This window comes from Streptomyces sp. NPDC040589 (genome assembly GCF_055594445.1).
The window spans coordinates 640627-696518 of the sequence record NZ_JBVIWP010000001.1 but is presented as its reverse complement, the minus strand read 5'-3'; the positions used below and the strand labels follow the sequence as shown (position 1 = coordinate 696518).

Genomic DNA, 55892 nt, shown 5'->3' with positions numbered 1-55892 from the left:
CGGGTCACGGCCCATTCCGCCCGTCGTGGTGCGCAAGCCCGTCGGGGACACGGCGGGCTCGGGCGACACCGGGACCGGTGCGGGCACCGGCAACGAGACGTCCGCGCCGGGTGCCGTCACCTCCAGGGGCACCGGCACGGTCGAGCCTCCCGTCGAGCCCGCGCAGTCCGCCGACGACAAGCCGACCAGCGACTGGTTCGCGCCCCGCAAGTCCGGCACGGGCCCGGGCGGTCAGGGCAGCGGCTCCACCAACGGGGCCGGTCTGCCGGGCGGTTCGAACCCGGCGGCGGGCGGTTCCGGCGCGGGCGCCCCTGGTGCGGGCGCTCCCGGTGCCGGTGCGTCCGGCGGGGCTCGGCCCGGTGCCGGGCGGCCCGGAGGCGTGGTCGGTTCCATGGGCGCGCCGGGTGGTTCCCGGTCCGGCGGTACGAACGGTGCCGGGCTCCCCGGCGGCGCGACCGGTGGACCCGTCGCGCCCGGGCACGGCGGCGGCACCGGCTCCTTCGACGTCACCGAGGCACTGGCGGCGGGCCCGCTGGGCAACGGTTCGCGTCCCGCCCCGGGCAGTGGCAGTGGCAGTGGTGGTGGCGAACCGCGCCGCGACGATCTGCCCTACTTCTCGGAGAACGACCGTGTGGGCCAGGGCGGCCCCGGCTCCCAGGGCCCGGCCGGCCCGACCGGCGGTCCGGTCACCGGAGACGGCCCGATGGCGCCGCCGGCCGGTGCGCCCGGCGCACCGGGCGGCTTCACCGAGCAGAGCGGTCCCGGCGCTTTCGCCGGACCGGGTGGACGAGGTGCCCCGGGCGGCCCCGGTAGGCCTGGCGGTCCTGGTGGGCCCGGCGGCTTCGACGAGCCGGGCAGGCCCGGTGGTCCTGGTGGCCCCGGCGCCTTCGACGAGCCCGGTCGCCCCGGCACGCCCGGCGGCCCCGGCGCCCCCAGCGCCTTCAACGACCCCGGCCGACCGGGAGGCCCCGGCGCCCCCGCCGGCCCCGGAGCCGTAGGCGGGCCTGGTGGCCCCGGCCGCCCGGGCGCACCCGGCCGCCCCGCCGGCAAGAGCGGCCCCGGAGGCCCCGGTGGCCCTGGCGGCCCGGGTACGGCCAACCCCGGCGGCCCTGCGGGTGCCGGCGGTCCCGGCCCCCTGGGCGGCGCCCCCGGCGGCGGCATGAGCGACGACACCGCCATCCTCACCCCGCAGAAGCCGGCCCCCGAACCGGACGGCCAGGGCTACGGCCCCCGCCACGACAACGTCTCCGGGCACACCGTCACCAGCGGCATCCCGGTCGTACCGTCCGGCGCGGCCTCTCCGTTCGGCCCGGGCGCGCCCGGCGAGGGCCCGGTGCCGCACGGGGCCCCGAAGCTGCCCGAGCCGGTCTCCCCGCCCCCGGCGAGCTCCTCGAAGGCGCCGAAGAAGAAGGGGCGCAACAAGCTCGTGCTGCTCGCGGTCGGCGTGGTCGTCGTCGCCGGCGGCGTCTACGGCGCCGGCCTGCTGATGAACCGCACCGATGTCCCCAAGGGCACCAGCGTCCTCGGCGTCGACATCGGCGGCACCACCCGCGACGGCGCGGTCAAGAAGCTCGACGCCGCCTTCGACGACCGTGCGGGCAAGCCGCTGAAGCTGTCCGTGGGCGGCAGGACCGTGCCCCTCGACCCGGACAACGCGGGCCTCCAGTTCGACATGGACGCCACGGCCGACGCGGCGGCGAAGAGCGACTACAACCCGGTCTCCGTGATCGGCTCGCTCTTCGGCAACCACCGCGTCGTCACTCCCGTCATGCCGATCGACGAGGAGAAGCTGCACGCGTCCCTGGAGACCGCAGCGGGCGGTTCCGGCTCGTCGTCCGACGGCACCATCAAGTTCCAGGGCGGCAAGGCCGTCGCCGTGTACGGCAAGGCGGGCCAGGGCATCGACGTCGACAAGTCGACCGCCGCGGTCGAGGAGGCCTACCGCACCCAGGTGGAGACCGGCACGGCGGGCGCGGTGACGCTCCCGACCACCTCCCGGAAGCCGACGGTGTCGAACGCCGAGGTCGACCGGATGCTGAAGGAGTTCGCGCAGCCCGCGATGTCCGACCTGGTCACCGTTCGCACCGACGCGGCCCACAGCATCGACTTCGGCCCCGTGTCCCTGCCGAAGATCCTCGGCTTCAAGGCCGTCGACGGCAAGCTCGTGGACACCTACAACCTCAAGGCGCTGCAAGAGGCGTACGGCACGACCTTCGAGGGCGTGCAGATCGAGGGCGCGAGCGGCAAGCGCGACGTTCTGCCGCAGGACGTCGTCTCCGCGCTGCGCAAGGCCCTGCGAGGCAAGACACCGGCGGAGCGCGTCGGAGTCATCGAGACCAAGCCGAACTGACCTCGCACGGCCCGGACGGACAGCCCCTGCCCCCCACCGGGCAGGGGCTGTCCGGCGTCGTCACCCGCGCGGCATGACATCTGTCATCCGGCACTCCGGACGCCCGACACTGCCCCCGCCGACACCCCCGAAGCCACCATGGCCGTATGACAACGACAGCCTCGGTGGTCGCGTTCGACCAGGTGAGCAAGGCATACGACACCGTCCGGGCCGTGGACGGACTGACCCTGACCCTGCGTCCGGGGGAGACCGTGGCGCTGCTCGGCCCCAACGGCGCCGGCAAGTCCACCACCCTCGATCTGCTCCTCGGTCTCAAGAAGCCCGACAGCGGCACGGTCCGCCTCTTCGGAACCGGCCCCCGGGAGGCCATCGTCGCCGGGCGCGTGGGTGCCATGCTGCAGAGCGGCGGGCTGATGGACGAGGTCACGGTCGCCGAGCTGGTGCGGCTCGCCTGCGACCTGCACCCGAAGCCGTACCGGCCCTCCGAGGTCCTGTCCCGCGCGGGCATCGCGCAGCTCGCCGACCGCAAGGTCAACAAGCTCTCCGGCGGCCAGGCCCAGCGCGTCCGCTTCGCCCTCGCCACCGCGGGCGACAGCGACCTCATCGTCCTGGACGAGCCCACCACCGGCATGGACGTCACCACCCGCCAGGCCTTCTGGGCCACCATGCGCGAGCAGGCCGACCAGGGACGGACCGTCCTCTTCGCCACCCACTACCTCGAAGAGGCCGACGCCGTCGCCGACCGGGTCCTGGTGCTGCACCGCGGCCGGCTCCTCGCCGACGGCACGGCCGCCGAGATCAAGGCCAAGGCGGGCGCCCGCCGTGTCTCCTTCGACCTGGCGGGCGACGTCGACGTGGCGGCCCTGCGCGGCCTGCCGTTCCTGACCTCCCTGGCGCTCTCCGGCCGGACCGTCCGCATCCAGTCCACCGACGCCGACGCGACCGTCCACGCCCTGTACGGCCTCGGCGTCTACCCCCGCAATCTCGAAGTCGCCGGGCTCGGCCTGGAGCAGGCCTTCGTCGCGATCACCGCCGCCGAGGAGGCGAAGCCGAAGTGAACAGCCTGATCAAGCTGGAACTCACCCGCGCCCTGCGCAACCGCAAGTTCCTCTTCTTCTCCGTGATCTACCCGTCGCTCCTGTTCCTGATCACCGCGGGCAACTCCGACAGCACCACGAAACTCCCCGGCACCGGCCTGACCCTGCCGACCTACATGATGGTCTCCATGGCCTCCTTCGGCGCTCTCACGGCCGTCCTCATGGGCAACAGCGAGCGCATCGCCAGGGAGCGCGAGGACGGCTGGGTGCGGCAACTGCGCCTGACCACCCTGCCGGGCCGCGGCTACGTCCTCGCCAAGACCGCGAGCGCCGCCGTCGTCAGCCTGCCGTCCATCGTCATCGTCTTCGCCGTCGCGGCGGCCGTGAAGGGCGTACGCCTGGACGCCTGGCAGTGGCTCGCCCTCACCGGCGCGATCTGGGCCGGCAGCCTCGTCTTCGCCGCGCTCGGCGTCGCCCTCGGCTACCTCGCCAGCGGCGACGCGGTCCGCCCGATCACGATGATCACCTACTTCGGCCTGTCGATGCTCGGCGGCCTGTGGATGCCGACGACGACCTTCCCGGTGTGGCTCCAGGACATCGCGAAGTGGCTTCCCACGCACGCGTACGCTGCGCTGGGGCGGGCCATCGAGCAGAGCCGCGCCCCGCACGTCCAGGACCTCGCCGTCCTCGTGGTGTCGTTCGCCCTGTTCGCGGGCGGCGCGGCCTGGTTGTACCGGAAGGACACCCTCAAGGCGTGAACGACGTCGGCGTCGGTATCGGGCAGCGCCCGGTCAACCGCAGGCAGCGGGTGGTGAAGTCGCTGTGGACCGGCATCTGGCTGGCCTACCTGAGCGCACCCGTCACCGACCTGCTGCACGGCGGCCACAGCACGGGCGTGCGGATCCTCGGCTGGATCGGCCTGGCCGCGTTCGTCACCTGGTACATGCTGCTGGTCTTCCGCACCGGCCGCGGCGAGCGCAACGGCCTGGTGCTCGGCTCGCTCGGGGTCCTCGCGGCCCAGTCCACGCTCCTCGCCCTCACCCTGGGCCGCGAGTGGCTGGTGCTGTTCGTGTACGTCTCGATCGCGTCCGGGGCGGCCCTGCCCATGCGCCTGGCCCGCTGGACGATCCCGGCTTCGTGCGCGCTGCTGACCGCGGTGGCGCTCGCGACGCACGACGGCCTGGCCTATCTGTCCGGGCTCCTCATCCCGGCCCTGCTCGGCGGTTTCGCCATGACCGGCGTACGCGAACTCGTCCGGACGGCCATCGCCCTGCGCGAGGCCCGCGCCACCGTCGCCCAGCTCGCCGCCAACGAGGAACGCCTGCGCCTGGCAAGGGACCTGCACGACCTGCTCGGCCACTCCCTCTCCCTGATCACCCTCAAGAGCGAGCTGGCCGGCCGGATGCTCCCAGCCCAGCCGGACAAGGCGGCCCAGCAGGTCGCCGACATCGAGCAGGTCAGCCGCCAGGCCCTCGTGGACGTGCGCGAGGCCGTCACCGGCTACCGCCGCCCCCGCCTCGGCGCCGAACTCGCCGGTGCCCGGGTCGCCCTGACCGCGGCCGGCGTCACCACCGACCTGCCCGCCGAGCCGCCCGGCCTCGCCGGTGTCCCCGAGGAGAGCGAGTCCGCCCTCGCCTGGGCCCTGCGCGAGGCCGTCACCAACGTCGTACGGCACAGCGGCGCCGGCCGCTGCACGGTCGAGCTGCTGAGCCGCCAGACCCTCGACGGCCCGGTGCTCGAACTCACTGTCGAGGACAACGGCTCGGGCGGCCCGGGCGGCGGCCACGGCAACGGCCTCACGGGCCTCACCGAACGCCTGGCCACGGCGGGCGGCACCCTGGAGGCGGGCCCGCTCAAGCACGGCTTCCGCCTGGTCGCCCGCGTGCCGACGGCCGACCCGGCGGACGTAGGATCCCCGGCATGAGCCGCACGATCAAGGTCCTGCTCGCCGAGGACCAGTCGATGGTCCGCGAGGCCCTGGCCGCCCTGCTCGGCCTGGAGGAGGACATCGAGGTCGTCGCCCAGGTGGCCCGCGGCGACGAGGTCCTGGAAGCGGCCCGCGAACACGCCGTCGACGTGGCCCTCCTGGACATCGAGATGCCCGGCGCGACGGGCATAGAGGCCGCGGCCCGTCTCCACGAGGCGCTCCCGGCCGTGAAACTGGTCATCCTCACCACCTTCGGCCGCCCCGGCCACCTCCGCAGCGCCATGGAGTCCGGCGCCGACGCCTTCCTGGTCAAGGACGCCCCCGCCGCCCAGCTCGCCGAGGCGATCCGCAAGGTCCTCACGGGCGAACGCGTCATCGACCCCACCCTCGCGGCAGCGGCCCTGGCGGACGGCGCCAACCCCCTCACGGACCGGGAGCGGGAGGTCCTCAGAGCAGCGGCGGACGGCTCCACCAACGCCGAACTGGCAGCCACCCTGCACCTCTCCCAGGGCACCGTCCGCAACTACCTCAGCACAGCCATCCAGAAGCTGGCGGTGAGAAACCGAGCGGAGGCGGTCCGAGCAGCACGCGAAAAGGGCTGGTTGTAGAGCTCTCAGGGGCGCGGGGAACTGCGCGATCAACCACAACGCACCCGCACACGCCACACCACACATGTCGCACGGCGAGAGGGCATCAGTTGAGCATCGCCCGAGCCGCGAAAGCCTCCCCCCGAACCCGCTCAGCAGCCCCCTCATCCACTGCCGCCACGACATCCGCATAGGCCTCCAGCTCCAAGGCCCCCGGCACGAAATCCCCCCGCTGCACCAGCAACCGCGCCCGCTCGTACCGCAGCCGAGCCGGATGCGAGGGCAACAGCAGCGACAACTCGACCGCCCACAGCGAGACGTCCGACCGCTCCGGCCTAGCCGCCGCCCACGCCCGCACGTTGTTCAGGATCCGCAGCACCACGTCCAGCGGATCGGCAGGCCGCAGCATCGCCGGATCGAGCCCCGTCCCTGTCGCCCCGGCGACCAGCACCTCCGCGTCCGCCCCCGTCAGCACCCGCCCCCCGTCGAACGGGTCCGCGAGCACCTGCCCCTCGTCGGGCCCGAACCCGACCACGAAATGCCCCGGCAGAGCCACCCCGTACACCGGCGCCCCGGCCCGCCGGGCCACCTCCATCCACACCACGGACAGCAGGATCGGCAGCCCCCTGCGCCGCACCAGCACCTCGTGCAGCAGCGAGGACTCCAGCCGCTGGTAGTCGGCCGGGCCGCCGCCGAATCCCATCCGCTCACCGAGCAGCTCCCGCAGGGCGACCGCCCAGGCCCGCGGCCCGCCGGGACGGTACGGCAGCAGCCCGGCCAGCCGGTCCAGCTCGACCTGCGCGGCGTCCAGGCCCGCCTCGTCCAGCTCCCGGTCCGCCTCCGCGCCCAGCAGCAGGCACAGCGCCGACAGATCGGGTCGCTCGGACCGGGCCTCTTCGGCGAAGCGCCGCCGCAGCTCGGCGGAACGCTCCGGGGACGGGGGATAGGGGGGACGCATAGCTTGCTGGTGCCCTCTCGCGACGATCGGTTACCGGCCGGTGCCGCCGGATTCCGGCGCCCGGTAGTGGTGGTAGGCATGGTGCGCGGCGAAGCCCATCCCGGCGTACAGCTCCCGCGCTCCCGCGTTCTCGGCCTCGACCTGGAGCCACGCGGCCGACGCGCCCTCGTCGAGGGCACGCCGGGCCAGCGCCGCCATCACCGCCGTGCCCAGCCCCTGCCGCCGCAGCGCCGGATCGACCTCGACGGCGGCGAACCCGGCCCACCGCCCGTCGACGACACACCGCCCGATGGCGGCCGGAGCGGCTCCCTCCGTGGCACCGGGCACCGTCGCGAACCACACCGAGGGCCCTCCCCCGAGCACCCGCAGCGCCACGTCGCTCACGCCCCTGCGCTGGTACCGGGCCAGCCACGCCTCATCCGCCTCCCGGGACAGCACGACCCCGGAGGGCTCCTCCCGGTCGGCGACCGGCGCCAGCGGCCCGACCCACAGCTCGGCGGTCACCTCCCGCACCCAGCCCCGCGCCTCCAGCTCGGCACACAGCAGCTCCTGCGTGCCCTCGGCGCCGGTCGCGGTCTGGACGTAGGCGGGCAGCCCGCGGTCGCCGTACCAGCGCCGCACAGCGCCCAGCGCCTCGTCGAGCGGCACCCCCGGCCCGCCGAGCGGCAGCACCGAATTGGCCCGCCGCGTGAACCCGGACGCGGCCCGCAGCTCCCAGTCCCCGAGCCGCTCGCTCTCCACGGGCCGCCACGCCCGCGCGGCGACCCGGGCCAGTTCCTCGTACGAGGCGGCCGGACCACGGCGACGCGCCGGAGCGGCGGGCACCACCTTGCCCGCGACCAGCGAGGATTCCGCGATGCGGACACTCTCGCCGCTCCTGCGTGTGATCAGCAGCACACCCTTGTCCCATGATGTGAGAACGCCGACCGTGTCGGTGAACTTCTCACCCAAAGCCGCATGTTCGATCAAGCTCCGGACGGAGACCCGTTTGCCCACGTCAGCAGCGGTGATAGCCACCTCGAGGCGACCGGCGGCAGAGATTTCCACAGGTCCGTACACCCCTCCTGTTCGGATCATGCCCAAGAACGGAGATACTAGGGGCGGGCATCGACGACGCCGCGCTCCCGCGCGCCAGGCGGCGGAGCCTGAGGAGGCCCGCCAGCGCCCTATCGAGGAGGAACGACAGCGTGACCTACGTCATCGCGCAGCCTTGTGTCGACGTCAAGGACAAGGCGTGCATCGAGGAGTGCCCGGTCGACTGCATCTACGAGGGCTCCCGGTCCTTGTACATCCACCCGGACGAATGCGTCGACTGTGGTGCCTGTGAGCCGGTCTGCCCGGTCGAGGCGATCTTCTACGAGGACGACACCCCAGAGGAGTGGAAGGACTACTACAAGGCGAACGTCGAGTTCTTCGACGAGCTCGGCTCGCCCGGCGGCGCCAGCAAGCTGGGGCTGATCGAGCGCGACCACCCCTTCATCGCCGCGCTGCCGCCGCAGGCCTAGTCACCGCGAGAGGCCGCACACCGTGCGCCGCCTCGGTCCCGTACGGCCCGATCACGCCCTGATCGCCGTACGGGGCCGAGGCGTTTGCCCTGGACGGCTCGTACGTACCGGAAAGTGAGCCAGAAACCGTGTCCGCAGTCTCCGACCGTCTCCCCGCTTTTCCCTGGGACAAGCTGACGCCGTTCAAGGCCACGGCCGCCGCCCACCCGGACGGCATCGTGGACCTGTCCGTCGGCACCCCGGTCGACCCGGTCCCCGAGCTGATCCAGAAAGCGCTGGTCGGCGCGGCGGACTCGCCGGGCTACCCGACCGTCTGGGGCACGCCCGAGCTGCGCGACGCGATCACCGGCTGGGTCGAGCGCCGCCTCGGCGCCCGCGACGTCACCCACCGCCACGTTCTCCCGATCGTCGGCTCCAAGGAACTCGTCGCCTGGCTCCCGACCCAGCTGGGCCTCGGCCCCGGCGACCGGGTGGCCTACCCGCGGCTGGCCTACCCGACGTACGAGGTGGGCGCCCGCCTGGCCCGTGCCGAGTACGAGGTCTACGACGACCCGACGGAGCTGGACCCCGAGGGCCTGAAGCTCCTCTGGCTGAACTCCCCGTCGAACCCCACGGGCAAGGTCCTGTCGAAGGCGGACCTCACCCGGATCGTGGCGTGGGCCCGTGAGCACGGCATCCTGCTCTTCTCCGACGAGTGCTACCTGGAGCTGGGCTGGGAGGCCGACCCGGTCTCGGTGCTGCACCCCGACGTCAACGGCGGCTCGTACGACGGCATCGTGTCCGTCCACTCCCTCTCCAAGCGCTCGAACCTCGCGGGCTACCGCGCGGCCTTCCTGGCGGGCGACCCGGCCGTCCTGAGCCCTCTCCTGGAGATCCGCAAGCACGGCGGCATGATGACGTCCGCGCCGACGCAGGCGGCGGTCGTGGCGGCCCTGAGCGACGACGACCACGTCCGCGTCCAGCGCGAGCGCTACGCGTCCCGCCGCGCCCTCCTGCGCGAGGCCCTCCTGTCGCACGGCTTCCGCATCGAGCACAGCGAGGCCAGCCTCTACCTGTGGGCCACCCGGGGCGAGTCCTGCTGGGACACCGTCGCCCACCTCGCGGAACGAGGCATCCTCGTGGCCCCGGGCGACTTCTACGGATCGGCCGGCGCGGAGTTCGTCCGCGTGGCCCTGACGGCGACGGACGAGCGGATCGCGGCGGCGGTACGGCGTCTGTAGCCGCTGTAGCCGCCGTGGGCCCGTCGGGCGCCCGGCAGCCCGGCACAAGACACGGAACACGGCGAAGGGGTCCAGGGACATTCCCTGGACCCCTTCGGCGGTCTGAGCCCGGCGTCAGCCGATCGGCAGGCCCTTCGCCGGCAGCGTCTTGGCGGACGGCACGCCGCCCTTCGTCAGGGAGTCCGTCGGCAGGCCCCCCTGCGCCGAACCGGCGGCTTCACCGACGAGCTGCCCGGCGGAGCCCGCCGCTTCGCCGGCCGCCTTCTGCGCGACGGGCGTGGCCTTCTTGACCGTCTTGCCGCCGAGATTGCCCGCGGCCGGCACCGCCTTCTTGACGGTCTTGCCGCCGGTGTCACCGGCGGACTTGCTGACGTCCGTCGCCGCGCTGTCGACGGTGTTGCCGACGTTCGCCCCGTCCAGGGCGGTCAGGCCGCCGAGGTTCGGGTTGGCCGGCAGCTCGGGGGCCGCACTGGCGGAGCCGGCCGCACCGACCCCGGCAGCCGCTCCCGCAGCGACAATGAGCGCGGCACGGGCGATCCGACGGGTCAGGGGGAGGGACATGGTGCTCCTTCGACGGAGAGAACAGTGAGGTTCGTGAAGTGTCCGACCGGCTCCGGGAGTTGATCGACTGGCTGTGGACCGCCCCGGCTCGGACGCAGTGACTACCGCTCGAAGCCCGGGAAGGTTGCGGCGTCGCAACGTAAAGAGTTGGTAATGCGTCGCATAATCAGCTGCGGACAAACGGGCAAAAAGGTCCACACCGGAAAGTCCGCCGAATCCTTCCAGCCCTGTACGCCCATGGGGTTTCACGGATTCCCGGGTGAGGGCGCGAAAACCAGCGCACACCGTCACGGCCGAGCCGCGCGGGTAACCCCCAGGGGTGAGTTCCCGCACCCCTGCGCGACCCAGGCGCGAACTAGCGCATCGTGACAATACGGACGGCGTCCGCGTCCCGCTCCGCACCCGCGGTGCCCTTCGCCGTCGGAACGCGCCACTCGCTGGCGGTGTTCCCGGCGACCCACTCCCGCCCGGCGTACGTCACGCGCGCGATGTGCAGCTCGGAGGCGTTGGCCACGGCCCAGTGCGCCAGCTGCCAGCCGCGCTGGTCCAGGCTCCGCCGCGTCGCGGAACTCGTGTCGGCGGTCACCGGCAGCGTCACCGTCCGCCCGCCGGGGTCGCTCGTACCACCGCTCGGGGACGGCGTCGGCGTGGCCGCCGAGGAGGCGCCCACCTGGGCACCGGCCGGCTCCAGCACATCGCGCCCGAAGTCCCGCACCAGCGCCGTACGCACCCCGTCCGGGCCCGTCGCCCGGGTCGCGCCCGGGCGGCCCTCGCAGGTCAGCGTGGCCGCGGACTGGCCGGTGAGGGCGGCGGCGAGCAGCGCGGCGTCGGGCTCGTGCTTGGCGTAGGCCTGCGGGAAGCCACTGCGCTGCACGCGCTGCGCGGCGACGGTGAGGGGCAGCCGTGTGTAGCCGGGCACCTTGACCAGGTGGTCGTAGAACTCGCCCGCCGAGTACGTCGGGTCCATAATCTCCTCCCGCGTGCCCCAGCCCTGCGAGGGCCGCTGCTGGAACAGGCCGAGCGAGTCCCGGTCGCCGTGGCTGATGTTGCGCAGGCTCGACTCCTGCAGCGCGGTGGCCAGCGCGATGGTCACGGCCCGCTCCGGCAGTCCGCGCCCGGTGCCGACGGCGGTGATCGTCGCCGCGTTCACGGCCTGCTCGGGCGAGAACGCGTACGACGCCCCGTCGCCCTTGCCCGAGACGACTTTGCAGCCCGGTTCGCCCGTGCCTCCGGTGATGTACTGCACGACGAGGTAACCGGCGACCGCGAGGAGGGTCACGAAGGCGGATCCGCATCGGAAGAGGCGGCCACGACGCTTGGGGGAGGACGGCTCTGGCACGCGGTACAAGGTACTGGAGAGTATGGATCCCCATGTGCCCGGTGGGGAGAGAGGGCACAGGGTCTGGCGCGTTAGGGTCGACGGCATGGCCGACACCTCGCTTGACCTCACGCTGGACGCCGCGGAGCTCACCGCCCGGCTCGTCGACTTCCGCTCCGAGAGCGGCACCGAGAAGCCGCTCGCGGACGCGATCGAGACCGTGCTGCGCGCGCTGCCCCACCTGACGGTCGACCGGTACGGCAACAACGTCGTGGCCCGTACGAACCTGGGCCGCCCGGAGCGGGTGATCCTGGCCGGCCACATCGACACTGTCCCGATCGCGGACAACGTCCCCTCCCGGCTCGACGAGGACGGCGTCCTGTGGGGCTGCGGCACCTGCGACATGAAGTCGGGTGTCGCGGTGCAGCTGCGCATCGCGGCGACGGTCCCGGCCCCCAACCGCGACCTGACCTTCGTCTTCTACGACAACGAGGAGGTCGCCGCGGAGCTGAACGGCCTCAAGCACGTCTCCGAGACGCACCCCGAGTGGCTGGAGGGCGACTTCGCGGTCCTCCTGGAGCCCTCGGACGGCCAGGTCGAGGGCGGCTGCCAGGGCACCCTGCGGGTGCTGCTGAAGACCACGGGCGAGCGAGCCCACTCCGCACGCGGCTGGATGGGCTCCAACGCGATCCACGCGGCCGCCCCGATCCTCGCCCGCCTGGCCTCCTACGAGCCGCGCTGGCCGGTCATCGACGGCCTGGAGTACCGCGAGGGCCTGAACGCGGTGGGCGTCGGCGGGGGAGTGGCCGGCAACGTGATCCCCGACGAGTGCGTCGTCACCGTCAATTTCCGGTACGCGCCCGACCGCACGCCCGAGGAGGCGATCGCCCACGTCCGGGAGGTCTTCGCGGACTGTGGCGTGGCGGAGTTCGAGGTCGTCGACCACAGCGGCGCGGCGATGCCGGGCCTGTCCCACCCGGCGGCGAAGGCGTTCATCGAGGCGGTGGGCGGCACCCCGATGCCGAAGTACGGCTGGACGGACGTCTCCCGCTTCTCGGCGCTCGGCGTCCCCGCGGTCAACTACGGCCCGGGCAACCCCCACTTGGCCCACAAGCGGGACGAGCGGGTGGAGACCGCGAAGATCCTCGCGGGCGAGGAGCGCCTGAGGAGCTGGCTGACGGCCTGATCCCGTCCGGGGCGCCCTCGTGTTTACGGCGCTTTATCGCGGACATGCTCACGTCCCTCGTTCGTAACCCGCGTAGATCTACGCTGAGGTGGAACGACAGGCACGACGGAGGGAGCGCACATGGCGACCGGCAACCCCGAGGGGAAGAAGCAGCCGCCGGAGGAGAAGCGCCTGGGCCCGGTCCTCCAGCGGCGGGACCAGGTGCAGGCCAGCACCACCGACCAGCGGCTGCTGGACGAGCGGGCCCCCTCCGACTGGGTCCACACCGACCCCTGGCGCGTGCTGCGGATCCAGTCGGAGTTCATCGAGGGCTTCGGCACGCTCGCCGAACTCCCGCCCGCGATCAGCGTGTTCGGCTCGGCCCGGACATCGGCGGAGTCACCCGAGTACGACGCGGGCGTCCGGCTGGGCCGGGGCCTGGTGGAGGCGGGCTTCGCGGTCATCACGGGCGGCGGCCCGGGCGCGATGGAGGCGGCCAACAAGGGCGCCCTGGAGGCCAAGGGCATCTCGGTCGGCCTGGGCATCGAGCTTCCCTTCGAGCAGGGACTGAACCCGTACGTCGACATCGGCCTCAACTTCCGCTACTTCTTCGTCCGGAAGATGATGTTCGTCAAGTACGCCCAGGGCTTCGTGGTCCTGCCCGGCGGCCTCGGCACCCTCGACGAACTCTTCGAGGCCCTCACCCTCGTCCAGACCCAGAAGGTCACCCGCTTCCCGATCGTCCTCTTCGGCAGCGAGTACTGGGGCGGCCTGGTCGACTGGCTCCGCGGCACGGTCATCGCCCAGGGCAAGGCCGCGGACAAGGACCTCCTCCTGTTCCACGTCACGGACGACGTGGACGAGGCGGTGGCCCTGGTGTCGAAGGAAGCCGGCCGCTAGTCGAACGGGTCAGGCCAGTCCGCGCCGGGCAACGGCGGGTTCCCGATGCCCGGCGATGGACGCCACCATCTCCAGCACCTGCCGCGTCTCGGCGACCTCGTGCACCCGGTACACCTGCGCCCCCAGCCACGCGGACACGGCAGTCGTCGCCAGCGTCCCCACGACCCGCTCCTTGACGGGCCGGTCCAGCGTCTCTCCCACGAAGTCCTTGTTGGACAGCGACACCAGCACCGGCCACCCCGTGGCGACCATCTCGCCCAGCCGCCGGGTCGCCTCCAGACTGTGCCGCGTGTTCTTCCCGAAGTCGTGCCCGGGATCGATCAGCACCGACTCCCTCGGCACCCCCAGCGCCACCGCCCGCTCCGCCAGCCCGACGGTCACGTCCAGAATGTCGGCCATGACATCGTCGTACTGGATCCGATGCGGCCGCGTCCGCGGATCCGCACGTCCCGCGTGCGTGCACACCAGCCCCACCCCGTACCGCGCGGCGACCTCGGCGAGCCCCGGATCGACCCCACCCCACGCGTCGTTCAGCAGATCGGCCCCGGCCTCGCACACGGCCTGGCCGACCTCGGCCCGCCAGGTGTCCACGCTGACGATCACGTCCGGGAACCGCCGCCGCACCTCGGCTACGAAGCCGACCGTCCGCCGGGCCTCCTCCTCGGCCGTGACCTCCTCGCCCGGCCCGGCCTTGACCCCGCCGATGTCGATGATCGCGGCTCCCTCGGCCACCGCCTGCTCCACGCGCGCGAGCGCCGGCTCGTCGTGGAACGTCGCGCCCCGGTCGTAGAAGGAGTCCGGGGTCCGGTTCACGATCGCCATGATCACCGGATCGCGCGGCTCGAATTCCCGCCTGCCCAGCCTGAGCATCCCCTGTGACCTTTCCTGGTACGTCCCCGTCTTCCGCCGCCTGCGACCCTAACTGTCGGACTCGCATGGCACGATCGGAGCCTGACAACATCCGTCTCCGAAGACTCCGAGACATCCGACCGTGGGGGCCCCGCGATGGTTATGTTCCTGTTCCTGGTCGTCGCGCTGGTCCTCGTGGTCGGCGCGGTGACTCTGGCCGTGCTCGGCGGCGGCGAGAACGGCCCGCTGCCAGAGGCCGCCCCCGAGCAGCTGCGGGACCCGCTGCCCCCGGACCGCCCGGTCGACCGCGCGGATGTGGAGGGCCTCCGCTTCCCGCTCGCCGTCCGCGGCTACCGCATGGGGGACGTGGACGACGCCCTCAGCCGCCTCGGCGCCGAGCTCGCCGAGCGTGACTCCCGCATCGCGGACCTGGAATCGGCCCTGGCCGGCGCCCGGGCGGCCGCCCCCCACGGTCCGGTGTCCCCGCAGCACCACGCGTCAGCGGAGAACCACGTGTCCATGGACAAGCCCGGTCCGCGACAGGAGGACCGGCCGTGAGCGACGGCGCCGCCCTCCCCGGTCCGGACGGCGCGCCGCGCTGCCCCTGGGCCCTGTCCGCCCCGGAGTACGTGACGTACCACGACGAGGAGTGGGGCCGCCCGGTCCACGGCGACGACGCCCTCTACGAACGTCTCAGCCTGGAGGCCTTCCAGTCCGGCCTGTCCTGGATCACGATCCTGCGCCGCCGCCCCGGCTTCCGTGCCGCCTTCGCCGACTTCAAGATCGCCTCGGTGGCCGCCTTCACCGACGAGGACCGCGAGCGCCTGCTGGCCGACACCGGCATCATCCGCAACCGCGCCAAGATCGACGCGACGCTCGCCAACGCGCGCGTACTGACCGAGTGGGCCCCGGGCGACCTGGACGAGCTGATCTGGTCCCACGCCCCCGAGCCGGGCACCCGCCCGGTCCCGAAGGCGCTCGCCGACGTCCCGGCGATCACACCCGAGTCGACGGCCCTGTCCAAGGCGCTGAAGAAGCGGGGTCTGCGGTTCGTCGGCCCGACGACGGCGTATGCGCTGATGCAGGCCTGCGGACTGGTCGACGACCATCTGCGGGCCTGCGTCGCGCGTCGTGCCTGACGCCGTGGCCGCGGGTCAGCGTCAGCGGCCCAGGTACTTCGGCTTCTCCTTGTTGACGAAGGCCCGCACCGCGATCGCGTGGTCCTCGGAGGACCCCGCCCGCGTCTGCAGCTCGTCCTCCTTCTCCAGGGTCTCCTCCAGGGAGTGCGTCAGCCCGTAGGCCATCGCCTCCTTCAGCGCCGCGTACGCCACCGTCGGCCCCTCGGCCAGCGCCCGTGCCACCTTCTCGGCCTCCGCGCGCAGCTCGCCGGCGGGCACCAGGCGGTTGGCGATGCCGAGGTCGTACGCGTCCTGCGCGCTGATGCTCCTCGGGAAGAGCAGCAGGTCGGCGGCCCGGCCGGGGCCGATCACCCGCGGCAGCGTCCACGAGATCCCCGAGTCGGCGGTCAGTGCCACCCCGGCGAACGAGGTGTTGAACGAGGCCGTGTCCGCCACGATCCGGTAGTCCGCCGCCAGCGCGAAGCCGAAGCCCGCCCCGGCCGCCACGCCGTTCACGGCGGCGACGACCGGCTTCGCCGCCTCGGCCAGCGCCCGCACGATCGGGTTGTAGTGCTCCCGCACCGTGTTCATGGTCTGCCGCGAACCGGTCTCCCGGTCCTGGACCAGCAGCCCGATGTGCTCCTTGAGGTCCTGCCCGACGCAGAACGCCCGGTCACCGGCGGCGGTCAGCAGCACCGCCCGCACGGCGGCGTCGTCCGCCGCGGACCGGACCGCCTCCCGCAGGGCGACCTTGGCCTCCACGTTCAGCGCGTTCATCGCCTCGGGGCGGTTCAGCGTGATCGTCGCGAGCCCGTCGCTCACCTCGTAGAGCACGGTGTCGGCCATGGCGTATCCCCTCCGTGTCGCTGCTCGGGGACCTACCGGCCGGTAGGTCCCGGGTCTGCAGGACAGCATGACGGAGATCGCCGACCGGTGACCGCACCGGACGTGTGACCTGCGTCAAAGAATTCTCACCCGTTTTCGTTCGGCGGATGTGTGTGCGGTGGCGGAGTATCGCAGCCACTTCGCCGAATTGAGTGGTTTTGCTCGCGTGCGTTGCCCAAGCGATGCCTACTGATGTTGGTCATCGGGTCCTGAGATGCGGGATAATGGCTTGGAAGCAATGTGTTCGATGCCGGTGTCGCGTGTCCTGCTCAGGGCCGCACGTGTGCCCTTCTCGGGGCCGACGGCTTTGACGAAGAGCTGGGTTTCAGGAAGGGGAACGAGCATGGCGGCCATGAAGCCGCGGACGGGCGATGGCCCGCTCGAGGTGACCAAGGAGGGGCGGGGCATCGTCATGCGAGTTCCGCTCGAAGGCGGCGGTCGGCTCGTCGTCGAGCTGACCCCGGACGAGGCCGACGCGCTGGGCGATGCCCTCAAGAAGGTCGTCGGCTGAGGCGCAAGCGACCATACCCTTTCAGCTGCCCCGGCATCACGTGTGGTGCCGGGGCGGTTGTTTTCTCATCAATGACTTTCGCCTGCCCCGGCTTCCGCTCCGCTAACGTGCGACCCGGCTAGCGTTTCACCGCGCACAGCAGTCCGTCGCCCACCGGCAGCAGTGACGGCACCAGCTCCTGGCTCTCGCGCACCGTGCGCAGCAGCTCCCGCAGGCGCAGCACCTCCGTGGGCTGCGGTCCGGAGTCCACCGTCCGGCCGTTCGCGAAGGCGCCCTCGAAGACGACGAGCCCACCGGGGCGCAGCAGCCGCAACGATTCAGCGAGGTAGTCCATGACCTCGAGGCGGTCACCGTCGCAGAAGACGAGGTCGTAGCCGGAGTCCGCGAGGCGGGGCAGCACGTCCAGGGCGCGGCCCGGGATGAAGCGGGCCCGGTTGCTGGCGAAGCCGGAGGCGCGGAAGGCCTGGCGGGCGAACTGCTGGTGCTCCGGCTCGGGATCCACGGTCGTGAGCACCCCGTCGGGCCGCATCCCGTGCAGGAGGTGGATCCCGGAGACACCGCAGCCGGTGCCGATCTCCGCGACGGCCTTCGCGTCGACGGAGGCGGCCAGCAACCCCAGCGCGGAGCCCGTGCCGGGCGTCACCGAGCGCAGCCCCGCGTCACGGGCCCGGTCACGGGCCCAGCGCAGCGCGTCGTCCTCGGCGACATAGGCGTCGGCGAACGCCCAGCTCGTCTGCCGGTTGCCGGTAATGACCCTCTCCTGTCCCCGTGAATGCCTGGGCGTGACTGTATCCGTTGGGTGCGGGAACCCGCAGATGGGACCGGTCGTTTAAAGGGATGAGCGAGCGGCGCGTGCCGGGACGGGGAGCAGGCAGTGGACGAGGACGCCGAGCAAGTGTCGTCGCAGCAGTACGAGGCGTATCAGCCCAGATCAAATTCTCGTAAAACCGCTTATCCGGTCCTAACGGGCGAGGTGGCTATGGTAGGGGCTCCACTGGACACCACCAGAGCTGACAGGGGAGGTGCGGCTGCGCCTGGGGATCGCGGAGGAGTGTTCCGGCGCTTCCTCGGATCAGCGGGCAGGCCGACATCCGTGAACGACACCGCTGACCACAGCCACGCCGCTGACTTCGCCCAGACCGCGACCTTCTCCACCGACGCGGACGGGCAGGCGTGGACTCCGCCCACCTGGGAGGAGATCGTCAGCACGCACAGCGGCCGGGTCTACCGGCTCGCCTACCGCCTCACCGGCAACCAGCACGACGCCGAGGACCTCACGCAGGAGGTCTTCGTCCGCGTCTTCCGCTCCCTGTCGACCTACACGCCGGGCACCTTCGAGGGCTGGCTGCACCGCATCACCACGAACCTGTTCCTGGACATGGTCCGCCGCAAGCAGCGCATCCGCTTCGACGCGCTCGGCGAGGACGCGGCCGAGCGGCTGCCCAGCAAGGAGCCCACGCCGCAGCAGGTCTTCAACGACGCGCACTTCGACGCGGACGTCCAGCAGGCCCTCGACACCCTGGCCCCCGAGTTCCGCGCCGCGGTCGTCCTGTGCGACATCGAGGGACTGTCGTACGAGGAGATCGCCGCGACCCTCGGCGTCAAGCTCGGCACGGTCCGCTCGCGCATCCACCGTGGTCGCTCCCAGCTGCGCAAGGCCCTCGCGCACCGCTCCCCTCAGGCGCGTGCCGAGCGCCGCTCCTTCGTGCCCCGTGTTCCCGCACTGGGAGGAGGGGGCGCGAGCGCGTGAGCGGATCACGTCCTGAGTCCTCCGAGGGACACCTCGCAGAGCAGCACCTGGGAGACCGACTCTCCGCCCTGGTGGACGGAGAGCTCGGTCATGACGCGCGTGAGCGCGTACTGGCGCATGTGGCCACCTGCCCGAAGTGCAAGGCGGAGGTGGACGCCCAGCGCCGGCTGAAGAACGTGTTCGCGGAGGCGGCCCCACCGCCTCCCTCGGAGAGTTTCCTGGCCCGCCTGCAGGGACTACCCGCGGGGGGCGACCCGGACGGTGACGGTATGCCCCCGGGTGGCGGAGGGCTGCCCGGCGGACTGTCCGGCCGGTTCGGCTCGTCCGGGGCCTTCGGCGCGAAGCGCGGCGAGCGGTTCGAGTTCGGGTACGCCCCGTCCCGGCCGCACCTCCCCGTGCTGCCGTCCGACGACCGAGGCCTTCCCTCGGGGAGCCGGGGTTTCCGTATCCATGACGTCGGCCGGCACGAGACCGACAGGTCCTCCTCGCGGCTGCGGTTCGCGTTCGCGGCCGCCGGGGCCGTGTCCCTGGCCGCGATCGCCCTGGGCGGCGTCACCACCGGCACCCCTGGCGACACGGAAGCCCGCAGCGGCTCCGGCACGGGAAGCAATGCGACGCCGATGCGTACGCAGGGGTCGGGCGCGACGACGTCGCCGGAATCCCAGCGGCGCCGGGGTGCGGCGCCGCTGCTCGGACAGGCGCACGGCCAGAGCATGGTCGGACAGACCCCGGCCGCCCCGACCGAGGTGTCCGCACCGCTGCTGCCCGGATTGCCGCCTGCCGCACGGCATCACGCCGTGCACGCGCTGACCGCCCCGGTGGTGGCCGGTGCCGTGGCCATGTCCCCGTGGATACATCCGTTCGGGGTGGCCGCGCCGGCCGCTCTGACCTCGTGGTCCGCGATTCCCGAGAGCGGGGCGCCGCTGCTCGCCGTGCCCCTTCCGGACCCGACCTCGTCCCCCTCTCCTCCCGCCTCCTCCCGGACGGCCCGCTGACCGGCCTCTGCGCACCGGGCGGCGAACCTGATTGAATCCGGGGGTTGTCGCCCGCTGCCGAGCTGTGGCCGGGCGCCGATTCGACGAACCGCGGCCACCGCGTCGAGCCGTGCCGCGGCTGTGGGGAGAGCATGAACGAGGGGAAGCCCACGAAGGCGAAGTGGTGGAGCCGTCCACGGCCGCAGGACGCTCCGGGGGAGCCGGAGGGGCAGGGGGCGGCCCCGGCGGACTCCGCCGACACCGACGGTGACTTCGAGCTGGCGCGGCCCGCCGTGCGGCGGGACGATCCACCGGGGGCCGCGGGTGACTACGAGTTGAGGCGCCCCGAGGAGCCCGCTGACGCCGCCGTGGAGCCCGCCGTACCGGTCGGCGGTACGCCCAAGCCGCTGCACGATCCCGACCCGTACAGCACCCCGCCCTACGGCGAACCGGGCCCCTGGGCGCCCGCGCCGCCCGTCCAGCATCCGGCGGCGACGCCGACGCACGGCACGGCGATACCGAGCCGGCCGTCCATACCGGGGGCAACCGTCCCGCCGGCGGCCGTCGCACCGGCAACCGTCCCGCCGGCGGCCGTCGCACCGGCACCCGTCCCGCCGGCGGCCGTCGCACCCGCGGCGTCGGCGCCGGCAACCACTCCCGGCATCCCGGCACCGTCACCGGCACCTGCTGCCCCTGCACCTGCGGCACCTGCGCCCGCTCCCGACCCCTGGCAGCGTTACGACCCCTGGGCGGCTCCCGCGGCCGCCGGGCCTCTGCAGCAGAACGGGGCCGGTGTACCCAGCACGGAGCAGCGGCGCAAGCGGGGCAGGAAGGCGCTGGTGGGTGCTGCCGTGGTGCTGGCGCTCGTGTCCGGGGGGATCGGCGGCGTCGTAGGGACCTATCTGGAGCGGAACGGGGGCGTCGGGTCCGTCGAGCTGCCGCAGGCCGGGAAGGAGTCCGCGGGGCGGGACGCCGACAGTGTGGCCGGGATCGCCCAACGGGCCCTGCCCAGCGTGGTCACCCTGCATGTGAGCGGCGGCGGAGAACAGGGCACCGGCACCGGCTTCGTGCTCGACGACCGCGGCCACATCCTCACCAACAACCACGTCGTGCGGCCCGCCGGATCCACCGGCGAGATCACCGTGACCTTCAACAGCGGGGAGACCGCCCAGGCCGAACTCGTCGGCCGGGACAGCGGCTACGACCTCGCCGTCGTGAAGGTCAAGGGCGTGCGCGGCCTCACCTCGCTGCCCCTCGGCAACTCGGACAACATGCAGGTCGGCGATCCGGTCGTGGCCATCGGCGCGCCCTTCGACCTGGCCGGCACCGTCACCTCCGGCATCATCAGCGCCAAGCAGCGCCCCATCACGGCGGGCGGCGAGAAGGGCGACGGCAGCGACGTGTCGTACGTCGACGCGCTCCAGACCGACGCGCCCATCAACCCCGGCAACTCCGGCGGGCCCCTGCTCGACTCCCGGGGCCGGGTCATCGGCATCAACTCGGCGATCCGCTCGGCGGACAGCGGCTCCGAACTGGAAGGCGGCCAGTCCGGCTCCATAGGCCTCGGCTTCGCCATACCCATCAACCAGGGCAAACGCGTGGCCGAGGAGCTGATCAACACCGGGAAGGCGACCCACCCGGTGATCGGCATCACCCTGGACATGGACTACACGGGCGACGGCGCCCGTGTCGCCGCCGAGGGCGGCGAGGGCGGACCGCCGGTCACCGTGGGCGGGCCGGGCGCCAAGGCCGGGATCAAGGCGGGCGACGTCATCACCACGGTCGACGGTCAGCGGGTCCACTCCGGCGAGGAGCTGATCGTCAAGACGCGGGCCCACCGCCCCGGCGACCGGCTGGAGCTGACGCTGGAGCGCGGTGGCAAGGAACGGACGGTCGCACTCGTCCTCGGCTCCTCCGGCGGCAGCTGAGACGTGATGTCCGGGACGTACAGGACCCAACAAGGCAAACAATTCGGAAAGCGCTCCCACTCCCCGCACTCGGAGGTCTCGGGACAGTACCGGTCGGACAGGATCGCCGGGTACCGTGGATCCGGCCCGGACCACGGCAAGACCCGCACCGACCACCGAGGGCCGACCACCGAGGGCCGAGGACCGAGGACATCGCAAGGAGCTTCAGGTGTTCAATGACATAGGACCACTCGAGCTGGTGACGCTCATCGTCCTTGCCGTGCTCGTCTTCGGTCCGGACAAGCTCCCCAAGGTCATCCAGGACGTGACCCGCACGATCCGGAAGATCCGTGAGTTCTCGGAGAGCGCCAAGCACGACATCCGGGAGGAACTCGGCCCGGAGTTCAAGGACTTCGAGTTCGAGGACCTCAACCCCAAGGCGTTCATCCGCAAGCAGCTGGACAACGAGGACCTGGGGCTCAAGGAGATCCGCAACGGCTTCGACCTGAAGAAGGAGATGGCCGAGGTCACCGACGCCGTCCACAGCCGTGACTCCGACACGTCGTCCTCCGGCGCCGGTTCGTCCGGTGGTCGTATCGACATGACGAAGAAGCCCGAGACGCCCGACCGGGACGACCGTCCGCCCTTCGACGCGGACGCCACCTGAGCGACTCGCGTGACGCGTTTCATACTCCGGTCGGGCTGTGTACGGCCTGAACCGGGCCCCCGTGCGGCCCACGCGCCGGGCGCTTTCCCTGCTGCTCGCAGCGGTGTGGCTATGCTGCCGAGTTGTTGTGCGGACCGGAAGAGTACGCCCGAAGGGGGGCGGGCCGTTCCGGTCCGACTAGAGCGAGGAGGCGTCCGGGCACATGGAGACGACGAGTCCAGGAGTCGCGCAGGCGCCGGCCGCGGAGGACGGACAACAGGTCCCCTCCGCCCGGCGTAACGTCGACGGCTACCTGCGCGCGCCCTTCCCGTGGTACGGCCTCGACGAGGCCTTCACGGGACCGCGCTGGCTGATGCAGGTCGGTACGACGGCCGACGGGGCCGTGGAACACGGTTCGATCGGGCACGGAGACGAACCCAGGGTGCGCAACGAGTTCGTCGCCGGGGGTGATCAGGAGGCCAAGGAGAAGTTCGCGGTCGTGGTCACCGTCGCGGCGCATCCCTCACGGCGCAGTGCGGACGGTACGGGGCTGCTGGAGGCCACGTCGGTGTCCTCCGCGGCGTGGCTCGCGGGTGTGGGGCTGCTGTCCTCCACCTGGCCCGGGCAGATGGACCACTCGCTGCGGGACGACTGGCTGGAGCAGCAGACCGAGACGGCGTGGGTGCTGGCGGACGACCTCGACGGGGCCGACTGGTCGACGTTGTCGTTGCCGGTGGACGGTGTGCCGACGGCGTTCCACTACCGGGAGTCCGAGTTCGGGTGGGTGCTGGCCGGGTCGACGTCGGCCGGGGTTCATGTCGGGGCGTACGGCAGGGGCATGAGTGCGTATGGGCTCGGCTTCGCCGTGGTGAAGGACATCGCCGCCTACGCGTGAGGTTTGGGGCGCCGGGTTGGTTTCGGCGCCCCTTCGCCCGTAAGGGTTTCTCGTGCGCGGGCGGCTGCGGGCCGTCGAGGGCTGATCGCGCAGTTCCCCGCGCCCCTGAGGGGCGCTGCCCTCAGCGGCGTCGCGACTAGAACTTGTTCCTCGGGGTGATCCCCAGGGACAGGCCGGACAGGCCCCTCTGTCGTCCTCCCAGCTTCCCCGCGATGGCCCGGAGGGCGGACCCCGCCGGGGAGTCCGGGTCCGTCAGGACGACCGGCCTGCCGTCGTCGCCGCCCTCGCGGAGGCGGACGTCGATGGGGATGTTGCCGAGGACCGGGACGTTGGCGCCGGTCGTGCGGGTCAGGCCGTCGGCCACCACCTGGCCGCCGCCCGTGCCGAAGACGTCGACCATCTCGTCGCAGTGCGGGCAGGGCAGGCCGGACATGTTCTCGACCACGCCGACGATCTTCTGGTGGGTCTGTACGGCGATGGAGCCCGCGCGCTCGGCGACCTCGGCCGCCGCCTGCTGCGGGGTCGTGACGACCAGGATCTCGGCGTTCGGGACCAGCTGGGCGACGGAGATGGCGATGTCGCCGGTGCCGGGCGGCAGGTCCAGGAGGAGAACGTCCAGGTCGCCCCAGTAGACATCCGCGAGGAACTGTTGCAGGGCGCGGTGGAGCATCGGGCCGCGCCAGACGACCGGGGCGTTGCCCGGGGTGAACATACCGATGGAGATGACCTTCACGCCGTTCGCCGACGGCGGCATGATCATGTTCTCGACCTGGGTGGGGCGGCCGTCGGCGCCGAGCATGCGCGGCACGGAGTGGCCGTAGATGTCGGCGTCCACGACACCGACCTTGAGGCCGTCGGCCGCCATGGCCGCCGCCAGGTTCACCGTCACCGAGGACTTGCCCACGCCGCCCTTGCCGGAGGCGACCGCGTAGACGCGGGTGAGGCTGCCGGGCTTGGCGAAGGGGACCTCGCGCTCGGTCTGGCCCCCGCGCAGGGCGTTCGCCAGCTCCTTGCGCTGCTCGTCGCTCATCACGTCGAGCGTGACGTCGACGCGGGTGACCCCCTCGACGCCGGAGACCGCATCGGTCACGCGCTGCGTGATCGTCTCCCGCATCGGGCAGCCCGAGACCGTGAGGTACACGGTGACCGCGACCGCCCCGTCCGCGCCGATCTCCACCGACTTGACCATCCCGAGTTCGGTGATGGGCTTGTGGATCTCGGGGTCGTTCACCGTCGCCAGTGCCTCGCGCACCGCGTCTTCCGTAGCCATAGGACGATGGTACGGCGCTGTACCGGTGCGTAGGAAAGCCTGTCAGCGGTCGTCTGCGTCACGTCCCCGTGACCGTTCCGCCGGGAATACGACGGGGTCGTGACGGTGGCCGTTCTGCCGTTCCTCCATCTCCTTGATCGTGTCCTGGAACTCCGAGCGGATCCAGTCGCGGGTGGCGACCTCGCCCAGGCCGATCCGCAGGGCGGCGATCTCGCGGGTCAGGTACTCGGTGTCCGCGATCGACCGCTCGTTCTGCTTGCGGTCCTGCTCCAGATTGACCCGGTCGCGGTCGTCCTGCCGGTTCTGCGCGAGCAGGATCAGCGGAGCGGCGTAGGAGGCCTGGAGCGACAGCATCAGGGTCAGGAAGATGAACGGGTACTCGTCGAAGCGCAGGTCGCGCGGGGCGAGGCTGTTCCAGGCCACCCACAGGACGATGGCGGCCGTCATCCAGACGAGGAACCGCCCCGTGCCGAGGAAACGCGCGATGCGTTCCGACATCCGCCCGAAGGCCTCGGGGTCGTATTCGGGCAGGAACCGGTGCTTGGGCACACCGGGCTGGTCGAGCCGGGTCGCGCGCGGCCGGCTCGCGGCCGTGGCGCCGGCCGGCGTGCGCTCGCGCAGGGTCTCGCGCTCAGGAACCATCGGTCGGCACCTCCTCGTCCAGATGGAACTCCGTCTCCCGCCAGTCCTCGGGCAGCATGTGGTCGAGGACGTCGTCCACGGTCACCGCGCCCAGCAGCGCCCCCGCCTCGTCGACCACGGGCGCCGCGACCATGTCGTACGTGGCGAAGAACCCGGCGATGGCCGGCAGATCCGCCTCGGGGTCGAGCGGTTGCAGGTCGCTGTCCAGGATCGAGCTGACCAGGGACGGCGGCGGCTCGCGCAGCAGACGCTGGAAATGGACCGTGCCCAGATACTTGCCGGTCGGCGTCTCGTCCGGTGGTCGGCAGACGTAGACCTGGGCGGCGAGCGCGGGGGAGAGGTCGGGATTGCGGACGCGGGCGAGGGCGTCGGCGACGGAGGCGTCCGGGCGCAGCACGATCGGCTCGGTGGTCATCAGACCGCCCGCCGTGCGCTCCTCGTACGACATCAGGCGTCGCATGTCGGCCGCGTCGCCGGGCTGCATCAGGCTCAGCAGCCGCTCCTGCTCGTCCGTCGGCAGCTCGCCCAGCAGGTCGGCCGCGTCGTCCGGGTCCATGGCCTCCAGGACGTCGGCGGCGCGCTCCTCCTTCAGCTTGCCGAGGATCTCGATCTGGTCGTCCTCCGGGAGCTCCTCCAGTACGTCGGCCAGCCGGTCGTCGTCGAGGGCGGCGGCGACCTCGGCCCGGCGCTTGGGGGAGAGGTGGTGCAGGACGTTGGCCAGGTCGGCCGCGCGCAGCTGCTCGAACGTGGCGAGCAGGTTCTCCGCGCCCTGCCCCTGCTCCTCCAGGGAGAAACCGGTGACGGCGGTCCACTCGACGGTCAGCGCCTCGCCCTTGGCCCGCCGGAAGGCGCTTCCCTTTCTGCCCTTGCGGACGAAGACCCGGTCGATCTCCCACTCCCGGCGGGCCGGCAGCTGATGCACCGACAGGTCGAGGACGGTGACGTCCTCGCCGGTCTCGGTGAGCGTCACGCGCCGGTCCAGCAGCTCCCCGAAGACCAGCCGCTCGGTGGGCCGCTGCTCGAAGCGCCGGACGTTGAGCACGCCGGTGGTGATGACCTGGCCCGACTGGATGGCGGTGACCCGGGTCATGGGCAGGAAGATGCGGCGGCGGGTGGCGAGTTCGACGACGAGGCCCAGCAGCCTCGGCGGCCGCTGCCCCACCCGCAGCATGACGACCAGATCGCGCACCCGCCCCACCTGGTCACCTGCGGGGTCGAAGACGGCGACACCGGAGAGGTGCGATACGAAGATCCGGGGGGCGCCCGCTGCCATGGCCGCGGCTCCTTTTCGTGCGGGGTGTTTCCTGGTGCCTGTCTCTGTGCCTGCCTGTGTATCCGTCTGTTCCGAATTGCCCGCTCGGGTGGGCTTCAGGCTAGCCCGTCCCGATCGGCGGTGCGTCGGCGGGCGGTCCGGACGGACTGGCTCCGACCTGCCCGCACGTGCCCGGTACCCTGCGGTACGCCGTTCAGGTCTCCCCGCAGAGAGGCAGCTCCACCTGTGACTCCGATTCGCCACGGCCGAAGCCGTAGTGCCGTACTCGCGAGCGCGATGTGCGCGCTGCTCGTGACGGGGACGGTGCTCACCGGCTGCGCGGAGGATCCCAACGAGGGCACCAACGGGATCGGCAGACTGCCCGCCGGGAAGATCCAGACCAAGACCCGCACGGCCGCCGAGTCCGCCGGGGCGGTCCGGGTGCACGGCAGCGTCGTCAGCGGTGAGAAGACGTACGCGCTCGACATGCGGCTGAAGGACGACGGAGGCGAGGGGTCGGTCACCACCGAGGGCACGACCTTCCAGCTGCTGCGCATCGGCGAGCAGCTCTTCGTCAAGGCCGACGCCGGGTTCTGGAGTCACGGTGACGGCCAGGGCGGGAAGGGCGAGGGGGACGCGGCCGCGGCCTCCAAGCTCGGCGGCAAGTTCGTGAAGGTGCCGCAGGGCGACCCCGCGTACAAGAAGTTCAGTGGTTTCACGGACAAGGGTGTCCTCCTCGACGGTCTGCTGACCCTGCACGGCACACTCGCGACGGACGGCCACGAGGAGCAGGCGGGCGTCCGTACCATCCGCGTCACCGGCGACAAGGGCTCCGGCGGCGCCCTGGAGGTCTCTCTCGAGGGCAAGCCGTATCCGCTGCGCCTGGAGCGGGCCGGCGGCGCGGGCACCCTCACGTTCTCCGCCTGGGGAGAGGACTTCTCCCTCAGGGAGCCGGAGAAGAACGAGACGGTGGACTACGGCCGACAGCTGCCGACGTCGTAGCGACCGCTCCGCGCGTCCGGCCGCTACGTGCGTTTGCGCTTCTTCAGCAGCAGGCGGGGCAGGCCCGCCGGAATCGGCCGGCGGGTGATCGCCGGGGACGGCAGGGGCGGCTCGGACAGGGAGTCGTCGGGCAGGGGTGCCGTCGCCCCGGTCGGTTCCAGGCGCAGTACCCGGCACTCGCGGGCCCAGCGGCCGGTCATGGCCTCACCGTCGGGCGCGTTCAGCCGTTTGCCCTTGAGCTCGGCGACCGTCGCGTCCCACGCCTCGGAGCCCGGCGCGAGTTCGGTGACCCGGGCCGTCCAGGAGACCAGCCGGCCTCCCTTGTCCTTGCTGCGGACCGTCACCCGGGCCTCGGCCCCGTCGGCGAGACCCGGCAGCGGCTGCTCGCCCGGCCCGTCGCCGATCAGGCACGCGGCACCCTCGTGCCACACGTGCCAGAGCGCACGCGCCGGGCCGTCGGGGCCCTGGACCCAGACGAGGCCGGACTTCTTCGTGGCCTCCTCGATCAGGGCCTGGCCGAGCAGCTCGCTTGTCATGGGCCCCAGCCTATCCAGGCTGCTCACAGCCAGCCGTTCCGCTTCAGTGTGCGGTGGATGCCCAGGCAGATGGCCACGGTGATGCCCATGATCACCGGGTAGCCGTACCGCCAGTGCAGCTCCGGCATGTGGTCGAAGTTCATGCCGTAGACCCCGCACACCATCGTGGGTACGGCGACGATCGCGGCCCACGAGGTGATCTTCCGCATGTCCTCGTTCTGCGCCACGGACGCCTGCGCGAGGTTGGCCTGGAGGATGGAGTTGAGCAGCTCGTCGAAGCCGAGGACCTGCTCCTGGACCCGGGACAGGTGGTCGGCGACGTCCCGGAAGTACTTCTGGATGTCCGGGTCGATCAGCCGCATCGGCCGCTCGCTCAGCAGCTGCATGGGTCGCAGCAGCGGCGACACGGCCCGCTTGAACTCCAGCACCTCGCGCTTGAGTTGGTAGATCCGGCCGGCGTCCGAACCGCGCGGCGAGCCCTTGCGCCCCGGGGAGAACACCTCGGTCTCCACCTCGTCGATGTCGTCCTGCACCGCGTCGGCGACCGCGATGTAGCCGTCCACGACATGGTCGGCGATGGCGTGCAGCACGGCCGAGGGGCCCTTGGCCAGCAGCTCGGGGTCGTCCTGGAGACGGTGCCTCAGGGCCCGCAGGGAACCCTGGCCGCCGTGCCGGACGGTGATGAAGAAGTCCCGTCCGGTGAAGCACATGACCTCACCGGACTCGACGACCTCGCTGTTGGCGTCGAGCTGGTCGTGCTCGACGTAGTGGATGGTCTTGAAGACCGTGAAGAGCGAGTCGTCGTAGCGCTCCAGCTTGGGCCGCTGGTGGGCCTGGACGGCGTCCTCCACGGCCAGCGGGTGCAGCCCGAACTCACTGGCGATGCCGGAGAATTCGGCCTCGGTCGGCTCGTGCAGGCCGATCCACACGAAGCCCCCGTCGCGGCGCACCAGGCGCACCGCCTCGTGCGGGGTCAGCGGGGTCTCGGTCTCGACGCGGCGGCCGTCCCGGTAGATGGCGCAGTCGACGACGGCGGTGGCCGTCGCCGGGCTGCGGGTGGCGTCGTACGTGCCACTGTCCTTGCGCAGCGAGACGCGGGACGGACGGACCACGGCGCGCAGGTCGCGAATCATCGACATGGCGGGCTCCTTCGCGAGAGGGCAACGAAAGGCGCCGGCGGCGACGGGTGGAACTACCCGGAATGAGGACGTAGTGACTGCTGATGTTTGGCACGTCCACAAAGCGGGGAGCACCGCACCGTCGCGGTGGCGAGCTTCGTTACTGATTCAGCTACTGAGGCAGATCAGGAAAAACGAAACGAAGCGCTCTTCCGCGGTGAAGCGAGTGCGAGAGGTGGCGGCCGGCCAGAGAGACAGAGCAGCTACATCAGCGGCGGGAGAGCGTGGTGCTACTGCACGGTCGACTTCGATCCATTGCAGCCCCACCTCCTCCGGCCGGTCCCTCGTAAGGGAGTTCCATCGGCGTCGGGGCTTGATCGCGACTCTCCCAGTGCCTGAACGGCCTGGGTGGTACCCCCATCTGCGCGCTGCCCCGAACCACCGGGCAAGAGTAGCAGCCGTCAAAACTGTCAAGGTGCTCCTTTGCCCGCTACTGACGAGTTCTATGCTCGCGTCATGGCTGATGTTCTTCCTCTGGTCGAGGCCCGGTTGCGTACCGCGCTGGGCGAACCGGACGCGCGCGCGGCAGTGACGTTCCTCGGTACGGACCGCATCGAGGTGCTGCGCTTCCAGGAGGGCGACATCGCCCGCTACGCCACGCTCGGCATGTCCGCGCAGCCCATGACGGAGCCCACGGCGGCGGTCGCCGACCCGGTCAAGGGGCCGCGCGCGGAGCTGGTCCTGTCGGTCCGCGCGGGGCTTGCCGAGACGGACAAGGTGCTCCGCCCCCTCGCCGTGCTCGCCGCGTCTCCGCAGGTCGAGGGCGTGGTCGTGGCCCCCGGAGCCTCCCTCGACGTCGGCGAACCGCTGTGGCCCGGCGCCCCCTTCACCTCGGTCCTGGTCGCCGAACCGGGCGGCCTGGTCGAGGACCTGGAGCTCGACGAACCCCTCGACCCCGTACGGTTCCTGCCGCTGCTGCCGATGACCCCGAACGAGGCCGCCTGGAAGCGGGTGCACGGCGCGCAGGCGCTCCAGGAGCGGTGGCTGAACCAGGGGACGGACCTCCGGGATCCGTCCCGGAAGTCCGTCCCGCTGGAGTGAGGAACCTCACCAACCCAAGGCCGAAAAGCATCAGTTGGCTCAGCCGGCGAAGACGGTGACGCTGTCCTCGGTCGCGTGCTTCGGCTCCAGCTCCTCGGCTTCGTGGGTAAGCGCCTTCCGGCGTACGACCACGACCACGGCGCCCAGCACGGCCGTGACGGCCGCCACCACGAACGGGATGTGGAGATCGGTCCACTCCTCGATCTTCGGCGCGAAGAACGGGGCCGCCGCCGCCGCGAACCAGCGCACGAAGTTGTAGCCCGCGCTCGCCACCGGCCGGGGCGCGTCCGAGACGCCGAGGGCCAGCTCGGTGTAGACGGTGTTGTTCACGCCGATGAAGGCACCGGACAGGATCGTGCAGACGACGGCCGTGGTGTGGTCGCCGTAGCCGAGCACCAGCACGTCGGCCGCGAGCAGCACCAGTGAACCGCCGAGCACCTTCAGCGAGCCGAACCGCTTCTGCAGGCGCGGCGCCACGATCACCGAGAACACGGCGAGCAGCACACCCCAGGCGAAGAACACCGCACCCGACCGGTACGGGCTCATGTTCAGCACGAACGGGGTGAAGGCCAGCACGGTGAAGAACGTGTAGTTGTAGAAGAACGCCGAGACCGCAGCGGAGGCGAGGCCGCCGTGGCCGAGGGCCTTGATCGGGTCCAGGAGCGAGGTCTTGCGGGCCGGCTTCGGCTGCTCCCTCAGGAACACCGCGATGCACAGGAAGCCGACGGCCATCAGGAAGGCCGTACCGAAGAACGGGTAGCGCCAGCTGGCGTCACCGAGCAGGGCGCCCAGCAGTGGACCGCAGGCCATGCCGAGGCCGAGGGCCGACTCGTACAGCAGGATCGCCGCCGCGCTGCCGCCCGCGGCCGCTCCGACGATGACCGCGAGGGCCGTCGAGACGAACAGTGCGTTGCCGAGCCCCCAGCCGGCCCGGAATCCGACCAGTTCGCCGACGGACCCGGAGGTGCCCGACAGTCCCGCGAAGACCACCACCAGGGCGAGGCCGAGCAGCAGGGTCTTCTTGCCGCCGATGCGGCTGGAGACGAAGCCGGTGACCAGCATCGCGATCGCGGTGATGAGGAAGTACGAGGTGAACAGCAGGGAGACCTGGCTGGCGGAGGCGTTCAGGCCCGAGGCGATGGACGGCAGGATCGGGTCGACGAGTCCGATGCCCATGAAGGCGACGACCGACGCTCCGGCGGTCGCCCACACGGACTTGGGCTGCTTGAGGAGGCCGCCCGCTCCGGCGTCGAAGGGGTCCATTGCTTGCTCCCTTTCCCGAGACGAGGTAGTTGGTATATACACATACTAAGTTAGTCATGCTAACTAATGCAAGCTACATCTAGTGCGGGGGTGAAGGGTTCCGTCCGGTTGGGTGATCGTCCTTGACGCGGCGGGGCGGGGGTAGGACCGTGGGGCCCTATGAGGGGCGAACCCAGTTGCCCGAAGTGCGGTGGCCGGGTCAGGGCTCCCGGCCTCTTCTCCGACTCCTGGCAGTGCGATGTGCACGGCACCGTCCATCCGGTGCAGCCCGTGATACCGCCGAGCGTCGACGCCCTCAACGTCGTGGTGCACCGGACTCAGGTGCCGGTGTGGATGCCCTGGCCGCTGCCGGTCGGCTGGCTGTTCACGGGCGTGGCCTGCGCGGGGGACGACCGCACGGGTGGCCGCGCCACAGCCGTGGCCTGTACGGGGCCCGGGCCGCTCGGCGGGATGGGCGAGCTGATCCTGGTGGCCGAGGAGCTGGGTGTCGGTCTCGGCGCGCGGTACGCGGGCCTGGACGGTCCGGACCCGGGGCCGCACATGAACGTCGAGAAACCGGCCCAGGCGAAGGTGCTCGCCGCGGGGCGGCCGACGCCGCTGTGGCATGTGACCGGTGCGCCGGACGATCGTGCGGTGTTCGCCGGTGAGGCGCTCGGGATGTGGCTGTGGGCGGTCGTGTGGCCTGAGCAGTCCGGGTTGCTGATGTACGACGAGCTGGTCTTGGCGGATGTGCGGGACGCGGGCGCGGAGGTGGAGCTGGTGCCGTGCGGGGCATTGTCGCCGCGCCTGCTCCAGCCGTAGGGCCGCTGCGCTTGTAAAGGGCGCTACCCCGGTTCGGGTGTGACAGGGGTCGTTGAAAATCCGGTTATCCTTGAGCAGCCCTGTTCGTCCCGTCAGTGTCTGGAGTCCGTGTCGTGCGTATCGATCTGCACACCCACTCCACCGCTTCCGATGGCACGGACACCCCTGCCGAGCTGGTGCGGAAGGCTGCCGCGGCGGGGCTGGATGTCGTCGCGCTCACCGATCACGACACCACTCGCGGGCATGCCGAGGCGATCGGTGCGCTGCCCGAGGGGCTGACGCTGGTCACCGGGGCCGAGCTCTCCTGCCGGCTCGACGGCGTCAGCATGCACATGCTGGCCTACCTCTTCGATGCCGGGGAACCGGCGCTGCTCGCCGAGCGCGAGCTGGTGCGGGACGACCGGGTGCCCCGGGCGCAGGGCATGATCGCCAAGCTTCAGGGGCTGGGCGTGCCCGTGACCTGGGAGCAGGTGGCGCGGATCGCCGGTGACGGGTCCGTCGGGCGTCCGCATGTGGCGACCGCGCTCGTCGAGCTGGGTGTGGTGCCGACCGTGAACGACGCCTTCACCGAGGACTGGCTCGCCGACGGCGGCCGGGCCTACGTCGAGAAGCACGAGACCGACCCCTTCGAGGCGATCCGGCTGGTCAAGGGCGCGGGCGGGGTCGCGGTGTTCGCGCATCCCGCGGCGAGCAAGCGGGGGCGTACGGTGCCGGAGGCCGCGATCGCCGAGATGGCCGCGGCCGGGCTGGACGGCGTCGAGGTCGATCACATGGAGCACGACGCGGACACGCGGGCGCGGCTGCGGGGGCTGGCGAAGGAGCTGGGGCTCCTGGTGACCGGGTCCTCGGACTATCACGGCAGTCGGAAGACGTGTGTGCTCGGGGAGTACACGACGGATCCCGAGGTGTACGGGGAGATCACTCGGCGGGCCTTCGGGGCGTTTCCGGTGCCCGGGGCCGGCGGAGCTGTCTGAGGTTTCTCTCCTGTAGGTCCGTTTTCAGGCACTCGGCGCTGTCCGCCGTGCCCACCCGTTCCTCCGTGCGGAACGCCTGCCCACAGCGGCAACCGTGCGTTTCATCGACCCTGCAAGGCCATCACACCCATGTTCGAACTCGCCGTCTTCGGCTCCCTCTTCCTGACCCTCTTCGTCATCATGGATCCCCCCGGGATCACCCCGATCTTCCTCGCGCTCACCGCCGGCCGGCCCGGCAAGGTGCAGAAGCGGATGGCCTTTCAGGCCGTCTGTGTCGCCGGTGGTGTGATCACCGTGTTCGGGCTGCTCGGGCACCAGATCCTCAACTATCTGCATGTCTCCGTGCCCGCGTTGATGATCGCGGGTGGGCTGCTGCTTCTGCTGATCGCGCTCGATCTGCTCACCGGGAAGACCGACGAGCCGAAGCAGACCAAGGACGTCAACGTCGCCCTCGTGCCGCTGGGCATGCCGTTGCTGGCCGGGCCCGGGGCGATCGTGTCGGTCATCCTCGCCGTGCAGAAGGCGCACAGTGCCGCCGCGCAGGTGTCCGTGTGGGCGGCGATCCTCGCCATCCATGTCGTGCTGTGGCTGGTGATGCGCTACTCGCTGGTGATCATCCGGATCATCAAGGACGGCGGTGTGGTCCTGGTGACACGGCTCGCGGGCATGATGCTCTCCGCGATCGCCGTGCAGCAGATCATCAACGGCGTCACGCAGGTGATCCAGGGGAGCTGACGGGGCGGCGCGTCAGCTCCGGCCGAGCACCGCGCCGATCGCACCGGCCGCTCCCGCGTGGGCGAGATACTCATCGATCTTGTGCGCACGGTCGCGGCCGTTGGAGACGGCGAGCTGGGTGAGCTTCCCCCAGCGCTCGTCCTCCAGGGGGCAGCCGATGGCCACCCCGTCGGTGGGGCACCAGACGTTGACCCAGTCACGCACCCGGGGCGGCCGGTGCGGGCCGTGGGCGAGGAGCCGTTCGTTGACGCCGTCCAGGCCGAGCGGGCTGCCCGCGGTGACGAGCAGGACCGGGTCGAGACCGTCCGGAAGCCGGGTCAGCAGGTCCAGGCCTACGACCGTGCCCAGGCTGTGCGTGACCAGCACCAGTTCGCCGGTGGTCGGCATGGTCTCCATGACGCTGTCCAGCACGGACTGCCGCACGGCGCTGTCGCCGAGGTACAGGTCGACGTCCCGCAGGAACCTGGCGATGGTCCACTCGTCCAGGTCGGACCGTGCGGCCAGCCAGCTGAGCGGCCGGTGCAGGGCCCCGACCAGGCCCGCCCCGAAGCCCTCCGTGGTCGCCGGACCGTTCTGGGGCATGCCGGCCCGGGTGGCCGCCTCGTAGAGCAGTCGCTCGTAGGAGCCCGTGGGCGACTCCCCCGCGAAGACCTCGGCGGCAGCGGCGGCGCTCACCTCGTCCAGGCCGATGGCCTCGGCCGTGCTCTCCCTGCCGGTCACGAGGCTGTGCAGTCTCGTGCCGTAGAACGGGAACCACACGTCCTCCGGGTCGATCGGAGGCAGGGACGCGAGGGTGAGTCCGCGGTTCAGGCCGGAGGCCCAGGTCCGGCGGAGTTCGTCCGGCTGCTTCTCGTGTTGGTCCCTGCCGTGCAGGAAGACCAGGTGCCGGCGGCCGCCGAAGGCGGTGCTCCGGGCCGGGCGTCCGGACTCGGGCTTGCGGGCGTCCGTCCCGCTCTCCGTGACCTGGGTGGCGGTGAGCGGCGTGGGGGTGACGCCGGGTACCGCCGGCGAGGTGAGCGCGGGCGCGCTCCGGTCCAGGCCCGAGTCCGGGCCCATCTCGGTCAGCAGGGCACGCCGCGCGGGGTCGAGGTCCAGCCCGGCCAGGTGTTTCAGGACCGAGCTGATGCGGACGCCCTCGTTGGCGACCCACTCGATCGCGCCGTCGCCGTCGCCCTGGTGCCAGGGCTGTCCGTCCTTCCGCAGGACGCGGCCCTGGTCGTCCTTCTTCGGCACACCGCTGTGGTGCAGGGCCACGACCTCCCACTGGTCGTTGAAGACGGGGGAGCCGGAGTTGCCGGGGCGGGTGTCGGTTCGGTAGTGGACGAAGTCGTCGAGCCGCACCAGCACCGCGTTGTCGCGCAGAACGATCTCCTTGAGGCGCCCGTCCGGGTGACCGATGATGTTCACCTTCTCGCCGAGCACCAGTTTGCCGAGCTGCACGCTGAGCCGGTTCCAGCCGAAGATCTCGCCCGGCGGGCGGCCGTCCGGGGCGGGCGTGACCGCGACCAGGGCGAAGTCCAGCCGTCGGTCCGCGGCGAAGAAGGCCCCCGGGTCGAGTTCCAGGCGGACGGCGGTGTCGGGGACGTTGTCGACCGTGACCTGGGCGTTGAACTCGGCGAAGCACCGGCGGGCGAAGCCGTCGTCGGGCAGCACGTGGTGGTTGGTCAGCATCAGCCGCGGCGACACCAGGAAACCGGTGCCGTGCGGAAGCTCACGGCCGTCGCGGCGCAGGGTGATCCGGGCGACCGAGGCCCCGGCCCTGACCCCGCGCGGCAGGAAGCTCCAGGCCTGGAGCTCGTTGGACAGGTCGATGATGCGTTCGTTGGCGTCGGGCAGGTCCATGGCCTCGCCGTGGATGTCCGCCACGACCGCCGAGGGCGACAGACCGCCCCGCTCCAGGATCCGGTCGGCGCGGACGGCGAGCGCGTCCGGGGTGTCCGGGAACCGCACTCCGGCCGCCAGCCGGCCTTCGACCCGCTCCCGCTCCGCGCTGGAGTCCTCGTACCGCCGCGCGGCCTCGGCCGCCTGGCCGTGCAGTTCCTCGTTCGACCGGCCCGTCACGGACATATGTCACACCGTCCTGTTCGCTCTCGCTGGGCCCCTCAGCCAGTACGCCCCGGGGCACAGCGGTCCGCAACAGCGGAGCCCCCGCACGGCCGATGCCGGGCGGGGGCTCCGAAGTGTGGGAGAGCTGCGCGCGTTATGAGGCCGTGGTCCCGGCCGGGCGGATCCAGAGGCGCTGCCCGGTGGCGGCGGCCTGCTGAACGATCCGGTTGACGGAGGCGGCGTCCACGACGGTCGTGTCCACGGGCGTGCCGTCGACATCGTCGAGGTGCATGATTTCGAAGCGCAAGGGCTTCTCCCTTCGTCTGGTCATCCTCCTGAGGAGAACTACTTGGTGTGGCGGCCCACGAGGCTCCGGTGCCCGGTGTTCCATATGGGTCAACAGGACTGCATGGTTCAAACATTCCCTACGCTAAGGAAATTTTTCGAACGGCTAATTACCGAGCCGTAAGAGTGTCGTTACGAGACCGACCGGGACCATTTGTGTTCGCAGCGTGACCGCCGGGACAATGGAGGCGATGAACGATGACCTCGCGGCCCTGAGCGCCCGCATCGACCACACCAACGAGCTGCTCCAGCGCATGCTCGCCGAGGTGGCGAAGACACCCTCGACCCACGCGATCTTCGTCGATGCCGGGTACCTCTACGCGGCCGCGGGACGGCTCGTCGCCGGTACGGAGGACCGCCGCGCCTTCGACCTGGACGCCGAGGGCCTGATCGACGCGCTCATCGACAAGGCCCGCACGATCTTCGCGGACAGCAGGCTGCTGCGGGTCTACTGGTACGACGGCGCCCGCCGCCGCATCCACACGGCGGAACAGCAGACCATCGCGGAGCTGCCGGACGTCAAGGTGCGACTGGGCAACCTGAACGCCAACAACCAGCAGAAGGGCGTCGACTCGCTCATCCGCTCCGACCTGGAGTCACTCGCCCGGCACCGCGCCATCAGCGACGCGGCCCTGCTCGGCGGCGACGAGGACCTTGTGTCGGCGGTGGAGGCGGCGCAGGGCTACGGTGCCCGGGTCCACCTGTGGGGCATCGAGGCGCCGGAGGGCCGCAACCAGGCGGAACCCCTGCTGTGGGAGGTCGACAGCCAGCGCACCCTCGACCTCGACTTCTTCAAGCCGTACGTCTCCCGCCGCACGACCGCCGCCTACGAGACGACCCCGGGCCGGCCGACCCGCGAGGACGTGCGGTTCGTGGGGGCCCAGATCGCGGCGAAGTGGCTGGCGGCACGCGGCCGGGAGACGCTGGGGGAGCTGCTGCACGGGCACCCCTATCTGCCCGGTTCGGTCGACCAGGACCTGCTCGTGGAGGCGGAGGGCCTGTTGCAGTACTCGCTGCGCGGGCAGGCCGACCTGCGGCGCGCCCTGCGGGACGGCTTCTGGGAGCATCTGCGGGCGCAGTACTAGCTAGCCCCTTTGGACGCTGTTCCTCTCGGCGCTGTCCCAGAAGTCGGCGAGGGCGCGGGCCATCGGCAGGGGCCGGTCGGCGTTGGGGGAGTGCTCGGCTCCCGTGATGACCGTGCGGTGAGCGTTCAGCCGCAGGGCCATGTCGTCGAGGATCGCCACCGGCCAGGTGTCGTCGCGCGCGCCCGACAGGACGTGGAACGGCAGCGGTACGGCGGCGAGTTCGGCGACGCGGTCCGGCTCGGTGCACAACTGGTGGCCGGTCGCGCGCAGCTGGGCGGGCTTGTTGCCCAGCCAGCGCCGGCGCAACTGCTCCTGGTCACCGATGCCGCGGGCGGGCCCGCCGACCTCCTCCGGCGGCCCCATGGCCTGGATCGCCCCCCACACCTCCTCCATCGACATGACGGCGAGCGCGTCCCGCAGCAGCTTCACGCGCTGCTGCTGGGAGACGGAGATCTCCGCCGGGCCGGACGAGACCAGGGTGAGGGAGAGGAAAGGGGTGTGGTCGAGCAGCACGGCCGCACGCGCGATCTGCCCGCCTAGCGAGTGCCCGACGAGGTGCAGGGGAACGCCGACCGCCTCGGCCTGTGCGAGCACGTCCCGGGCCAGTTCCCGCTGGGCGTAGGCGGATTCGTCGGCCACCGGCCCGTCCGACTCGTGCTGCCCCCGTCCGTCCACGGCGACGAGCCGGTACCCGCGCTCTACGAGCGGCTCGTGGAGCAGGCTGAAGTCCTCCTTGCTCCCGGTGAATCCGGGCAGCATCAGGACGATTCCCCTGACCTCCGCGCTCGCCTTCGGCGACGAGTCGACCACGGCGAACTCACCGCGGGCCGTGCTCAGGGAGTACGCACGGGCGCCGGGTGGCGGGGTGAAGGTGGCTTGCCTGCTCACGGGGCGAGGGTAGCGGGTGGGATGCGCTCTCCGGTGGGTGGAGTGCGGGCACGTGAACGCCGACGGCCCGGCCCCACCTGGGTGGGACCGGGCCGTCGGGCGGAGTGTCAGCCCTCCGTGGGCTCCGCGGTGGCCGTGGCCTTGCGGGTGCGGCGGGTCCTGGGCTTCGCCTCGGCCCCGCCCTCGGCGGAGGCCGTGGCGGCAGCGGCCGTCTTCCGCGTGCGGCGCGGCTTGGCTGCCTCGGGCTCCTGAGCCGTCTGGGCCGGGATCCCGGCGGTGACGGTCTCGACTGCCTCGGCGGCCTTGCGGGTGCGGCGGCGCGGCTTGGCCTCGGTGCCCTCTGCCGTGTCGACGGAGGCTTCGGCCGTGGCCGCGGTCTTCCGCGTCCGGCGCGGCTTGGCCTCGGCGGCTTCGCCATCCGGAGCGGCCGCTGCGGTCTTCCGCGTGCGGCGCGGCTTCGCCTCGGTCGCCTCGGCCGTGTCGGCGCTCGCCTCGGCCTTGGGCGCCGCCTTGCGGGCACGGCGCGGCTTGGCCTCGACGGCCTCGGGCTCCTGAGCCGTCTGGGCCGGGATCCCGGCGGCGACGGTCTCGACTGCCTCGGCGGCCTTGCGGGTGCGGCGGCGCGGCTTGGCCTCCGCGCCCTCGGCCGTGTCGACGGCGGTCTCGGCTGTGGCTGCGGTCTTGCGCGTGCGGCGCGGCTTGGTTTCCGTGGCCTCGGCCGTGTCGACGGCGGTCTCGGCCGTGGCTGCGGTCTTGCGCGTGCGGCGCGGCTTGGTTTCCGTGGCCTCGGCCGTGTCGACGGCGGTCTCGGCCGTGGCTGCGGCCTTGCGCGTGCGGCGCGGCTTGGGCTCCGTGGCCTCCGCCGTGTCGACGGCGGCTTCGGCCGTGGCTGCGGCCTTGCGCGTGCGACGGGGCTTGGTTTCCGTGGCCTCGGCCACATCGACGGTGCCTTCCGCCGCTGCCGTCGCCTTGCGCGTACGCCTCGGCTTCGCCTCGGCGGCCTCTGCCGTGTCCACGGCGGCTTCGGCCGCTGACGCGGCCTTGCGGGTGCGGCGCGGCTTGGGCTCCGTGGTCCCGGCCTGCTCGGCGGGGGCCTCGGCCTTCGCCGCGGTCTTGCGGGTACGCCGCGGCTTCGTCTCCGCCGGCTCCGCGACGGACGCGGTGGTCCCCTCGGCCGTGTCGACGGCCTGCTCGGCAGTGGACGCCGCCGTGCTCTTGCGGGTGCGGCGACGCGGCGTGGTGGCGGAGGCCTCGGGCGGTGCGGTCACCGGGGCATCGTCTGCGACGGCCGCGGACTCCGTGGCCGACGGCGTCACCGCGGCCTCGGTCTCCACCACCGGCGTCTCCACCGGCGTCTCCACCGGCGTCTCCGACTGGCGCGTACGGCGTCGGCGCGGCTTCGCCGCCTCCGGCGTCTCCGCGTTCGTGCCCTCCGCCGTCGCCACGGCGTCAGCCGCCTGCTCGGACGGGGCGGACTCGACGGCCGTCACCGGCGCCGACTCGGCCTGGGCACCACCGCGGGTGCGGCGGCGGCGACGTGGGGTGCGCGGAGCCGTGACGGCGTCCGCCTCGGCGGTGCCGCCGGCGGCCTTGGTGTCCGGTGCGCCGGTGCCGGCGGACTCGGGTGCCGAGCCCAGCGGCGCTCCGCCGCGCGTACGGCGGCGGCGTCGCGGCGTGCGCTCGGAGCGCTCGCGCTCGGCCGGCCGGGACTCTTCCCGGCCGCCGCGGCCGCTTCGGCCGCCGCGCCCGCGCGGCGCCCGGCCGCCCGGCTCGCCCAGGTCCTCGAGCTCCTCCGCGTCCAGCCCGGCGCGCGTGCGCTCCGAGCGCGGCAGGACGCCCTTCGTGCCCTCGGGGATGCCGAGGTCGGAGAAGAGGTGCGGGGATGTGGAGTACGTCTCCGGCGGGTCGTTGAAGCCCAGCTCCAGCGCCTTGTTGATCAGCTGCCAGCGCGGGATGTCGTCCCAGTCGACGAGCGTGATCGCCGTACCCTTCGCACCCGCGCGGCCCGTACGGCCGATGCGGTGCAGGTACGTCTTCTCCTCTTCCGGCGACTGGTAGTTGATGACGTGGGTCACGCCCTCGACGTCGATGCCGCGGGCGGCGACGTCGGTGCAGACGAGCACGTCCACCTTGCCGTTGCGGAAGGCGCGCAGGGCCTGCTCGCGGGCGCCCTGGCCGAGGTCGCCGTGGACCGCGCCGGAGGCGAAGCCGCGCTGCTTCAGCTGGTCGGCGAGATCCGCCGCCGTCCGCTTCGTCCGGCAGAAGACCATCACCAGCCCGCGGCCGTCGGCCTGCAGGATGCGCGCGACCATCTCCGGCTTGTCCATGTTGTGCGCGCGGTAGATGAACTGTTTGGTGTTCGCGACCGTCGCGCCCGCGTCGTCCGGCGCCGTGGCGCGGATGTGCGTGGGCTGCGACATGTAGCGGCGGGCCAGGCCGATGACCGCGCCCGGCATGGTCGCCGAGAACAGCATCGTCTGGCGCCGGACCGGAAGCATGTTGATGATCTTCTCGACGTCGGGCAGGAAGCCCAGGTCGAGCATCTCGTCGGCCTCGTCGAGGACCAGGCACTTGACGTGCTTCAGGTTCAGCTTCTTCTGCCCGGCGAGGTCGAGCAGCCGGCCCGGGGTGCCGATGACCACATCGACGCCCTTCTTCAGGGCCTCGACCTGGGGCTCGTAGGCCCGGCCGCCGTAGATCGCCGTCACGCGCACGTTGCGGGCCTTGCCGGCCGTCAGGAGGTCGTTGGTCACCTGCTGGCACAGCTCGCGCGTGGGGACGACGACGAGGGCCTGCGGGGTGTCGGTGAGGTCCTCGGGCTTGGCGCGTCCGGCCTCGACATCGGCGGGAACGGTGACGCGCTCGAGGAGCGGGAGGCCGAAGCCCAGCGTCTTGCCGGTGCCGGTCTTGGCCTGGCCGATGACGTCCGTGCCCGTGAGGGCCACGGGCAGCGTCAGCTCCTGGATGGGGAAGGGGGTGGTGATGCCGACGGCCTCAAGGGCCTCGGCGGTCTCGGGAAGGATTCCGAGCTCTCGGAACGTCGTAGTCAGGGTGCTGCCTCTTCTGTGTGGGGCGGTGCGAGGCGAGCGCGGGGGTCGTGTACGGACCGTGCCGGGGACGTCGGCGGCCTTGCGGCGGTGCCGTTGGGCACGGGACCACTGTCGACGCTCTAGCGCTCGTACCGCTGAGGGTGTCCCTCCGGGCTCCGTACGCACAGTGCCGTACGGACGCGGAGGTCTGTCGGGTCGGAGCCGATCGGGCCACCGACCGGGCATCCTCATACGTGCGGCCTGTCGAGGTACGTCGAAGTACCAGCAGGCGCATTACCACCATACCCCGGATTCCCGCACATGCGATGGCCGATTTGGTCACGTAGCCGTTGTCACAGTGATTGACCAGGGCCTTACGCCTTCCGGCGGGCGAGCTATTGTGCGCTTCATGACGAGCTCTGACAAGCCTGAGAACGCCTCGGACGCCACCGCCACCCCGGCCGAACACACCGGAGTCGCCGCCCGGGACTGGGCGACGGCCTCCGCCGACCCGCAGTACCGCGCCGCTGTCGTGGACCTGCTCGGCGCGCTCGCGTACGGGGAGCTGGCGGCGTTCGAGCGGCTCGCGGAGGACGCCAAGCTGGCACCGACGCTGGCGGACAAGGCGGAGCTGGCGAAGATGGCGTCGGCCGAGTTCCACCACTTCGAGAGGCTGCGCGACCGGCTCGCCGAGATCGGGGAGGAGCCGACGCGGGCGATGGAGCCCTTCGTCGGCGCCTACGACGGATTCCACAAGCAGACGGCCCCCTCGGACTGGCTGGAGGGGCTCGTCAAGGCGTACGTCGGTGACTCCATCGCCAGCGACTTCTACCGGGAGGTCGCCGCCCGCCTGGACTCCGACTCCCGCGACCTGGTGCTGGCCGTGCTCGACGACACCGGCCACGGCGGCTTCGCCGTGGAGAAGGTGCGTGCCGCCATCGACGCCGATCCGCGGGTGGGCGGGCGGCTCGCGCTGTGGGCGCGGCGGCTGATGGGCGAGGCCCTGTCGCAGTCCCAGCGGGTGGTCGCCGACCGGGACGCGCTGTCGACCATGCTGGTGGGCGGCGTCGCGGACGGCTTCGACCTCGCCGAGGTCGGCAAGATGTTCTCCCGGATCACCGAGGCCCACACCAAGCGGATGGCCGCGCTGGGGCTGGCCGCGTAGCGTTCCGCCAGGGGTGGTTTCGGCTGCGTCGCGGCTGTCGGCATGAGCGCGGTGCGCGCTTGCGCGGGCTGTGGGGAGGCTGCGGGCCGCCGGTGGCTGGTCGCGCAGTTCCCCGCGCCCCTTTCAGGGGCGTGGTCCCCCGCCGCCCCTGACGGCTCCGGCTACGCCGTGGCTGATCGTCGGCGCAGGTGGCGTCCCGCCGGGCGCAGCAGCAGCGACAGCGAGGCCACGGAGACGATCACCGCGCCGAGCAGGACCAGCAGCAGATGCCCGGCCTCCAGCGCGCTGTGCATGACGAAGGCTCCGAAGAGGGCTCCGGCGACACCGGTCGACAGGACCAGGGGGCGGGCCGGGAGCCGGTGCGACAGGCGTTGTGTGGCCGCCCAGGCCAGAGCCAGGCCGAGGATCGCGGAGCTCAACGCTTCCAGGAGCATGTCGGGGTCCCTCCCACATGGCCGGCTGCCCAAATCGGTCGTAGCCCGTCTTACCCCTGACCTGCGGAATCCAATCCCTTTCTGTGGGCGCTCTGTGCTCCATCCGTGGAGGAACCCAGGTGCCGCACGGGGACCCGGAGAACGCGAGCGGGGGGGGGGGGGGGGGGGGTGTCCCCCCCCCCCCCCCCCCCCCCCCCCGCTCCACTCACGCGCCTACAGCGCGCCGAAGCCCACCTTGCGCGGGGCCGGCTCGCCGATCTCGACGTACGCGAGACGGTCGGCCGGGACCAGGATCTTGCGGCCGTGTTCGTCCACGAGGCTCAGCAGCTGCGACTTTCCGGCCAGTGCCTCGGCCACGACGCGCTCGACCTCCTCGGGGCTCTGACCGCTCTCCAGAACGATCTCGCGGGGCGCGTGCTGCACGCCGATCTTGACCTCCACGGCTATGTCCCTCCGACGGTCAGTGATGTGCGCGACCTTCCGCGCCGTACGCAGCACACATTAGCCCGGCGAGGGGACGTACAGTTCCCGCCCGAGAACGCCACGAGCGAACATCGGGCGGGAACAAAGCGCCCGTCAGTGGTGATCGGTCCCGTGCAGCGGGAAGCCCGCGATGCCGCGCCACGCCAGCGAGGTCAGCAGCTGCACCGCCTGATCGCGGGGCACGCTGCGGTCGCTGTGCAGCCAGGACCGCGCGACGACCTGGGCGAGGCCGCCAAGGCCCGAGGCGAGCAGCATCGACTCCGCCTGTGACAGGCCGGTGTCCTCGGCGATGACCTCGCAGATCGCCTCCGCGCACTCGTTGGTGACCTTGTCGACGCGCTCGCGCACGGCGGGCTCGTTGGTCAGGTCCGACTCGAAGACCAGGCGGAAGGCACCGCCGTCGTCCTCGACGTACGCGAAGTACGCGTCCATCGTCGCCCGGACGCGCTGCTTGTTGTCCGTCGTCGAGGCGAGCGCGTGGCGCACGGACTGGATGAGCGACTCGCAGTGCTGGTCGAGCAGTGCGAGATAGAGGTCGAGCTTGCCCGGGAAGTGCTGGTAGAGCACCGGCTTGCTGACGCCCGCGCGCTCGGCGATGTCGTCCATCGCCGCCGCGTGATAGCCCTGGGCCACGAAGACCTCCTGGGCGGCTCCCAGGAGCTGGTTGCGTCGGGCACGGCGTGGCAGGCGTGTGCCCCGCGGGCGAACCGCCTCTGTCTGCTCGATGGCTGTCACGCCGCCTCCCATAGTCGTCCACGTGCGGATCTGGCCGCGTCGCCATCGTACTTTTCGGTAACCGTGGTGTGCGCGGTGAGAGCGCAGAATTTCACGGACCGGACGGTCGCGAAAGCGGTTGCGAAGGTTTCAAACAGGGGCAGAGCGGGCAAAACGCAGCCTCATTCCTGTTACTGGCGCTGTTCGCCGCCCCCGGTGGGGGCTGTCACCGGTAGTCGTCCTCGTCGAGGGAGACGACCCGGGCCTGCTCCGCCAGGTCGGCCTCGTTGGCGCGGTCCGGGTCGACGCCGGTCAGTGGATCGTCGCGGTACGGCGCGAGGTCCGCGTGCTGTTCGGCCGCGTCGACCTCGGGGGCCTCGACGTCGTATTCCTGCGCCTCCGGCGCGTCCTCGGCCTCGAATGTCTCGGGGTCGGTGGGGTCTACGGCCATGTTGGGCTCCCTTCCTACGAACGTCCCTGAGGATGCAGGGGCCACACGCGGGTGCCCTCTGTACGAGCCTAGGAGACACCCGATCCGGACGCTATGCGATCCGCGTCCGGGGTGTGACGCAGTGCGCATCCCCTGAACTGCTCCTGTCCGATTCTTGTGACGGCGAACACAGGCGAACACATGAGCCACTGCGTGATCGTCTCGTAACATTGCCGCATGTCTTCGACCGAGCTGCCGTTCGTGCCGCCCGCCAATGTGCTGCCGAAGGTGGGGGGCGTCAGGGTCGCGGAGGGCGAGCGGCTGCGGTCGGTCGAGCTGCCCGGGGTCTCGCTGACGGTGCGCTCGCGACCACCCGCGCGCGAGGGGCTGCCTCCCGCCCTGTACGTGCACGGGCTCGGCGGTTCCTCGCAGAACTGGTCGGCGATGATGCCGCTGCTGGAGGAGGTCGTCGACAGCGAGGCCGTCGATCTGCCGGGCTTCGGCGACTCCCCGCCACCGGACGACGGCGACTACTCCGTCACGGGACACGCGCGCGCGGTCATCCGTTACCTCGACGCCTCCGGGCGCGGTCCCGTGCACCTGTTCGGGAACTCGCTCGGTGGCGCCATCACCACCCGTGTCGCAGCGGTACGGCCCGATCTCGTCCGTACGCTCACGCTCGTGTCGCCTGCCCTGCCGGAAATCCGCGTGCAGCGCTCCGCCGTGCCCACGGGGCTGCTGGCGGTGCCCGGTGTCGCCCTGCTCTTCACCCGGCTCACCCGCGCCTGGACGGCGGAGCAGCGGGTCCGCGGTGTGATGGCGCTGTGTTATGGGGATCCGGGCATGGTGACGCCGGAAGGTTTCCGCAACGCCGTGCAGGAGATGGAGCGGCGGCTGCGGCTGCCATACTTCTGGGACGCGATGGCGCGGTCCGCGCGTGGGATAGTCAACGCGTACACCCTGGGCGGCCAGCAGGGGTTGTGGCGCCAGGCCGAGCGCGTTCTCGCGCCGACCCTCCTCGTCTACGGTGGCCGTGACCAACTGGTCGGCTTCCGCATGGCCCAGAAGGCGGCCCGGGCCTTTCGCGACTCGCGGCTGGTGACGTTGCCGGACGCGGGGCACGTGGCCATGATGGAGTACCCGGAGACGGTGGCCCTGGCGTTTCGTGAACTCCTCGAGGATTCGGGAGAGTTGGGCATACGGCGGGCACGGCGGGCCCGGGGTGACGCCGTCGACAGTGAAAGCACCGACGAGAGCATGGGGGGCTGAGGCGCGACGTGGGACGCCACAGCCGCCGCGGGGCCGTCGCCAAGGGCGACACCGCGGACGCGACCGCAGTACGGGACAACCGGGCCGGGTCGGCGCAGGGAGAGAGACCAGGGCAGAGCCAGGCACCGGACTCGAGCCCGGGAGGCAGGCCGGCATCGCCCGGCGCCGGGCAGGGCGGCTGGCCGGCGCAGGGCGCGGGCCCTCGCCGTACGCCGGGGCCGCGGCCCGCGCCGGGGTCCGGGTCCGCGCCGGGTTCCGGCACGCCGCCGTACGGGATGCCGCAGCTGCCGGACGGATGGAGTCCGGACGGCGCCCCGGGGCGCGGCGTGCCGCGGCTGCCCGACGGCACCCCCGCGCACGGCTTCCCCCCGGCCCGTGGAGGCCACCCCGAGCAGCGGGAACCCGGCGGCGGCTGGGGAGAGTTGAGGGAGAACGGCCGGGGCGCCGCTCCCATACCGCGGCAGCGGCGCGCGTCCGTGCCCGGGCCGCGACAGGAGTACCTCGACGCCTTCGGTGAACGGGACGACGCCTTCGGTGAACGGGACGACGTGTTCGGCGTACGGGACGACGTCTTCGCGCCTCGTACGGCCGCCTCCGCCCACGCGGCGGACGCCTACGCCTCCGTCACGGACTGGAGTGCGGGCACCCCGGCCGACACCCCCTTCGACGACCGTGACCACGACCAGGACCGCGACCGTGACCACGACGACGCGGAGCCCACCGGCGCGCCCGCGCCGGCCAAGGGCGGCAAGGGCCGTACCTTCACCGGCATCGCGGCCGCCGCCGTCACCACCGTGCTGGCCGTGATCGTCGCCGGCCAGGTCGCCGACGACCAGGGCGGTGCCGACGTGCAGTCGCAGTCCGCCACCGACCAGGCCCGCGACCTCCGGGGCTCCGCGCCCCACGGGGGCGGGCAGAGCCCCGCCCCGGACTCCGACGCGAAGCCGCTCACGTACGACCAGAAGATGGCCAGGACGTACCCGCTCGGCGCCAAGCTCAAGGGCTCGGGGAAGTTCGACGCCGTCCCCGGAATCGCGAAGGCGCCCGGTACGGGGCAGAAGCACACCTACCGCGTGGACGTGGAGCAGGGACTCGGGCTGGACGGCGAGCTCTTCGCCGAGGCCGTGCAGAAGACGCTCAACGACCAGCGCAGCTGGGCCCACAACGGCGCGCACACCTTCGAGCGCATCTACTCCGGCAAGCCCGACTTCGTGATCACTCTCGCCAGCCCCGGCACGACCGCCGACTGGTGTGCCAAGTCCGGCCTGGACACCACCGTGGACAACGTCTCCTGCGACTCGGCCGCGACCGAGCGCGTGATGATCAACGCCTACCGGTGGGCGCAGGGTTCGCCGACGTACGGCGACAAGATCCACGCCTACCGGCAGATGCTGATCAACCACGAGGTCGGGCACCGCCTCGGCAACGACCACGTGACCTGCGACAAGGACGGCGACCTCGCCCCGGTCATGCAGCAGCAGACCAAGTTCCTGAACCATGACGGCATTCGCTGTCGTCCCAACCCCTGGGCCTACCCCGGGAATTGACAGGCATCACAGGGGTTGGCCCGTACCGCGCGTTGACATGCGCAGAAAAGTCGTACATATTTCTGCGCATGTCGCCCCGTCCCGCCTCCGTTCGCGCCGCCATCGAGCTGGCGCTCATCGGCGTGACTCCGCTCTGCGTGGCCGACATTCACTGTTGCTGACGCCCGCCCCAGGCGCGCGTCGCGAAAACCCATGCCCTCCGTGACCCGGTCACGGCTTCTTCGGCCACGGCTTCTTCGACGACCCGGCGCCGGGCAGACGTCTGATTTTCTTCGTCTCACCCTTCGTCATCTCGTCTCGCGATCCGAGACATCATCGAGAGGTCGTCATTCCGATGCGCCAACCGTCCGTCACAGCGCGCCGCGTGGCCGCGGCATCCGTCAGCCTGGTCCTGGCAGCGGGCGCCGCCGCCTGCGGGCCTGAGGACAACGATGCCAAGGGCGCCGGCGGCGACTCCACGCCCCACAAGGGCGGCACCCTCACGGTCCTGAACGCCAACCCCCAGCAGGACTTCGACCCGGCACGCCTGTACACCTCCGGCGGCGGAAACGTCCCGTCCCTGGTCTTCCGTACGCTCACCACCCGCAACCGCGAGGACGGCGCCGCCGGCACCGAGGTCGTCCCCGACCTCGCCACCGACACCGGGCGCCCCAGCAAGGACGCGACGGTGTGGACGTTCACCCTGAAGAAGGGCCTCAAGTACGAGGACGGCACCCCGATCACCTCGGCCGACATCAAGTACGGCATCGAGCGCTCCTTCGCCCCCGAGCTGTCGGGCGGCGCCCCCTATCTGCGGGACTGGCTGGTCGGAGCCGCCGGCTACCAGGGCCCGTACAAGGACAAGAAGGGCCTCGACGCGATCGAGACGCCGGACGAGCGGACCATCGTCTTCCATCTGAACAAGCCCGAGGGCGAGTTCCCGTACCTGGCCACGCAGACGCAGTTCACGCCCGTCCCGAAGAGCAAGGACACGGGAACGAAGTACGAGGAGCACCCGGTCTCCTCCGGGCCGTACAAGGTCGTGAGGAACGAGAACGACGGTGAGCGGCTGACCCTGGAGCGCAATACGCACTGGTCCGCCTCGACCGACGCCGAACGCAAGGCCTACCCGGACAAGATCGACGTACGGTCCGGGCTCGACTCGTCCGTGATCAACCAGCGGCTGTCCGCGTCACAGGGAGCGGACGCCGCCGCCGTCACCACGGACACCAACCTCGGTCCGGCCGAGCTCGCCAAGGTGACCGGTGACAAGGAGCTGGCGGCTCGCGTCGGCACGGGGCACTTCGGCTACACCAACTACATCGCGTTCAACCTGACCATCAAGCCGTTCGACAACGCCAAGGTGCGGCAGGCGATCTCGTACGCCATCGACCGGTCGTCCGTGGTCAACGCCGCCGGCGGTTCGGCGCTCGCCGAGCCCGCGACCACCTTCCTGCCCGACCAGAAGTCCTTCGGCCACACGCCGTACGACCTGTTCCCGGCGGGCAAGGGCGGCGACCCGCAGAAGGCCAAGGAACTGCTGAAGGAGGCCGGCCACCCGAACGGTCTCACCATCACGCTGACGCACTCCAACGCCAAGGACTTCGAGACCAGCCCGGAGATCGCGACGGCGATCCAGGACGCGCTCAAGAAGGCCGGCGTCACGGTCAAGCTGCAGGGCCTGGAGGAGAACGACTACTCCGACAAGATCCACAACGTGAAGACCGAGCCGGGCTTCTTCCTCGCCCACTGGGGTGCCGACTGGCCCTCCGGCGGTCCGTTCCTCGCCCCGATCTTCGACGGCCGGCAGATCGTCAAGGACGGCGCCAACTTCAACACGGGCCTGCTGAACGACAAGTCGGTCAATGCCGAGATTGACGCGATCAACAAGTTGACGGATCTTGACCAGGCCGCCAAGCGGTGGGGTGCACTGGACAAGAAGATCGGCGAGAAGGCCCTGACCGTCCCGCTGTTCCACCCCGTCTACAAGCGCCTGTACGGCGAGGACGTCAAGAACATCGTGATCAGTGACTGGACCGGTGTGCTGGACATCTCCCAGGTCGCGGTGAAGTAGCGCCGTGAGCGAGGCAGTTCTCGCCGTCGAGGCCCCCGGAGTGTCCGCTCCGGGGGCCTCGGGGGCCCGTCAGTTCTGGCGGCGGCTGCGGACGCAGCGCGCCGCCCTCGTCGCAGCGGTCGTCGTCGCGCTGCTCGTCCTGGTCGCGCTGGCCGCACCTCTGCTCACGGCACTGGAGGGCCAGGACCCGACCACCTACCACCCCTCCCTGGTGGACTCCGCGCGCGGGGGCGTGCCCATCGGGTCGCTCGGCGGCATGAGCGCCGACCACTGGCTCGGCGTCGAACCGCAGACCGGACGCGACCTGTTCGCCCGGCTGACGTACGGTGCGCGGGTTTCGCTGGGCGTGGCGCTGGCGGCGACCGTCGTGCAGGTCGCCATCGGGATCACCATGGGGGTCGCGGCCGCGCTCGGGAAGCGATGGGTTGATCAACTGTTGAGCCGGTTCACGGACATCATCGTCGCGATGCCGCTCATGATCATGTCGTTGGCGCTGCTCGCGATCGTGCCGTCGAGCTTCCCGCGGCCCGTGCTGGTCGCGCTCGTCATCGGCCTGATCGGCTGGGGCAACATCGCCCGGATCGTGCGCGCGCAGACGCTCACCCTCAAGGAACTCGACCACGTCTCCGCCGCCCGGCTCAGCGGCTGGGGCACCTGGAGCATCGCTCGCCGCGAGCTGCTGCCCGGGATCGCCGCGCCCGTCATCACGTACGCCGCGCTGCTCGTCCCGTCGAACATCACCGTCGAGGCCGCGCTGTCCTTCCTCGGCGTCGGCGTGAAGCCGCCGACGCCCTCCTGGGGACAGATGCTCACCGCCGCCGACGTCTGGTACCAGGCTGCCCCGCAGTACCTGCTGCTGCCCGCGGGCGCGCTGTTCGTGACGGTGCTGGCCCTGACCGTCCTCGGCGACGGCGTGCGCACCGCGCTCGACCCGCGCGCGGCCTCACGACTGCGCATCGGGACGGGGCGGAAGCGGGAGTCGAGGGCGGCCGAGGAGCGCGGGCGTGACTCGAAGGCCGCCGGGGGAGGTGCGGCATGAACGGTCTCACCGGCTTCGTCCTGCGCCGGGCCGTCGGCGCCGCGGTCACCCTCCTCGCCATCTCGGTGATCGTCTACGTCGTCTTCTACGTCACTCCCGGCAACGTCGCCCAGATCACCTGCGGCCCGCGCTGCTCACCGGAACAGGTGGACCAGGTCGCCCGGCAGCTGAACCTGGACGACCCGTTGTTCGCGCGGTACTGGCACTTCCTGCAAGGGCTCGTCGCCGGCCAGGACTACTCGACGGGTACGTCCGTGCAGCACTGCTCCGCGCCCTGCCTCGGCCTGTCGTACCAGAGCGACCAGCAGGTCACGCAGCTGATCTGGGCAAAGCTCCCGGTCAGTCTGTCCCTGGTGTCCGGCGCGATGGTGCTCTGGCTGCTCCTCGGCGTCGGCACCGGCGTGCTCTCCGCCTGGCGGCGCGGCCGGTTCTCCGAGCGGGTGCTGACCGGCATCACCCTCGCCGGCACCGCCACCCCGGTCTTCGTCATCGGCCTGGTCCTGATGATCGTCGTCTGCGGGGAGCTGCAGTTGCTGCCCTTCCCGCAGTACGTCGCCCTCGGCGACGACCCCGAACAGTGGGCGTGGAACCTGGTGCTCCCCTGGCTGTCACTGGCCCTCATCGAGGCCGCCGCGTTCGCCCGGCTGACCCGGGCGTCGATGCTGGAGACGCTGGCCGAGGACCACATCCGCACCTTCCGCGCGTACGGCGTCGGCGAACGGTCGATCGTCGGACGGCACGCGTTGCGCGGGGCGTTCGCGCCGGTCATCGCGCTGAACGCCAACAACGTCGGGTCGGCGATCGGCGGCGCGGTGCTCACCGAGACGCTCTTCGGCCTGCCCGGCATCGGACAGGAACTCGTCCATGCCGTCAAGGTCGTCGACCTGCCGGTCGTGGTCGGCACGGTCCTGGTCATCGGTTTCTTCGTGGTCCTCGCCAACGCCGTCGCCGACGTGCTGTACGCGGTGGCCGACCGACGGGTGGTGCTGACATGAGCCTGGTCGACGTGACCGACCTGAGCGTGGACTTCGGCGAGCTGCGTGCCGTCGACGGACTCTCCTTCCGCCTGGAACAGGGCGCCGCCCTGGCCCTGGTCGGCGAGTCCGGCTCCGGCAAGTCGACCGTGGCGTCCGCCCTGCTCGGCCTGCACCGCGGCACGGGAGCGCGGGTCGGGGGCTCGGTCGAGGTGGCCGGCACCGACGTACAGCGGGCCTCCGACGAGGAGCTGCGGCGGCTGCGTGGAGGCCAGGCCGCGATGGTGTTCCAGGATCCGCTGTCCTCCCTCGACCCGTACTACGCGATCGGTGACCAGATCGCGGAGGTGTACCGCGCCCACGCGCGGGTGTCCCGGCGGGCGGCACGCGCGCGTGCCGTCGAGGTCCTCGACCGGGTGGGCATCGCGGACGCGGCCCGGCGGTCCCGTTCCCGGCCGCACGAGTTCAGCGGCGGTATGCGTCAGCGCGCCCTGATCGCCATGGCGCTCGCGTGCGAGCCCCGCCTGCTGATCGCCGACGAGCCGACGACCGCCCTCGATGTCACCGTCCAGGCCCAGGTCCTCGACCTGCTGCACACGCTGCGCGAGGAGACCGGCATGGGCCTGCTGCTCGTCACCCACGACGTGGGCGTCGCCGCCGAGAGCGTCGACGAGGTGCTGGTGATGCGGCACGGGCGGGCGGTCGAGCACGGCCCGGTGTCGGGTGTGCTGGGCGCGCCGGCCCAGCCGTACACCCGGGAACTGCTGGCCGCGGTGCCACGGCTGGACGCGCCCCGGAAAGCCTCGTCGGCGCATGAGGAGGTCGTGCTGGAGGCGACCGGGCTGAAGCGCGTGTTCGGTCGCGGAAAGCGGGCGTTCACGGCCGTGGACGAGGTGTCGCTGACCCTGCGGCGCGGTGAGACGCTCGGCATCGTGGGCGAGAGCGGCAGCGGGAAGACGACCCTGGGGCGCATGCTCGTCGGGCTGCTGGAGCCGACGGCCGGATCGCTGAGGTTCGAGGGCCGCGCGCACACCGGGGTGAACCCGGCCGTGCAGATGGTCTTCCAGGACCCCGTCTCCTCCCTCAACCCCCGCCGTACCGTGGGCGAGTCCATCGCCGATCCGCTCCGGGCGCGGGGCGAGTCCGAGGAGGGGCGCATCCAGGAGCGCGTGGCGGAACTGCTGGAGCGCGTGGGGCTCGAAGCGGCGCACCACGACCGCTACCCGCACGAGTTCAGCGGCGGCCAGCGCCAGCGCATCGGGATCGCGCGGGCGCTCGCGGCCGACCCGCGGGTCATCGTCTGCGACGAGCCGGTCTCGGCCCTCGACGTCACCACCCAGGCGCATGTGGTCGACCTGCTGGGGGAGTTGCAGCGCGAACTCGGCCTCGCGCTGGTCTTCGTCGCGCACGACCTGGCCGTCGTACGCCAGGTCAGCGACCGGGTCGCGGTGATGCGGGAGGGCGGGATCGTCGAGGAGGGACCCGTCGCCGAGGTGTACGGGTCGCCACAAGAGCCGTACACCAGGCAGCTGCTGGCCGCCGTGCCGGCGCTCGACCCGGAGGCCGCCGCGCGACGCCGTGCGGAGCGACGGGAGTTGGCCGCGGCATGACGATCCGTGTCCGCTTGATCTCCTAGCGCGACAGAACGCGACCCGCACGGGAAAGTTACGACCGTTCACCCCTTTTGGTGGTGCGACGGACAACCGTCCGTCGCACCACCGCCTGGACCGCATACGTTCGTCCCGCTGCGAGCCGCCGGGCAACGGCGGCTCCCCATACGGGAGATCGGGGGTGCACACGTGCGCATCGGACTGCTTACGGAGGGTGGCTATCCGTATGTGAGCGGTGACGCCAGGCTCTGGTGCGACCGGCTGGTGCGTGGGCTCGCACAGCACGAGTTCGACGTCTACGCGCTCAGTCGCAGTGAACACCAGGAGGACGAGGGCTGGACCCCGCTGTCGCCGAACGTCCGCAGGGTGCGCACCGCGCCGCTGTGGATGACCGAGGAGGACGGAGTCGTCCTGGGGCGCCGTGCGCGTCGGCGGTTCACCGAGTGCTTCGGCGAACTGGCCGCTGTGCTGTGCGGGGCGTCCGGGAGTGCGCCGGTCGCGGAGGGCGCGTCGTTCTCCGGGCGCCCGTCGACCTCTGGGGAGAACTCGCAGGCCGGGGGTGCGTCGACCCCTGAGGCGGACCGTTTCGCCAACGCTCTGTACGGCCTCGCCGAACTCGCCCGTGAGGAGGGTGGCCTCGCCGGCGCTCTCCGCTCCGAGGCCGCCGTCCGCGCCCTGGAACGCGCCTGTCGTGCGCCCGGCGCCCACCGTGCCGTGCGTGAGGCCCGGGTCCCGGATCTGCTCGCCGTGGCCGCGTACCTCGACCGCGCGCTGCGCCCCCTCTCCCTCGACTGGTACGAGGAGGACGGACTCGGCGCGGTCGACCTCTGCCACGCCGCGTCCGGCGGCCCGGCCGCCCTGCCGGGCCTGCTGGCCCGCCACTTCATCGGCGTCCCCCTGCTCGTGACCGAGTACGGCGTGCGCCTGCGGACGCACTACCTCACCGCCCCCGACGCCCCGCCCGCCGTACGGTCCCTGCTGGCGGCCTTCCACGGCAGACTCGCCGCCGAGGCCTACGGAGCGGCCGAGGTCGTCACCGCCGGCAACACGCACGCCCGCCGCTGGCAGGAGCGCTGCGGTGCCGACCGCGAGAAGCTCCGCACGGTCTACCCCGGCATGGACGCCCGGCCCTTCGCGCAGGTGGGCGAGTCCGCGGAGTGCGCCGACCCGGACGCGCTCGTCTGGGTCGGCCGCGTCGAGCCCGCCAAGGACCTGGTCTCGCTGCTGCACGCCTTCGCCGAGGTCCGCAAACAGCAGCCGAGGACGCGCCTGCGCATCGTCGGAGCCCCCGCCGGCACCGAGGGCGCGGCCTATCTCGCCCACTGCAGGGCGCTGGCCGCCCAGCTCTTCCCCGACGAGGCCGAGGGCCCGCACGCCGCCGGCCACAACCCGGTGTCGTTCGAGGAGGTCGGCGGGCCGGACCTCCCGGCCGCCGCCGACGCCTACGCCTCGGGTGCCGTGGCCGTCCTGTCCAGCGTCGTCGAGGGCTTCCCGACCGGCCTTGTCGAGGCCATGCTCTGCGGGCGCGCGACGGTGTCGACGGACGTCGGCGCGGTCGTGGAGGTCATCGGCGGCACGGGGCTGGTCGTACCGCCGCGCAACCCCCGAGCGCTCGCCGAGGCGTGTGTCGCGCTGCTGCGCGACCCGGAGCGCCGTGAGCGTCTGGGCGCCGCCGCCCGGGCCCGTGCCCTCGAACTGTTCACGGTCGAGCAGAACATCGAGGCATTTCACGGCATTTACCTGGAGATCGTCTCACGCGCTCCCGTCCGCCGTGTCGTCCTCGACGCGGCGGGGGCGCCGCTGCCCTTCGCGGTGCCCGCCGAGGCCCGCGTCCCGGTCCGCTGGGCCGCCCCGACCCCCGGCCTCGCCGCCCGCGGCGGCCCCGGCTGGACCGGAGGCAGTCCCGTACGAGCCACCACTCCCGTCCCCGCCCCGGAGAGAGCGCGATGAACGACTTGGGCGCACTGGACCGTCCTGGAACACCGGCCGGCCCGGGAGCAGCGGATGCCCCCGCGGAGCAGGCACCCGGCTCCACGACCACGGCCTCCACGGCCTCACCGGCCCCGGAACCGGCCGCCGACCGCGAGCCGTCCGTGACACAGGAACCGGCCGCCGACCGCAGGCTGCCCTCCCCGCGCCGCGGTGCCGCCGACCCCGTGAAGGCGCTGATGCACCGTCACCGGGAACTCTGCGAACGCGCGGTGGACCCCCTCGAGATCGCGGCGGGGCTGGAAGCGCACGGCATCACCGAGCGGACCGCGGCCCGCTTCCGCCACCGGGACGTCTTCTCCCTCGCCGAGGAGATGTACGCGCGAGTCACCCGAGACGGAGACGCGCCCGCGACCCCGGAGCCCGCCGCTCCCCGGGCGCGTGCGGACTGGGTCCTCCTGACGCTCCTGCCGGGCGCTCTGTGCGCCGCCGCCGTGGCCGCCGCGCACCTCACCCACGGTCGCTCGCGCCTGTTCGCCGCAGCGGCAGGCGTCCTCGCCGTGGGCCTGGCCCTCCGCGCGGCCCTCCGCCGAGGCCCCCTGAGCCGGACCGACCGCACCGCCCCCGCCGGAAGCACCCTCCGGATCTCCTGGCTCATCGCCTACTCCCTCCTGGGCAACGGCCTGCTCCACAGCGCCGTCACCGGCGGCCCCGACGGTCTGCCCACCGGCACGGCAGACGGCCCCTGGCCCCTCACCGTCGCCCCGGTCCTGGCCCTCGCCCTGGCCTGCGCGCCCGCGGCCTGGATCGCCCACCTCTTCACCGCGCGTGGCCGCCGCAGGCTCACGGCAAGCCGCGGCCTCGAGGACTTCGCCGCCGCCGTACGACCGCTCCTGCTCGGCACGATCGTCCTCTTCCTGGGCACACTGACCGCCCTGCTCGCCCTCTGCGCGGCAGTCCTCGACGAGCCCGCGGGCTACGCGGAGGCCCTCGCCCTGGGCGCCCTCCTCTTCATCGCCCGCCTCCTCGCCACCCATGGGTTCGCCTACGCCCCGGCCGTGGTCCTCACCGCGACGGCGACGGTCCAGGCAACCG

At 71.9% G+C, this 55892-nt stretch carries 54 protein-coding genes (2 of these 54 only partly in view); 33 read left to right on the top strand and 21 right to left on the bottom strand.

The features are described 5' to 3' along the window. The 5 genes from ACZ58V_RS03110 to ACZ58V_RS03090 all read left to right on the top strand — a co-directional run. Positions 1–2350, top strand: partial view of a hypothetical protein gene (locus tag ACZ58V_RS03110; protein ID WP_471288037.1) — the 3' portion only. 191 nt of this gene lie to the left of the window's left edge; the window shows 2350 of its 2541 coding nt (coding positions 192–2541); its start codon lies beyond the left edge, outside the window; its stop codon occupies positions 2348–2350. A gap of 146 nt (positions 2351–2496) precedes the next feature. Next, positions 2497–3408, top strand: a complete 912-nt coding sequence (locus ACZ58V_RS03105) for an ABC transporter ATP-binding protein (RefSeq protein WP_471288036.1) — start codon at positions 2497–2499, stop codon at positions 3406–3408. Beyond that, entirely contained in the window at positions 3405–4145 is a 741-nt protein-coding gene (locus tag ACZ58V_RS03100) for an ABC transporter permease (protein WP_468187763.1), read from the top strand. The genes ACZ58V_RS03105 and ACZ58V_RS03100 overlap by 4 nt, the downstream gene beginning before the upstream one ends. After that, complete coding sequence (locus ACZ58V_RS03095) at positions 4142–5311, top strand: sensor histidine kinase (RefSeq protein ID WP_471288034.1); 1170 nt, start codon at positions 4142–4144, stop codon at positions 5309–5311. Before ACZ58V_RS03100 ends, ACZ58V_RS03095 begins: the two co-directional genes overlap by 4 nt. Beyond that, positions 5308–5922: a response regulator gene (locus ACZ58V_RS03090; RefSeq protein ID WP_471288033.1), complete on the top strand. Its 615-nt coding sequence runs from the start codon at positions 5308–5310 to the stop codon at positions 5920–5922. Before ACZ58V_RS03095 ends, ACZ58V_RS03090 begins: the two co-directional genes overlap by 4 nt. A gap of 85 nt (positions 5923–6007) precedes the next feature. Here ACZ58V_RS03090 and ACZ58V_RS03085 read toward each other — a convergent pair whose 3' ends face one another. Both ACZ58V_RS03085 and ACZ58V_RS03080 read right to left on the bottom strand, forming a co-directional pair. Continuing rightward, a complete protein-coding gene (locus ACZ58V_RS03085; protein WP_468187769.1) occupies positions 6008–6859 on the bottom strand; it encodes a transglutaminase family protein in 852 nt (283 codons plus the stop codon). 30 nt (positions 6860–6889) lie between these two features. Continuing rightward, positions 6890–7906: a GNAT family N-acetyltransferase gene (locus ACZ58V_RS03080; RefSeq protein WP_471288032.1), complete on the bottom strand. Its 1017-nt coding sequence runs from the start codon at positions 7904–7906 to the stop codon at positions 6890–6892. A 140-nt stretch (positions 7907–8046) separates the two neighbouring features. Here ACZ58V_RS03080 and fdxA point away from each other — a divergent pair, with 140 nt between their 5' ends. Next, complete coding sequence (fdxA, locus tag ACZ58V_RS03075) at positions 8047–8364, top strand: ferredoxin (protein WP_010047804.1); 318 nt, start codon at positions 8047–8049, stop codon at positions 8362–8364. A 128-nt stretch (positions 8365–8492) separates the two neighbouring features. Next, positions 8493–9584 carry a bifunctional succinyldiaminopimelate transaminase/glutamate-prephenate aminotransferase gene (locus ACZ58V_RS03070; RefSeq protein ID WP_471288030.1) on the top strand — a complete coding sequence of 364 codons (1092 nt, stop codon included), beginning with the start codon at positions 8493–8495 and terminating at the stop codon, positions 9582–9584. Positions 9585–9698: 114 nt separating this feature from the next. Here ACZ58V_RS03070 and ACZ58V_RS03065 read toward each other — a convergent pair whose 3' ends face one another. Both ACZ58V_RS03065 and ACZ58V_RS03060 read right to left on the bottom strand, forming a co-directional pair. Next, entirely contained in the window at positions 9699–10145 is a 447-nt protein-coding gene (locus ACZ58V_RS03065; RefSeq protein WP_468187775.1) for an ATP-binding protein, read from the bottom strand. Positions 10146–10500: 355 nt separating this feature from the next. Continuing rightward, positions 10501–11484, bottom strand: a complete 984-nt coding sequence (locus ACZ58V_RS03060; RefSeq protein WP_468187777.1) for a VldE C-terminal domain-containing protein — start codon at positions 11482–11484, stop codon at positions 10501–10503. Between the two features lie 85 nt (positions 11485–11569). Here ACZ58V_RS03060 and dapE point away from each other — a divergent pair, with 85 nt between their 5' ends. Further along, complete coding sequence (gene dapE / locus ACZ58V_RS03055) at positions 11570–12649, top strand: succinyl-diaminopimelate desuccinylase (protein WP_468187779.1); 1080 nt, start codon at positions 11570–11572, stop codon at positions 12647–12649. Positions 12650–12769: 120 nt separating this feature from the next. After that, positions 12770–13528, top strand: a complete 759-nt coding sequence (locus ACZ58V_RS03050) for an LOG family protein (RefSeq protein WP_382840819.1) — start codon at positions 12770–12772, stop codon at positions 13526–13528. Between the two features lie 9 nt (positions 13529–13537). On the opposite strand, the gene folP is transcribed toward ACZ58V_RS03050, so the two are convergent. Then, positions 13538–14398, bottom strand: a complete 861-nt coding sequence (folP, locus tag ACZ58V_RS03045; RefSeq protein WP_468187782.1) for a dihydropteroate synthase — start codon at positions 14396–14398, stop codon at positions 13538–13540. A gap of 135 nt (positions 14399–14533) precedes the next feature. Here folP and ACZ58V_RS03040 point away from each other — a divergent pair, with 135 nt between their 5' ends. Next, on the top strand, positions 14534–14935 hold the full coding sequence (locus ACZ58V_RS03040; RefSeq protein WP_468187784.1) for a DivIVA domain-containing protein: 402 nt from the start codon (positions 14534–14536) through the stop codon (positions 14933–14935). Beyond that, a complete protein-coding gene (locus tag ACZ58V_RS03035; protein ID WP_468187786.1) occupies positions 14932–15516 on the top strand; it encodes a DNA-3-methyladenine glycosylase I in 585 nt (194 codons plus the stop codon). Before ACZ58V_RS03040 ends, ACZ58V_RS03035 begins: the two co-directional genes overlap by 4 nt. A 21-nt stretch (positions 15517–15537) precedes the next feature. Here ACZ58V_RS03035 and chcB read toward each other — a convergent pair whose 3' ends face one another. Beyond that, positions 15538–16341, bottom strand: a complete 804-nt coding sequence (gene chcB, locus ACZ58V_RS03030; RefSeq protein WP_468187788.1) for a 2-cyclohexenylcarbonyl CoA isomerase — start codon at positions 16339–16341, stop codon at positions 15538–15540. Positions 16342–16723: 382 nt separating this feature from the next. On the opposite strand from chcB, the gene ACZ58V_RS03025 reads away from it, so the two are divergent. Continuing rightward, positions 16724–16891, top strand: coding sequence for a DUF3117 domain-containing protein (locus tag ACZ58V_RS03025; RefSeq protein ID WP_003966491.1), 168 nt, complete (start codon positions 16724–16726; stop codon positions 16889–16891). A gap of 118 nt (positions 16892–17009) precedes the next feature. On the opposite strand, the gene ACZ58V_RS03020 is transcribed toward ACZ58V_RS03025, so the two are convergent. Further along, positions 17010–17708 carry an O-methyltransferase gene (locus ACZ58V_RS03020; RefSeq protein ID WP_391099892.1) on the bottom strand — a complete coding sequence of 233 codons (699 nt, stop codon included), beginning with the start codon at positions 17706–17708 and terminating at the stop codon, positions 17010–17012. 162 nt (positions 17709–17870) lie between these two features. On the opposite strand from ACZ58V_RS03020, the gene sigE reads away from it, so the two are divergent. The 5 genes from sigE (at position 17871) to ACZ58V_RS02995 (ending at position 23063) form a co-directional block, all read left to right on the top strand. Continuing rightward, positions 17871–18641 (top strand): RNA polymerase sigma factor SigE, encoded by a 771-nt coding sequence (sigE, locus tag ACZ58V_RS03015; RefSeq protein WP_468187790.1) that lies wholly within the window; start codon positions 17871–17873, stop codon positions 18639–18641. Between the two features lie 71 nt (positions 18642–18712). Further along, positions 18713–19636: an anti-sigma factor family protein gene (locus tag ACZ58V_RS03010; protein ID WP_468188288.1), complete on the top strand. Its 924-nt coding sequence runs from the start codon at positions 18713–18715 to the stop codon at positions 19634–19636. A gap of 131 nt (positions 19637–19767) precedes the next feature. Further along, on the top strand, positions 19768–21543 hold the full coding sequence (locus tag ACZ58V_RS03005; protein WP_471288026.1) for a S1C family serine protease: 1776 nt from the start codon (positions 19768–19770) through the stop codon (positions 21541–21543). A gap of 208 nt (positions 21544–21751) precedes the next feature. Next, positions 21752–22189, top strand: coding sequence for a sec-independent translocase (locus tag ACZ58V_RS03000; protein WP_468187794.1), 438 nt, complete (start codon positions 21752–21754; stop codon positions 22187–22189). Between the two features lie 202 nt (positions 22190–22391). Beyond that, positions 22392–23063 carry a hypothetical protein gene (locus ACZ58V_RS02995; protein WP_454363703.1) on the top strand — a complete coding sequence of 224 codons (672 nt, stop codon included), beginning with the start codon at positions 22392–22394 and terminating at the stop codon, positions 23061–23063. Between the two features lie 136 nt (positions 23064–23199). Here ACZ58V_RS02995 and ACZ58V_RS02990 read toward each other — a convergent pair whose 3' ends face one another. The 3 genes from ACZ58V_RS02990 to ACZ58V_RS02980 are packed head-to-tail and all read right to left on the bottom strand — an operon-like array spanning position 23200 to position 26248. After that, on the bottom strand, positions 23200–24333 hold the full coding sequence (locus ACZ58V_RS02990; RefSeq protein ID WP_184590765.1) for an Mrp/NBP35 family ATP-binding protein: 1134 nt from the start codon (positions 24331–24333) through the stop codon (positions 23200–23202). 42 nt (positions 24334–24375) lie between these two features. Continuing rightward, positions 24376–24975: a DUF1003 domain-containing protein gene (locus ACZ58V_RS02985; RefSeq protein WP_468187797.1), complete on the bottom strand. Its 600-nt coding sequence runs from the start codon at positions 24973–24975 to the stop codon at positions 24376–24378. Continuing rightward, positions 24965–26248, bottom strand: a complete 1284-nt coding sequence (locus tag ACZ58V_RS02980; RefSeq protein WP_468187799.1) for a magnesium transporter MgtE N-terminal domain-containing protein — start codon at positions 26246–26248, stop codon at positions 24965–24967. The genes ACZ58V_RS02985 and ACZ58V_RS02980 overlap by 11 nt, the downstream gene beginning before the upstream one ends. A 225-nt stretch (positions 26249–26473) precedes the next feature. Here ACZ58V_RS02980 and ACZ58V_RS02975 point away from each other — a divergent pair, with 225 nt between their 5' ends. Beyond that, on the top strand, positions 26474–27229 hold the full coding sequence (locus tag ACZ58V_RS02975; RefSeq protein WP_468187801.1) for a hypothetical protein: 756 nt from the start codon (positions 26474–26476) through the stop codon (positions 27227–27229). A gap of 23 nt (positions 27230–27252) precedes the next feature. Here the strand turns inward: ACZ58V_RS02975 and ACZ58V_RS02970 are convergent, their stop codons facing one another. After that, positions 27253–27765 carry a hypothetical protein gene (locus ACZ58V_RS02970; protein ID WP_468187803.1) on the bottom strand — a complete coding sequence of 171 codons (513 nt, stop codon included), beginning with the start codon at positions 27763–27765 and terminating at the stop codon, positions 27253–27255. A 23-nt stretch (positions 27766–27788) separates the two neighbouring features. Further along, entirely contained in the window at positions 27789–28904 is a 1116-nt protein-coding gene (locus tag ACZ58V_RS02965; protein ID WP_471288024.1) for a magnesium and cobalt transport protein CorA, read from the bottom strand. 495 nt (positions 28905–29399) lie between these two features. Between ACZ58V_RS02965 and ACZ58V_RS02960 the strand changes: the two genes are divergently transcribed. Beyond that, positions 29400–29984 carry a suppressor of fused domain protein gene (locus ACZ58V_RS02960; protein ID WP_468187807.1) on the top strand — a complete coding sequence of 195 codons (585 nt, stop codon included), beginning with the start codon at positions 29400–29402 and terminating at the stop codon, positions 29982–29984. 39 nt (positions 29985–30023) lie between these two features. On the opposite strand, the gene ACZ58V_RS02955 is transcribed toward ACZ58V_RS02960, so the two are convergent. Next, the gene (locus ACZ58V_RS02955; protein ID WP_468187809.1) at positions 30024–31247 is read right to left on the bottom strand and encodes an MFS transporter; all 1224 of its coding nucleotides are present in this window, start codon (positions 31245–31247) and stop codon (positions 30024–30026) included. A gap of 159 nt (positions 31248–31406) precedes the next feature. Between ACZ58V_RS02955 and ACZ58V_RS02950 the strand changes: the two genes are divergently transcribed. From ACZ58V_RS02950 to ACZ58V_RS02940, 3 genes are all read left to right on the top strand, one after another. Then, complete coding sequence (locus ACZ58V_RS02950) at positions 31407–32048, top strand: DUF6758 family protein (RefSeq protein WP_468187810.1); 642 nt, start codon at positions 31407–31409, stop codon at positions 32046–32048. Between the two features lie 113 nt (positions 32049–32161). Beyond that, complete coding sequence (locus ACZ58V_RS02945; RefSeq protein WP_471288020.1) at positions 32162–33022, top strand: PHP domain-containing protein; 861 nt, start codon at positions 32162–32164, stop codon at positions 33020–33022. A 129-nt stretch (positions 33023–33151) separates the two neighbouring features. Then, entirely contained in the window at positions 33152–33757 is a 606-nt protein-coding gene (locus tag ACZ58V_RS02940) for a MarC family protein (protein WP_468187814.1), read from the top strand. Positions 33758–33769: 12 nt separating this feature from the next. On the opposite strand, the gene ACZ58V_RS02935 is transcribed toward ACZ58V_RS02940, so the two are convergent. Together ACZ58V_RS02935 and ACZ58V_RS02930 are read right to left on the bottom strand one after the other, a co-directional pair. After that, positions 33770–35824, bottom strand: coding sequence for a trypsin-like serine peptidase (locus ACZ58V_RS02935; protein WP_471288018.1), 2055 nt, complete (start codon positions 35822–35824; stop codon positions 33770–33772). Between the two features lie 133 nt (positions 35825–35957). Then, on the bottom strand, positions 35958–36110 hold the full coding sequence (locus ACZ58V_RS02930; RefSeq protein ID WP_010047718.1) for a hypothetical protein: 153 nt from the start codon (positions 36108–36110) through the stop codon (positions 35958–35960). Between the two features lie 229 nt (positions 36111–36339). On the opposite strand from ACZ58V_RS02930, the gene ACZ58V_RS02925 reads away from it, so the two are divergent. After that, a complete protein-coding gene (locus ACZ58V_RS02925; protein ID WP_468187819.1) occupies positions 36340–37233 on the top strand; it encodes an NYN domain-containing protein in 894 nt (297 codons plus the stop codon). On the opposite strand, the gene ACZ58V_RS02920 is transcribed toward ACZ58V_RS02925, so the two are convergent. After that, positions 37234–38121 carry an alpha/beta fold hydrolase gene (locus tag ACZ58V_RS02920; RefSeq protein ID WP_471288017.1) on the bottom strand — a complete coding sequence of 296 codons (888 nt, stop codon included), beginning with the start codon at positions 38119–38121 and terminating at the stop codon, positions 37234–37236. It abuts the gene before it with no gap. A 107-nt stretch (positions 38122–38228) separates the two neighbouring features. Then, positions 38229–41078, bottom strand: coding sequence for a DEAD/DEAH box helicase (locus ACZ58V_RS02915; protein WP_471288727.1), 2850 nt, complete (start codon positions 41076–41078; stop codon positions 38229–38231). Between the two features lie 481 nt (positions 41079–41559). Here ACZ58V_RS02915 and ACZ58V_RS02910 point away from each other — a divergent pair, with 481 nt between their 5' ends. Further along, positions 41560–42315 carry a ferritin-like fold-containing protein gene (locus tag ACZ58V_RS02910; RefSeq protein ID WP_468187823.1) on the top strand — a complete coding sequence of 252 codons (756 nt, stop codon included), beginning with the start codon at positions 41560–41562 and terminating at the stop codon, positions 42313–42315. A 161-nt stretch (positions 42316–42476) separates the two neighbouring features. Here ACZ58V_RS02910 and ACZ58V_RS02905 read toward each other — a convergent pair whose 3' ends face one another. The 4 genes from ACZ58V_RS02905 to ACZ58V_RS02890 form a co-directional block, all read right to left on the bottom strand. Then, positions 42477–42749, bottom strand: a complete 273-nt coding sequence (locus ACZ58V_RS02905; protein ID WP_189723086.1) for a hypothetical protein — start codon at positions 42747–42749, stop codon at positions 42477–42479. Between the two features lie 213 nt (positions 42750–42962). Continuing rightward, a complete protein-coding gene (locus ACZ58V_RS02900) occupies positions 42963–43190 on the bottom strand; it encodes a DUF3107 domain-containing protein (RefSeq protein ID WP_189723087.1) in 228 nt (75 codons plus the stop codon). Between the two features lie 135 nt (positions 43191–43325). After that, positions 43326–43967 (bottom strand): TetR/AcrR family transcriptional regulator, encoded by a 642-nt coding sequence (locus ACZ58V_RS02895; protein WP_215118661.1) that lies wholly within the window; start codon positions 43965–43967, stop codon positions 43326–43328. A 205-nt stretch (positions 43968–44172) separates the two neighbouring features. Further along, entirely contained in the window at positions 44173–44397 is a 225-nt protein-coding gene (locus tag ACZ58V_RS02890) for a hypothetical protein (RefSeq protein ID WP_468187826.1), read from the bottom strand. A gap of 216 nt (positions 44398–44613) precedes the next feature. Here ACZ58V_RS02890 and ACZ58V_RS02885 point away from each other — a divergent pair, with 216 nt between their 5' ends. From ACZ58V_RS02885 to ACZ58V_RS02845, 9 genes are all read left to right on the top strand, one after another. Continuing rightward, positions 44614–45645 (top strand): alpha/beta fold hydrolase, encoded by a 1032-nt coding sequence (locus tag ACZ58V_RS02885; RefSeq protein WP_468187828.1) that lies wholly within the window; start codon positions 44614–44616, stop codon positions 45643–45645. Between the two features lie 8 nt (positions 45646–45653). Beyond that, the gene (locus ACZ58V_RS02880; RefSeq protein WP_471288015.1) at positions 45654–47192 is read left to right on the top strand and encodes a DUF3152 domain-containing protein; all 1539 of its coding nucleotides are present in this window, start codon (positions 45654–45656) and stop codon (positions 47190–47192) included. 68 nt (positions 47193–47260) lie between these two features. After that, complete coding sequence (locus ACZ58V_RS02875; protein WP_310851085.1) at positions 47261–47353, top strand: Ms4533A family Cys-rich leader peptide; 93 nt, start codon at positions 47261–47263, stop codon at positions 47351–47353. Positions 47354–47526: 173 nt separating this feature from the next. Beyond that, positions 47527–49245, top strand: coding sequence for an ABC transporter substrate-binding protein (locus tag ACZ58V_RS02870; protein WP_471288013.1), 1719 nt, complete (start codon positions 47527–47529; stop codon positions 49243–49245). A gap of 4 nt (positions 49246–49249) precedes the next feature. Continuing rightward, a complete protein-coding gene (locus tag ACZ58V_RS02865) occupies positions 49250–50284 on the top strand; it encodes an ABC transporter permease (protein WP_468187834.1) in 1035 nt (344 codons plus the stop codon). Continuing rightward, complete coding sequence (locus ACZ58V_RS02860) at positions 50281–51279, top strand: ABC transporter permease (protein ID WP_471288011.1); 999 nt, start codon at positions 50281–50283, stop codon at positions 51277–51279. Before ACZ58V_RS02865 ends, ACZ58V_RS02860 begins: the two co-directional genes overlap by 4 nt. Then, complete coding sequence (locus tag ACZ58V_RS02855) at positions 51276–52868, top strand: dipeptide ABC transporter ATP-binding protein (RefSeq protein ID WP_468187838.1); 1593 nt, start codon at positions 51276–51278, stop codon at positions 52866–52868. Before ACZ58V_RS02860 ends, ACZ58V_RS02855 begins: the two co-directional genes overlap by 4 nt. Positions 52869–53057: 189 nt before the next feature. Then, positions 53058–54818: a DUF3492 domain-containing protein gene (locus ACZ58V_RS02850; protein WP_471288009.1), complete on the top strand. Its 1761-nt coding sequence runs from the start codon at positions 53058–53060 to the stop codon at positions 54816–54818. Further along, positions 54815–55892 carry the 5' portion of a hypothetical protein gene (locus tag ACZ58V_RS02845; RefSeq protein ID WP_468187842.1) on the top strand. The gene runs 197 nt beyond the window's last position, so only the first 1078 of its 1275 coding nucleotides appear in the window; its start codon is at positions 54815–54817; its stop codon lies off the right edge, out of view. The genes ACZ58V_RS02850 and ACZ58V_RS02845 overlap by 4 nt, the downstream gene beginning before the upstream one ends.

Bases quoted from the DNA above. Each gene is read 5' to 3' on its own strand.
- ACZ58V_RS03105 (WP_471288036.1), top strand. From the start codon at position 2,497: ATGACAACGACAGCCTCGGTGGTCGCGTTCGACCAGGTGAGCAAGGCA.
- ACZ58V_RS03090 (WP_471288033.1), top strand. From the start codon at position 5,308: ATGAGCCGCACGATCAAGGTCCTGCTCGCCGAGGACCAGTCGATGGTC.
- ACZ58V_RS03085 (WP_468187769.1), bottom strand. From the start codon at position 6,859: ATGCGTCCCCCCTATCCCCCGTCCCCGGAGCGTTCCGCCGAGCTGCGG.
- ACZ58V_RS03065 (WP_468187775.1), bottom strand. From the start codon at position 10,145: ATGTCCCTCCCCCTGACCCGTCGGATCGCCCGTGCCGCGCTCATTGTC.
- dapE (WP_468187779.1), top strand. From the start codon at position 11,570: ATGGCCGACACCTCGCTTGACCTCACGCTGGACGCCGCGGAGCTCACC.
- ACZ58V_RS03050 (WP_382840819.1), top strand. From the start codon at position 12,770: ATGGCGACCGGCAACCCCGAGGGGAAGAAGCAGCCGCCGGAGGAGAAG.
- folP (WP_468187782.1), bottom strand. From the start codon at position 14,398: ATGCTCAGGCTGGGCAGGCGGGAATTCGAGCCGCGCGATCCGGTGATC.
- ACZ58V_RS03040 (WP_468187784.1), top strand. From the start codon at position 14,534: ATGGTTATGTTCCTGTTCCTGGTCGTCGCGCTGGTCCTCGTGGTCGGC.
- chcB (WP_468187788.1), bottom strand. From the start codon at position 16,341: ATGGCCGACACCGTGCTCTACGAGGTGAGCGACGGGCTCGCGACGATC.
- ACZ58V_RS03025 (WP_003966491.1), top strand. From the start codon at position 16,724: ATGGCGGCCATGAAGCCGCGGACGGGCGATGGCCCGCTCGAGGTGACC.
- sigE (WP_468187790.1), top strand. From the start codon at position 17,871: ATGGTAGGGGCTCCACTGGACACCACCAGAGCTGACAGGGGAGGTGCG.
- ACZ58V_RS03005 (WP_471288026.1), top strand. From the start codon at position 19,768: ATGAACGAGGGGAAGCCCACGAAGGCGAAGTGGTGGAGCCGTCCACGG.
- ACZ58V_RS02995 (WP_454363703.1), top strand. From the start codon at position 22,392: ATGGAGACGACGAGTCCAGGAGTCGCGCAGGCGCCGGCCGCGGAGGAC.
- ACZ58V_RS02990 (WP_184590765.1), bottom strand. From the start codon at position 24,333: ATGGCTACGGAAGACGCGGTGCGCGAGGCACTGGCGACGGTGAACGAC.
- ACZ58V_RS02985 (WP_468187797.1), bottom strand. From the start codon at position 24,975: ATGGTTCCTGAGCGCGAGACCCTGCGCGAGCGCACGCCGGCCGGCGCC.
- ACZ58V_RS02980 (WP_468187799.1), bottom strand. From the start codon at position 26,248: ATGGCAGCGGGCGCCCCCCGGATCTTCGTATCGCACCTCTCCGGTGTC.
- ACZ58V_RS02970 (WP_468187803.1), bottom strand. From the start codon at position 27,765: ATGACAAGCGAGCTGCTCGGCCAGGCCCTGATCGAGGAGGCCACGAAG.
- ACZ58V_RS02965 (WP_471288024.1), bottom strand. From the start codon at position 28,904: ATGTCGATGATTCGCGACCTGCGCGCCGTGGTCCGTCCGTCCCGCGTC.
- ACZ58V_RS02960 (WP_468187807.1), top strand. From the start codon at position 29,400: ATGGCTGATGTTCTTCCTCTGGTCGAGGCCCGGTTGCGTACCGCGCTG.
- ACZ58V_RS02955 (WP_468187809.1), bottom strand. From the start codon at position 31,247: ATGGACCCCTTCGACGCCGGAGCGGGCGGCCTCCTCAAGCAGCCCAAG.
- ACZ58V_RS02950 (WP_468187810.1), top strand. From the start codon at position 31,407: ATGAGGGGCGAACCCAGTTGCCCGAAGTGCGGTGGCCGGGTCAGGGCT.
- ACZ58V_RS02940 (WP_468187814.1), top strand. From the start codon at position 33,152: ATGTTCGAACTCGCCGTCTTCGGCTCCCTCTTCCTGACCCTCTTCGTC.
- ACZ58V_RS02935 (WP_471288018.1), bottom strand. From the start codon at position 35,824: ATGTCCGTGACGGGCCGGTCGAACGAGGAACTGCACGGCCAGGCGGCC.
- ACZ58V_RS02925 (WP_468187819.1), top strand. From the start codon at position 36,340: ATGAACGATGACCTCGCGGCCCTGAGCGCCCGCATCGACCACACCAAC.
- ACZ58V_RS02910 (WP_468187823.1), top strand. From the start codon at position 41,560: ATGACGAGCTCTGACAAGCCTGAGAACGCCTCGGACGCCACCGCCACC.
- ACZ58V_RS02905 (WP_189723086.1), bottom strand. From the start codon at position 42,749: ATGCTCCTGGAAGCGTTGAGCTCCGCGATCCTCGGCCTGGCTCTGGCC.
- ACZ58V_RS02890 (WP_468187826.1), bottom strand. From the start codon at position 44,397: ATGGCCGTAGACCCCACCGACCCCGAGACATTCGAGGCCGAGGACGCG.
- ACZ58V_RS02885 (WP_468187828.1), top strand. From the start codon at position 44,614: ATGTCTTCGACCGAGCTGCCGTTCGTGCCGCCCGCCAATGTGCTGCCG.
- ACZ58V_RS02875 (WP_310851085.1), top strand. From the start codon at position 47,261: ATGTCGCCCCGTCCCGCCTCCGTTCGCGCCGCCATCGAGCTGGCGCTC.
- ACZ58V_RS02870 (WP_471288013.1), top strand. From the start codon at position 47,527: ATGCGCCAACCGTCCGTCACAGCGCGCCGCGTGGCCGCGGCATCCGTC.
- ACZ58V_RS02860 (WP_471288011.1), top strand. From the start codon at position 50,281: ATGAACGGTCTCACCGGCTTCGTCCTGCGCCGGGCCGTCGGCGCCGCG.
- ACZ58V_RS02855 (WP_468187838.1), top strand. From the start codon at position 51,276: ATGAGCCTGGTCGACGTGACCGACCTGAGCGTGGACTTCGGCGAGCTG.